The 57,010-nt window shown below is 60.1% G+C and carries 52 protein-coding genes, 1 other RNA gene and 4 pseudogenes (1 of these 57 running past the window's edge); 28 read left to right on the forward strand and 29 right to left on the reverse strand.

Features of this window, described 5'->3' with window-relative positions; translation table 11 throughout:
- Nucleotides 1–19: 19 nt before the first annotated feature.
- Complete coding sequence (locus tag LPU83_RS51410) at nt 20–391, forward strand: VOC family protein (RefSeq protein WP_029709916.1); 372 nt, start codon at nt 20–22, stop codon at nt 389–391.
- Nucleotides 392–563: 172 nt separating this feature from the next.
- Nucleotides 564–1,610 carry an NAD(P)-dependent alcohol dehydrogenase gene (locus tag LPU83_RS51415; RefSeq protein ID WP_024313542.1) on the forward strand — a complete coding sequence of 349 codons (1,047 nt, stop codon included), beginning with the start codon at nt 564–566 and terminating at the stop codon, nt 1,608–1,610.
- A 35-nt stretch (nt 1,611–1,645) separates the two neighbouring features.
- On the opposite strand, the gene LPU83_RS51420 is transcribed toward LPU83_RS51415, so the two are convergent.
- Complete coding sequence (locus tag LPU83_RS51420; RefSeq protein WP_024313543.1) at nt 1,646–2,917, reverse strand: NAD(P)/FAD-dependent oxidoreductase; 1,272 nt, start codon at nt 2,915–2,917, stop codon at nt 1,646–1,648.
- Between the two features lie 131 nt (nt 2,918–3,048).
- The gene (locus LPU83_RS51425; protein WP_024313544.1) at nt 3,049–3,513 is read right to left on the reverse strand and encodes an Lrp/AsnC family transcriptional regulator; all 465 of its coding nucleotides are present in this window, start codon (nt 3,511–3,513) and stop codon (nt 3,049–3,051) included.
- A gap of 160 nt (nt 3,514–3,673) precedes the next feature.
- Between LPU83_RS51425 and LPU83_RS51430 the strand changes: the two genes are divergently transcribed.
- The 4 genes from LPU83_RS51430 to LPU83_RS51445 all read left to right on the forward strand — a co-directional run bounded on the left by LPU83_RS51430 (nt 3,674) and on the right by LPU83_RS51445 (nt 7,355).
- Nucleotides 3,674–4,393 carry an aspartate/glutamate racemase family protein gene (locus LPU83_RS51430; protein ID WP_024313545.1) on the forward strand — a complete coding sequence of 240 codons (720 nt, stop codon included), beginning with the start codon at nt 3,674–3,676 and terminating at the stop codon, nt 4,391–4,393.
- Nucleotides 4,394–4,458: 65 nt separating this feature from the next.
- Nucleotides 4,459–5,376, forward strand: a complete 918-nt coding sequence (locus LPU83_RS51435) for a bifunctional helix-turn-helix transcriptional regulator/GNAT family N-acetyltransferase (RefSeq protein WP_024313546.1) — start codon at nt 4,459–4,461, stop codon at nt 5,374–5,376.
- 60 nt (nt 5,377–5,436) lie between these two features.
- Nucleotides 5,437–6,054, forward strand: coding sequence for a TetR/AcrR family transcriptional regulator (locus LPU83_RS51440; RefSeq protein ID WP_024313547.1), 618 nt, complete (start codon nt 5,437–5,439; stop codon nt 6,052–6,054).
- A gap of 71 nt (nt 6,055–6,125) precedes the next feature.
- Nucleotides 6,126–7,355, forward strand: coding sequence for an MFS transporter (locus LPU83_RS51445; RefSeq protein WP_024313548.1), 1,230 nt, complete (start codon nt 6,126–6,128; stop codon nt 7,353–7,355).
- Here the strand turns inward: LPU83_RS51445 and LPU83_RS51450 are convergent.
- Complete coding sequence (locus tag LPU83_RS51450; RefSeq protein ID WP_024313549.1) at nt 7,341–7,757, reverse strand: winged helix-turn-helix transcriptional regulator; 417 nt, start codon at nt 7,755–7,757, stop codon at nt 7,341–7,343. The two genes, LPU83_RS51445 and LPU83_RS51450, sit on opposite strands and share 15 nt — an antisense overlap.
- Before the next feature lie 116 nt (nt 7,758–7,873).
- Between LPU83_RS51450 and LPU83_RS51455 the strand changes: the two genes are divergently transcribed.
- Nucleotides 7,874–8,761 carry an SDR family oxidoreductase gene (locus tag LPU83_RS51455; protein ID WP_024313550.1) on the forward strand — a complete coding sequence of 296 codons (888 nt, stop codon included), beginning with the start codon at nt 7,874–7,876 and terminating at the stop codon, nt 8,759–8,761.
- A 57-nt stretch (nt 8,762–8,818) separates the two neighbouring features.
- Here the strand turns inward: LPU83_RS51455 and LPU83_RS51460 are convergent, their stop codons facing one another.
- Complete coding sequence (locus LPU83_RS51460) at nt 8,819–9,571, reverse strand: pyridoxine 5'-phosphate synthase (protein WP_024313551.1); 753 nt, start codon at nt 9,569–9,571, stop codon at nt 8,819–8,821.
- Between the two features lie 413 nt (nt 9,572–9,984).
- Here LPU83_RS51460 and LPU83_RS51465 point away from each other — a divergent pair, with 413 nt between their 5' ends.
- Nucleotides 9,985–10,671: a MerR family transcriptional regulator gene (locus LPU83_RS51465; protein WP_024313552.1), complete on the forward strand. Its 687-nt coding sequence runs from the start codon at nt 9,985–9,987 to the stop codon at nt 10,669–10,671.
- 16 nt (nt 10,672–10,687) lie between these two features.
- Here LPU83_RS51465 and LPU83_RS51470 read toward each other — a convergent pair whose 3' ends face one another.
- Entirely contained in the window at nt 10,688–11,815 is a 1,128-nt protein-coding gene (locus LPU83_RS51470; RefSeq protein WP_024313553.1) for an ATP-dependent DNA helicase, read from the reverse strand.
- 147 nt (nt 11,816–11,962) lie between these two features.
- Between LPU83_RS51470 and LPU83_RS51475 the strand changes: the two genes are divergently transcribed.
- From LPU83_RS51475 to LPU83_RS51485, 3 genes are read left to right on the forward strand one after another with little or no spacing between them, the layout of a single operon-like run.
- Entirely contained in the window at nt 11,963–12,343 is a 381-nt protein-coding gene (locus tag LPU83_RS51475) for a COG4315 family predicted lipoprotein (RefSeq protein ID WP_024313554.1), read from the forward strand.
- Between the two features lie 10 nt (nt 12,344–12,353).
- Nucleotides 12,354–12,869, forward strand: coding sequence for an RNA polymerase sigma factor (locus LPU83_RS51480; RefSeq protein ID WP_024313555.1), 516 nt, complete (start codon nt 12,354–12,356; stop codon nt 12,867–12,869).
- A complete protein-coding gene (locus LPU83_RS51485) occupies nt 12,866–13,648 on the forward strand; it encodes an anti-sigma factor family protein (protein ID WP_024313556.1) in 783 nt (260 codons plus the stop codon). The genes LPU83_RS51480 and LPU83_RS51485 overlap by 4 nt, the downstream gene beginning before the upstream one ends.
- A 3-nt stretch (nt 13,649–13,651) precedes the next feature.
- Here LPU83_RS51485 and LPU83_RS51490 read toward each other — a convergent pair whose 3' ends face one another.
- Genes LPU83_RS51490 through nthA form a run of 3 tightly spaced genes read right to left on the reverse strand, consistent with a single transcriptional unit; the run spans nt 13,652 to nt 15,241 of the window.
- Nucleotides 13,652–14,023: a nitrile hydratase accessory protein gene (locus tag LPU83_RS51490; RefSeq protein ID WP_024313557.1), complete on the reverse strand. Its 372-nt coding sequence runs from the start codon at nt 14,021–14,023 to the stop codon at nt 13,652–13,654.
- Nucleotides 14,010–14,669: a nitrile hydratase subunit beta gene (gene nthB, locus LPU83_RS51495; RefSeq protein WP_024313558.1), complete on the reverse strand. Its 660-nt coding sequence runs from the start codon at nt 14,667–14,669 to the stop codon at nt 14,010–14,012. Before nthB ends, LPU83_RS51490 begins: the two co-directional genes overlap by 14 nt.
- On the reverse strand, nt 14,666–15,241 hold the full coding sequence (gene nthA / locus LPU83_RS51500; RefSeq protein ID WP_210363634.1) for a nitrile hydratase subunit alpha: 576 nt from the start codon (nt 15,239–15,241) through the stop codon (nt 14,666–14,668). Before nthA ends, nthB begins: the two co-directional genes overlap by 4 nt.
- 149 nt (nt 15,242–15,390) lie before the next feature.
- Here nthA and LPU83_RS51505 point away from each other — a divergent pair, with 149 nt between their 5' ends.
- Nucleotides 15,391–16,671: an SDR family oxidoreductase gene (locus LPU83_RS51505; RefSeq protein WP_024313560.1), complete on the forward strand. Its 1,281-nt coding sequence runs from the start codon at nt 15,391–15,393 to the stop codon at nt 16,669–16,671.
- The gene (locus LPU83_RS51510; protein ID WP_024313561.1) at nt 16,671–17,147 is read left to right on the forward strand and encodes a DUF2269 family protein; all 477 of its coding nucleotides are present in this window, start codon (nt 16,671–16,673) and stop codon (nt 17,145–17,147) included. The genes LPU83_RS51505 and LPU83_RS51510 overlap by 1 nt, the downstream gene beginning before the upstream one ends.
- Here LPU83_RS51510 and LPU83_RS51515 read toward each other — a convergent pair.
- Complete coding sequence (locus tag LPU83_RS51515) at nt 17,139–17,732, reverse strand: LysE family translocator (protein ID WP_024313562.1); 594 nt, start codon at nt 17,730–17,732, stop codon at nt 17,139–17,141. The two genes, LPU83_RS51510 and LPU83_RS51515, sit on opposite strands and share 9 nt — an antisense overlap.
- 160 nt (nt 17,733–17,892) lie before the next feature.
- Here LPU83_RS51515 and LPU83_RS51520 point away from each other — a divergent pair, with 160 nt between their 5' ends.
- Nucleotides 17,893–18,681, forward strand: coding sequence for an aldo/keto reductase (locus LPU83_RS51520; RefSeq protein ID WP_051509106.1), 789 nt, complete (start codon nt 17,893–17,895; stop codon nt 18,679–18,681).
- Nucleotides 18,682–18,775: 94 nt separating this feature from the next.
- Here the strand turns inward: LPU83_RS51520 and ilvN are convergent, their stop codons facing one another.
- Entirely contained in the window at nt 18,776–19,348 is a 573-nt protein-coding gene (gene ilvN, locus LPU83_RS51525) for an acetolactate synthase small subunit (RefSeq protein ID WP_024313564.1), read from the reverse strand.
- 25 nt (nt 19,349–19,373) lie between these two features.
- Nucleotides 19,374–21,167, reverse strand: coding sequence for an acetolactate synthase 3 large subunit (locus tag LPU83_RS51530; protein ID WP_024313565.1), 1,794 nt, complete (start codon nt 21,165–21,167; stop codon nt 19,374–19,376).
- 346 nt (nt 21,168–21,513) lie between these two features.
- Between LPU83_RS51530 and LPU83_RS51535 the strand changes: the two genes are divergently transcribed.
- Nucleotides 21,514–23,604: an ATP-binding protein gene (locus tag LPU83_RS51535; protein ID WP_024313566.1), complete on the forward strand. Its 2,091-nt coding sequence runs from the start codon at nt 21,514–21,516 to the stop codon at nt 23,602–23,604.
- Nucleotides 23,605–23,619: 15 nt separating this feature from the next.
- Here the strand turns inward: LPU83_RS51535 and miaA are convergent, their stop codons facing one another.
- Nucleotides 23,620–24,513, reverse strand: coding sequence for a tRNA (adenosine(37)-N6)-dimethylallyltransferase MiaA (miaA, locus tag LPU83_RS51540; protein WP_024313567.1), 894 nt, complete (start codon nt 24,511–24,513; stop codon nt 23,620–23,622).
- On the opposite strand from miaA, the gene serB reads away from it, so the two are divergent.
- Both serB and LPU83_RS51550 read left to right on the forward strand, forming a co-directional pair.
- Entirely contained in the window at nt 24,512–25,402 is an 891-nt protein-coding gene (serB, locus tag LPU83_RS51545) for a phosphoserine phosphatase SerB (protein ID WP_024313568.1), read from the forward strand. The genes miaA and serB overlap by 2 nt on opposite strands.
- Nucleotides 25,399–25,965, forward strand: a complete 567-nt coding sequence (locus LPU83_RS51550) for a GNAT family N-acetyltransferase (protein ID WP_024313569.1) — start codon at nt 25,399–25,401, stop codon at nt 25,963–25,965. The genes serB and LPU83_RS51550 overlap by 4 nt, the downstream gene beginning before the upstream one ends.
- A gap of 123 nt (nt 25,966–26,088) precedes the next feature.
- On the opposite strand, the gene LPU83_RS51555 is transcribed toward LPU83_RS51550, so the two are convergent.
- From LPU83_RS51555 to LPU83_RS51575, 5 genes are all read right to left on the reverse strand, one after another.
- Nucleotides 26,089–27,678: a DegQ family serine endoprotease gene (locus tag LPU83_RS51555; protein WP_024313570.1), complete on the reverse strand. Its 1,590-nt coding sequence runs from the start codon at nt 27,676–27,678 to the stop codon at nt 26,089–26,091.
- A gap of 188 nt (nt 27,679–27,866) precedes the next feature.
- Nucleotides 27,867–28,793 (reverse strand): protease modulator HflC, encoded by a 927-nt coding sequence (gene hflC, locus LPU83_RS51560; protein ID WP_024313571.1) that lies wholly within the window; start codon nt 28,791–28,793, stop codon nt 27,867–27,869.
- Nucleotides 28,794–28,796: 3 nt separating this feature from the next.
- The gene (gene hflK / locus LPU83_RS51565; RefSeq protein ID WP_024313572.1) at nt 28,797–29,882 is read right to left on the reverse strand and encodes an FtsH protease activity modulator HflK; all 1,086 of its coding nucleotides are present in this window, start codon (nt 29,880–29,882) and stop codon (nt 28,797–28,799) included.
- A gap of 153 nt (nt 29,883–30,035) precedes the next feature.
- Nucleotides 30,036–30,551 (reverse strand): dihydrofolate reductase, encoded by a 516-nt coding sequence (locus tag LPU83_RS51570; RefSeq protein ID WP_024313573.1) that lies wholly within the window; start codon nt 30,549–30,551, stop codon nt 30,036–30,038.
- A 12-nt stretch (nt 30,552–30,563) separates the two neighbouring features.
- Complete coding sequence (locus LPU83_RS51575) at nt 30,564–31,358, reverse strand: thymidylate synthase (RefSeq protein ID WP_024313574.1); 795 nt, start codon at nt 31,356–31,358, stop codon at nt 30,564–30,566.
- 317 nt (nt 31,359–31,675) lie between these two features.
- Between LPU83_RS51575 and cmoA the strand changes: the two are divergent.
- The 6 genes and pseudogenes from cmoA to LPU83_RS51605 all read left to right on the forward strand — a co-directional run.
- A pseudogene (cmoA, locus tag LPU83_RS51580) lies at nt 31,676–32,383 on the forward strand (carboxy-S-adenosyl-L-methionine synthase CmoA); the annotation flags it as partial.
- Between the two features lie 148 nt (nt 32,384–32,531).
- Nucleotides 32,532–33,134 (forward strand): methyltransferase family protein, encoded by a 603-nt coding sequence (locus LPU83_RS51585; RefSeq protein WP_231052281.1) that lies wholly within the window; start codon nt 32,532–32,534, stop codon nt 33,132–33,134.
- A gap of 57 nt (nt 33,135–33,191) precedes the next feature.
- Nucleotides 33,192–33,561: a transfer-messenger RNA gene (ssrA, locus tag LPU83_RS51590) on the forward strand.
- A 127-nt stretch (nt 33,562–33,688) separates the two neighbouring features.
- Nucleotides 33,689–34,198 (forward strand): SspB family protein, encoded by a 510-nt coding sequence (locus LPU83_RS51595; RefSeq protein ID WP_024313575.1) that lies wholly within the window; start codon nt 33,689–33,691, stop codon nt 34,196–34,198.
- A gap of 51 nt (nt 34,199–34,249) precedes the next feature.
- On the forward strand, nt 34,250–34,444 hold the full coding sequence (locus tag LPU83_RS51600; RefSeq protein ID WP_024313576.1) for a DUF4169 family protein: 195 nt from the start codon (nt 34,250–34,252) through the stop codon (nt 34,442–34,444).
- A gap of 97 nt (nt 34,445–34,541) precedes the next feature.
- Nucleotides 34,542–34,760, forward strand: coding sequence for a ribbon-helix-helix domain-containing protein (locus LPU83_RS51605; RefSeq protein WP_024313577.1), 219 nt, complete (start codon nt 34,542–34,544; stop codon nt 34,758–34,760).
- A 1-nt stretch (nt 34,761) separates the two neighbouring features.
- On the opposite strand, the gene LPU83_RS51610 is transcribed toward LPU83_RS51605, so the two are convergent.
- From LPU83_RS51610 to LPU83_RS51625, 4 genes and pseudogenes are all read right to left on the reverse strand, one after another.
- Nucleotides 34,762–35,169, reverse strand: a complete 408-nt coding sequence (locus LPU83_RS51610) for a hypothetical protein (protein WP_231052280.1) — start codon at nt 35,167–35,169, stop codon at nt 34,762–34,764.
- A 202-nt stretch (nt 35,170–35,371) separates the two neighbouring features.
- Nucleotides 35,372–39,115: an AsmA family protein gene (locus LPU83_RS51615; protein WP_024313579.1), complete on the reverse strand. Its 3,744-nt coding sequence runs from the start codon at nt 39,113–39,115 to the stop codon at nt 35,372–35,374.
- A 183-nt stretch (nt 39,116–39,298) separates the two neighbouring features.
- Entirely contained in the window at nt 39,299–40,711 is a 1,413-nt protein-coding gene (locus LPU83_RS51620) for an FAD-binding oxidoreductase (RefSeq protein WP_024313580.1), read from the reverse strand.
- Between the two features lie 107 nt (nt 40,712–40,818).
- Nucleotides 40,819–41,854 (reverse strand): annotated as a pseudogene (locus tag LPU83_RS51625) (aldo/keto reductase).
- 99 nt (nt 41,855–41,953) lie between these two features.
- Between LPU83_RS51625 and LPU83_RS51630 the strand changes: the two are divergent.
- Both LPU83_RS51630 and LPU83_RS51635 read left to right on the forward strand, forming a co-directional pair.
- Nucleotides 41,954–42,856, forward strand: coding sequence for a LysR family transcriptional regulator (locus LPU83_RS51630; RefSeq protein ID WP_024313581.1), 903 nt, complete (start codon nt 41,954–41,956; stop codon nt 42,854–42,856).
- A 163-nt stretch (nt 42,857–43,019) separates the two neighbouring features.
- Complete coding sequence (locus LPU83_RS51635; RefSeq protein WP_024313582.1) at nt 43,020–44,114, forward strand: AbrB family transcriptional regulator; 1,095 nt, start codon at nt 43,020–43,022, stop codon at nt 44,112–44,114.
- Here the strand turns inward: LPU83_RS51635 and LPU83_RS51640 are convergent.
- A complete protein-coding gene (locus LPU83_RS51640; protein WP_374046181.1) occupies nt 44,074–44,910 on the reverse strand; it encodes an AraC family transcriptional regulator in 837 nt (278 codons plus the stop codon). The two genes, LPU83_RS51635 and LPU83_RS51640, sit on opposite strands and share 41 nt — an antisense overlap.
- Before the next feature lie 84 nt (nt 44,911–44,994).
- On the opposite strand from LPU83_RS51640, the gene LPU83_RS51645 reads away from it, so the two are divergent.
- Nucleotides 44,995–45,402 (forward strand): DUF2000 family protein, encoded by a 408-nt coding sequence (locus LPU83_RS51645; RefSeq protein WP_024313584.1) that lies wholly within the window; start codon nt 44,995–44,997, stop codon nt 45,400–45,402.
- A gap of 49 nt (nt 45,403–45,451) precedes the next feature.
- On the opposite strand, the pseudogene LPU83_RS51650 reads toward LPU83_RS51645, so the two are convergent.
- From LPU83_RS51650 to LPU83_RS51665, 4 genes and pseudogenes are all read right to left on the reverse strand, one after another.
- Nucleotides 45,452–46,118, reverse strand: a pseudogene (locus tag LPU83_RS51650) (YiaD family glycine zipper/OmpA-like lipoprotein).
- Nucleotides 46,119–46,312: 194 nt separating this feature from the next.
- Nucleotides 46,313–47,308, reverse strand: a complete 996-nt coding sequence (locus LPU83_RS51655) for a flagellin N-terminal helical domain-containing protein (protein WP_024313586.1) — start codon at nt 47,306–47,308, stop codon at nt 46,313–46,315.
- 251 nt (nt 47,309–47,559) lie between these two features.
- On the reverse strand, nt 47,560–50,712 hold the full coding sequence (locus LPU83_RS51660; protein WP_024313587.1) for an efflux RND transporter permease subunit: 3,153 nt from the start codon (nt 50,710–50,712) through the stop codon (nt 47,560–47,562).
- Nucleotides 50,709–51,875 (reverse strand): efflux RND transporter periplasmic adaptor subunit, encoded by a 1,167-nt coding sequence (locus tag LPU83_RS51665; protein ID WP_024313588.1) that lies wholly within the window; start codon nt 51,873–51,875, stop codon nt 50,709–50,711. Before LPU83_RS51665 ends, LPU83_RS51660 begins: the two co-directional genes overlap by 4 nt.
- A gap of 408 nt (nt 51,876–52,283) precedes the next feature.
- On the opposite strand from LPU83_RS51665, the gene LPU83_RS51670 reads away from it, so the two are divergent.
- Nucleotides 52,284–54,764 carry an ATP-dependent helicase gene (locus tag LPU83_RS51670; RefSeq protein WP_024313589.1) on the forward strand — a complete coding sequence of 827 codons (2,481 nt, stop codon included), beginning with the start codon at nt 52,284–52,286 and terminating at the stop codon, nt 54,762–54,764.
- A gap of 338 nt (nt 54,765–55,102) precedes the next feature.
- On the opposite strand, the gene LPU83_RS51675 is transcribed toward LPU83_RS51670, so the two are convergent.
- The 3 genes from LPU83_RS51675 to LPU83_RS51685 form a co-directional block, all read right to left on the reverse strand.
- A complete protein-coding gene (locus LPU83_RS51675) occupies nt 55,103–55,450 on the reverse strand; it encodes a hypothetical protein (protein ID WP_024313590.1) in 348 nt (115 codons plus the stop codon).
- Between the two features lie 89 nt (nt 55,451–55,539).
- Nucleotides 55,540–55,941: a DUF488 domain-containing protein gene (locus LPU83_RS51680; protein ID WP_024313591.1), complete on the reverse strand. Its 402-nt coding sequence runs from the start codon at nt 55,939–55,941 to the stop codon at nt 55,540–55,542.
- 76 nt (nt 55,942–56,017) lie between these two features.
- Nucleotides 56,018–56,611 (reverse strand): methyltransferase family protein, encoded by a 594-nt coding sequence (locus LPU83_RS51685; protein WP_225039681.1) that lies wholly within the window; start codon nt 56,609–56,611, stop codon nt 56,018–56,020.
- A gap of 300 nt (nt 56,612–56,911) precedes the next feature.
- Here LPU83_RS51685 and LPU83_RS51690 point away from each other — a divergent pair.
- Nucleotides 56,912–57,010: pseudogene (locus LPU83_RS51690) on the forward strand (sensor domain-containing diguanylate cyclase) (it continues 1,366 nt past the right edge of the window).

A 57,010-nucleotide genomic window follows, 5' to 3' on the forward strand; every position in this document is an offset into this window, starting at 1 on the left:
GCGTCTCGAGAGGAAAATGATGCGTTTTATCAATCCTATTCCTTTCGTTCGCGACATAAGTCGCTCGAAGGAATTTTATAACGAGCTGCTCGGTCTGAACATTATAGAGGACGCCGGAAATTTCGTCCTTTTCGAGTGTGGATTTGCAATCCACGAAGGACAATCACTTGAACAAACGATCTGGGACCAGAAGCATGACGCTGCCGAACCCTATGGGCGAAGAAACTTGCTTCTGTATTTCGAACACGGCGATCTTGATGCCGCGTTTGAAAATATCGCGCCGCATGTCGAATTGATCCACGCAGTAGAAAAGCAAGCGTGGGGACAGCGGGTCTTCCGATTTTACGATCCGGATGGGCACGCAATAGAAATTGGCGAGCCACAGAGCTGAATTGCTTAGAAGATTCGCGAACCTCCTGAAATTCGTGACGCGGTCCGTTATATGGCTCTGCCCGTGAATTTTGCAGGATCGTGCAAGAAGCTTGCAGGATCGCTCTAACGCCTCTTCGTAGTCCCGAGGCATAGTCGGGCTGTCCAATTGCTCACATCAAAGGAAGTTTCAGATGGCTATTGCAAAAGGCTATGCCGCGACGGATGCGTCGAAACCGCTAACACCCTTCACCTTCGAGCGCCGCGAGCCCAATCCCGATGACGTCGTGATCGACATCAAGTTTGCCGGCATCTGCCATTCGGACATCCACACCGTCCGCAACGAATGGAAGAACGCCGTCTATCCGATCGTACCGGGTCATGAGATCGCCGGTATCGTCTCCGCGGTCGGCGAGGCCGTGACGAAGTTCAGGGTCGGCGATCGTGTCGGCGTCGGCTGCTTCGTCGACAGCTGCATCGGCTGCGCTACCCGCGACGTTGACCGTGAACAGTATATGCCGGGTCTCGTCGGCACCTACAATGACTTCGAAGCCGACCGCAAGACGCGCACCCAGGGCGGCTACTCCGACTCGATCGTCGTCAAGGAAGGCTACGTGATGTCGATCCCGGACAACCTTCCGCTCGATGCCTCGGCCCCACTGCTTTGCGCCGGCATTACGCTCTATTCGCCGCTGCGTCACTGGAATGCCGGCCCCGGCAAGAAGGTCGCGATCGTCGGCATGGGCGGGCTCGGCCACATGGGCGTCAAGCTCGGCGCCGCGATGGGCGCTGACGTCACCGTTCTGTCCCAGACCCTTTCCAAGAAGGAAGATGGCCTCAAGCTCGGCGCCAAGGAATATTACGCCACCAACGATCCGGCAACCTTCGAGAAGCTCGCCGGCGCCTTCGATCTGGTGATCTGCACGGTCAGCGCTGAAGTTGACTGGAATGCCTACCTTGGTCTGGTCAAGGTCGACGGCGCCTTCGTCGTCGTCGGTGCGCCGGAAAACCCGATCCCGGTTCATGCTTTCGCACTGATCCCAGGCCGCAAGAGCATTTCCGGCTCGATGATAGGCTCGATCAAGGAAACCCAGGAAATGCTGGATTTCTGCGGCAAGCACAACATCGTCTCCGAGATCGAGAAGATCAACATCCAGCAGGTCAACGAAGCCTACGAACGCGTTCTGAAAAGCGATGTTCGCTATCGCTTCGTCATCGACATCGCCTCGCTGGCTGCCTGACAAACGCAAAGGGCGGCCTGGAGCCGCCCTTCTTGTTATGTGCAATTGTCGTCGCGCATCGTTTCCTTCTGAGTGATGAGCCGCGCGCTGTGCTGACCGCTCAGGTAGATCCAGAGCCAGCTCCAGGCCACCGCAAAGCGCGAACGCGTTCCGATCAGGAAGTAGATATGGGCGATGCCCCATATCCACCAGGCGATCCGGCCTTTCAGTTTGATGCGACCGAAATCGATGATGGCGGCACTCTGGCCGATCGTCGCAAGACTGCCCCGATGTCTATAGCGAAACGGTGCGGGCGCCGGTTTTGCCGCTAGGCGCGCGCGGATCACCTTTGCTGCATAGGCACCCTGTTGCTTGGCGGCCGGCGCGATCCCCGGAACCGGAGCGCCGCTCTCCTGAATGACAGAGGCCGTGTCGCCGACGACAAAGACATCCGGAAACCCCGGCGCCGTCAGATCCTTCTCGACGATGACGCGCCCCGCCCGATCTGCCGGCACATCGAGCCACTTGGCAGCGGGCGAGGCCTGTATGCCCGCAGCCCAGACGATCGTGCGGCTTGCGATGAGTCCTTGGCTTGTCTCGACGCCTGCTGACGTGCACTCCAGGACGCGCTCGCCGATATGCAGTTCGACACCCAGTTCTCCAAGCGCCTTGCCGGCATAGGCCGAAAGCTCTTCGGCAAAGGTCGGAAGCACGCGCGGCCCCGCCTCGACGAGCACGACCCGTGTCTTGCGCGTATCGATATTGCGGAATTCGCGCGGCAAGGTATTGCGCGCAAGCTCGACAATGATCCCGGCGAGCTCGACACCGGTCGGCCCTGCACCGACTATCGTGAAAGTCAGAAGCGCGTCACGCATAGCGGGATCGGTTTCGGTCTCTGCCCGCTCGAATGCGAGCAAAACCCGCCGTCGGATTGTCGTTGCGTCCTCCAGCGTCTTCAGACCTGGTGCAACCGGCTCCCAATCATCTCGCCCGAAGTATGCGTGCGTTGCCCCCGTCGCGAGAACAAGGCTGTCATAACGCAGCGTCATGCCGCCGCGTAATGCAACCTCCCTTCCGGCCGTATCGACACCAACGACTTCGCCAAGCACCGTCGTAACGTCCGGCCGGTCGCTATAGAGGTGGCGAATGGGCCAGGCGATATCCGAGGTCGAGAGGATTGTTGTCGCCACCTGGTAAAGCAGCGGTTGGAACAGGTGATGATTGCGACGGTCGACAAGGGTGATGCGGACACCCGCTCCCTTCAAATCGTTTGCCAACTGCAATCCGCCGAAACCGCCACCGACAACGACAACGTGGTGCTCGCTCATGCCTTGCCTTTCCGTGCCATTGCGCTACCGCAAATGTCGTCGATTGCCTGCGGCTTTCAACCTCTCTTTGGGCATAGCTCGCCTGCGTCCAGCGGTTGTCGCGGAGGTCGAATTCAGAGAATGGAAACAACTCAATCTGCGTAAGCAACCGGAATCGATGTCCCGCTTTTCAGCAATTCCATCGAGATGGACGCGGACACGTCGAAGAGTTCGATCTTGCGAACGATCTGCTTATAGATCACATCGTAGTGCTCGACGCGTGGGAGCACGATCTTCAGAATGTAGTCGTGGTTCCCGGTGAGCCGATGCGCTTCGACGATCTCGGGAATGCTGCTGATCGCCCGCCGAAACGCTTCGATCCACTCGTCTGTGTGATGCGCGGTCTTGATCAGCGCAAACACCGTCGTCGGCACGCCCATCTTCTCGCGATCGAGCACGACGATTCGCCGCGCGATATGGCCGCTCTCCTCCAGCCGCTGGATGCGCCGAGAACAGGCAGAGACCGATAGCGCGACACGTTCGGCAAGATCCGTCACCGAAATGCCTGCATCGGACTGCAAGAATTCCAGGATTCGTCGATCGCGGTCATCCAGCATCGGCCTTCCTATCTTTCATGGTTGTCGTTTGCACAATATTCGATATCCACGCAAAAAAACAGCGTACGCCGAGAATTTAAAACAAACAAAGCAAACCATTTGCGCGAGGATCGATGCAAGATTTCAGCAACAGGAAATTCCAGACGGGAGCATAAAAACAATGCAGACAATCGGACTGATTGGTGGGATGAGCTTTGAAAGCTCGGCGGTCTACTATCGCTTGATCAACGAAATGGTGCGCGAGCGCCTCGGTGGGCTCGCCTCTGCCGACCTCCTGATGCACTCCGTCAATTTCGACGAGATCGTCGCCATGCAGAAGGCGGGCGACTGGGACGCCGCCGCAAACCGGCTCGGCGACGTGGCCCTGCACCTGCAGATCGCCGGCGCGCGCTGCATGCTCATCTGCACGAATACCATGCATCTCATCGCCGATCAGGTCGCCTCGCGAATCTCCGTGCCGCTGATCCACATCATCGACGAGACCGCCAAGTCCCTGAAGGCCGCCGGACGGAAGCGCCCGCTGCTGCTTGCCACGCGATACACGATGGAGCATGGCTTCTATGCCGATCGCATGAAGAGGCTCGGCGTCGACATCGCAGTTCCCGAGGCCGCCGACCGAACTGCTGTCCACGACATCATCTTCAATGAGCTCTGCGCCGGTAAGGTGCTCGAGAGCTCGCGTGATAAGCTCCTGCAGATCATCGAGCGCGAGCGGGCCAAGGGCGCCGACAGCATCATTCTCGGCTGCACGGAAATCTGCCTTATCCTCGACCCGAACGACCTGCCCCTGCCCGGCTTCGACACGACAGAGATCCATGCCCGGGTGGCGGTCGAGTTCGCGCTTGCCGACGAAGTGGTCGAAGAGACCGTCGCCGCCTGAGTGCAAAATTAGTTGACTCAGTCAAATAAAAGCAGGACAAAATCTCGTATCAGGAGGTTTTGTCCATGTCCGACTCTGGCTTGATCGACGTCGCCCGCGACTTCAATCGCTTCTACACCAACTTTCTCGGCGTCTTGAACCGGGCCTATCTCGATACGGAGTTCACGCTCAGCGACGCGCGTGTCCTCTTCGAGATCGGCTCTCGCCAAGGTGTAAGCGCGGTCACGCTTGCCGGCGACCTGCACCTCGACCCCGCCTATCTCAGTCGGATCCTCAAGCGCTTTCGAGCCGGCGGCCTGATCGAAACACAAGCCGATCCAAGCGATCTGCGCAGTCAGATCATTACGGTCACTACCAAGGGACACGATCAGTTCGAGGAACTTGGCAGGCGCTCAAATGCTCAGATCGCGGAGCGCTTCGGCAACCTCGCCGCGGGCGAGCCGCAAAGCGTCGTAACGGCAATGACAGCCATCCGCTCGCTACTCGATCCGGACGCCGCACCCCCTCCATTGGTCATCCGCGCCCACCGGCCCGGAGATATCGGCTGGATCGTCCAGAGCCAGGGCAAGGCCTATACCGAGGAATACGGCTGGGACATGCGCTTCGAGGGCCTTGTTGCAGAGGTCGCCGGCAGGTTCCTGACGAATTTCGATCCGTCGATGGAGTATTGCTGGATTGCCGAACGCGGCGGCACCAACATCGGTTCGATCCTTGTCACCAATGGTGGCGACGGCGTTGCGAAGCTTCGCCTGCTCTACGTGGACAAGGCGGCTCGCGGCCTCGGGCTCGGCAAGATGCTGGTGGACGAGTGCATTCGCTTTGCCAAGGCAAAGAAATATCGACAAATCTCTCTATGGACGAACGACATCCTGCACGCTGCGCGCGGCATCTACTTAAAGACCGGTTTTCGCCTTGTGTCTGAAGAGAGGCACCGGATGTTCGGGCCCGAGGAAAACGGTCAGACCTGGATTCTTGATCTCTGATTTGCTGCGTCGCAAAAGTTTCACTTGATTTGGAAACGATCGTTTCCTAATTAAGTCACCATGACCATGACGACCTTCACTGGAACCACCCGCACACGCGGAAGACCGCGCGAGTTCGATCGCGATGCAGCACTGGACAAGGCGCTGCAGGTTTTTTCCGAGCGCGGCTATCATGCTGCGTCGATCAGCGAACTCACAGAGGCAATGGGCCTTGCCTCCGGCAGCGTCTACAAGGCGTTCAAGGACAAGCGCGGAATATTCCTCGCAGCCTTCGACCGGTATCGCACGGTGCGTCGCGGCCTGCTGGATGCCCGCATGGCGAAAGTCGAAACCGGCCGCGACAAGATTCGGCAGGTCCTGACCCACTATGCCCTCTCCTCCCACGGCACCTCTGGGCGGCGGGGCTGCTTGGTCGTCGGCAGCGCGAACGACCTTGCGCTTTTCGACGAAGAGGCTGCCGAACGTGTCGCAGCCGCCTTCGCGGCCAACGAAAACCTGATCGCCGACCTCCTCCACCTCGGCCAAAGCGACGGCTCGATCTCACGCGAGATCGATGTCGCCGCCACTGCCCGGACACTTCTGTGCATGACCAATGGAATGCGCGTCGTCGGCAAGACGGGGCGCAATGAGGACGACATGGCCGCTGTCGCCGAGACTGCAATGAAGCTTCTTGTGTGAATCGGGTTGCGATCGACCCGCCTCAGCACGCAACCTTTTTTAATCATCCGATAGCCCCACCGGAGCCCATTATGAGCCTTTCGACCACCACGCGGGAAACCGTCGCGCCACAGACGATCTCGCCGTTGATGACGTTTCTTTTCGCTGCCGCGTGCGGGCTCGTCGCGGCCAATCTCTACTACGGCCAGCCGCTCGCAGGCCCGATCAGCGCCTCCCTCGGCTTCACACCGGCGGCAACCGGCCTGATCGTCACCCTGACGCAGATCGGCTATGGTCTCGGCCTTCTGCTGATCGTTCCCCTCGGCGACCTGCTGGAAAACCGCAGACTTGTGCTGACCCTCATCGCCGTCTCTGCCGTCGCTCTCGTCGGCGCGGCTCTATCGTCGACTCCACCCACGTTTCTCCTGGCCTCGTTGTGCATCGGCCTCGCCTCGGTCGCCGTCCAGGTGCTCGTTCCCTTTGCCGCCCACATGGCGCCGGACGCAAGCCGTGGCCGCGTCGTCGGCAACGTCATGAGCGGGCTGCTGTGTGGCATCATGCTGGCGCGCCCCTTCGCCAGCTTCCTTGCCGAGGCGACGTCCTGGCACATGGTCTACTTCGTCACCGCTGCCTTGATGATCGCGCTCGTCGTCATCCTAAGGGCTAACCTGCCAGTGCGTGTTCCTCACACCCAGCTGAGCTATGGCAAGCTGCTCGCCTCTATGGCGGACCTCGCCCTCCATTCGCGGGTTCTCCAGCGTCGCGCACTTTATCAGGCCGGCATGTTCGCTGCTTTCAGCCTGTTCTGGACCACCACGCCCCTGCTTCTGGCAGGCCCGGAATTCGGGCTAACGCAGAACGGTATTGCCTTGTTCGCGCTGGCGGGTGCTGCCGGTGCCATCGCTTCGCCGATCGCCGGACGCCTGGCCGACCGCGGCCTGACCAAGGCTGCCTCAACGCTGGCGATGCTGCTTGGAATGTCGGCCTTTCTCATCAGCCACTTCGCGACGGACGGTTCGCCGACGGCGCTGCTGTTGCTGACGGCGGCGGCGATCCTGCTCGATTTCGGCGTCACGACCAATCTTGTCTGCGGACAGCGTGCCATCTACGCGATCAGCGCCGAGCATCGCAGCCGCCTGAACGGTCTCTACATGGCGACGTTCTTTGCCGGTGGAGCGATCGGATCGGCTGTGGGCGGCTGGGCTTATGCCACCGGTGGTTGGACGATGACTGCCTGGATCGGCTTCTCGTTCCCGGCTTTCGCGTTCCTTCTCTTCCTGACGGAAGGTCGCGGTCAGCAGGCAGTCTCAGACGCTGGCTGAGTCGAACCTGAGCCGGGCGGCGCGAACCGCATCATGGTTTCCTTCCGCCCAGTTCAGCAGCAGTGCGAGGGTGCCGTAGAGCGAGCGGCCAAGATCGGTCATGCGATACTCGACACTCGGCGGCTTGGTCGGAAACACCTCCCGCTCGATATAGCCGTCACGCTGCAGATCTCTTAGCGTCTGCGTCAGCATGCGCTGCGAGATGTCAGGGATCATCCGCCGCAACTCGCCGAATCGGTATGGACGCTGCGACAACGCCTCGAGCATCAGCGTCGACCATTTGCCGCCGATCTGCTGCATCATGTCCCGGACCGGGCAATTGCTGAAGTCGAGCTTGCTGAGATCGACTTCACGACGAATGCCGGGTGCCTCGTTCTTCAGGTTGACGACGGCGCCGCTCATCCTTGGTTCCCTTTTGGTAACGTAGAGCGAAAAAACTGCCTTCTTTACAGACGCCAGTCAATTCCTAATCTAGAGCTACTCTCTTTTTGAGACTGCAACGAACCTAGAGGAAAGACATGAGCGAGACCATTCTCATCACCGGCGCCGCCGGCCAACTCGGCCAGAAGGTCATCCATCATCTGCTCGAGACCGAAAAAGTTCCGGCGGCAAACATCATCGCCGCAACGCGCGATCCCGCCAAGCTCGCAGATCTTGCCGCCAAGGGTGTCATCGCCCGCAAGGCCGATTTCGACGACGCCGCCTCGCTCGAAGCTGCCTTCAAGGGCGTCGATCGGCTGCTGATCATCAGCACCGACGCGCTTGCCGTCCCCGGTCAGAGGCTCAAGCAGCATAAGGCAGCGGTGGATGCAGCGGCCAAAGTGGGCGTGATCCATATCGCCTACACGTCGATGCCCTCGCCGGACAAATCCCTGGTGACCTTCGCGCCGGACCACCTCGGCACCGAGAATGCCATCAAGGCAACGGGTATTCCCTACACGATCATTCGCAATGCCTGGTACATGGACAATTATCTCCACGGCATGCCGCATAATCTCCAGTCCGGAAGCTGGTACACGGGCAGTGGCGAAGGCAGGGTTGCCAACATCTCCCGCGAAGACTGCGCGCGGGCGATCGCGGCAGCTCTTGCCTCAAGCACAAACGAAAGCGCAACCTATACACTGACCGGCGCTGAATCCCTGACAGCTGACCAGATCGCCGCAACAATCGCTGATGCCGTCGGAAAGCCGCTGAAGGCCATGAAAGTCACCGATGAGCAACTTGGCCAGGGCATGCGCGGCGCAGGTCTGCCCGATTTCGTCGCAGACATGCTGGTCTCCGCCGACGCCAACATCCGCGCAGGCAACTTTGATCTGGCGACAGCCGATTATGAGAAGCTGACCGGCAAGAAGCCTGAAACGCTTAAGGACTTCTTCGTCGCGCACAAGGCCGCCCTCATCGCTTGAACCGGTCAAGGAAGCCCGCTTCGCACCACCGGAGCGGGCTTTCGCCTATTCGCGGTCTTAGATCTTCTGGCCGCACGCCCGGCAGAACCGCCGGACCGTTTCGGCCATGCCGAATTCAAGCGCATCGGCTGTCAACCCATGCCCGATGGATACCTCGGCGAGGTTCGGAATGCGCTTTACGAGCGGCGGCAAGTTCGCCACCGTCAGATCGTGCCCCGCATTGACGCCGAGGCCGATCGCTAGCGCCGCATCCGCTGTCTTGCCAAGCGCCTCAAGGATCGGCCCTGCCCGTTCGGGCGACCCGAAGCACCCGCCATAAGGACCCGTATAGAGTTCGATCCGGTCAGCGCCGACCGCCTTGGCGATCGCGAGGGCCTCGGCGTCCCCGTCGCCATCGGCGAACAGCGATACGCGCGTGCCCGTCTTCTTCAGCCGCGCAATCACCTCTACCAGAAAGTCCCGGTGTTTGCGGAAATCCCAGCCATGATCAGAGGTTGCCTGCGAAGGATCGTCCGGAACCAGTGTTACCTGCTCGGGTGCCGCACCGGCGCAGAGTTCAAGAAACTCATCGGTCGGATAGCCTTCGATATTGAACTCGGCGTCCGGAAATTCATCATCGATCAGGTTGCGGATGACGGGCAGGTCGGAGAAGCGAATGTGCCGCTGGTCGGGCCGCGGATGCACGGTCAATCCGCTCGCGCCGGATTGCAGCGCGATCCGCCCCAACCCCTCGATACTCGGCCACGGCAGGTCACGGCGGTTGCGCAGCATCGCGACGGCATTGAGATTGACGGAAAGCGTGGTCGGCATGGCAGGATTCCAATGAAGCGAAGGATGATCGTTTCTAAGCCAATGAGTCGGCACGGGCCAACGAGATTCGTACATGAATGCATGTGAATCTGTGATGACGCGAGTGTTTCACCCATCAGCGCGACGCTGAAAGTACATCTGGTTCGGTCTTCGCGCTTTAAACGATCAAGCGTTTCTCCAACGCTGATTCCTCACGAGAATCGTCATCGCCCGGGCAACTTTTCCCTGCAAATTAAAGGTCACTAATTTTGATACTAACAAAATACGTCAATCACGAGTAACGTAAGCTCTCGATATCGAAGAGAACACCGCCAGTTGCTTCGAGCCTGAACAGAAACGATAAGAGGGAACCCCACTCAGCCGCACCCTTTTGCAATTTGCAGACGCACAATGAGCACAATGGGAGGGACACCATGCAAGAAGGTTACAAGCAGGGGTTCACGTCAGACCTAGCGACACAAACGCGACCGCGGCACCGTTTCCTCCCTTTAGCGGCCCTCCCCGCCGATTTGCCCCGCGGACGAGTCCCGATCGCCGATATGGCCAATGCCTTCGGCGTTACGCATCGTACCCTGCACTTCTATGAGGAAAAGGGACTGATTTCCGCCAGCCGAATCGGTCTGATGCGCGTCTATGAGCCGGGCGATGTCATGCGCATGGCCGTCATCAACGCCTGCCGCGAGGCGGGTATGGCGGTAGCTGTGATACAGGACCTGATGAACGACCTCGTCGAGGCCGGTTCGCAGGAAGCTGCCGAGACTTTGTTTCGCGACGCGCTGGTGACCCGCAAACGCGAACTCAGCGCGGAAATGTCCACATTGCATCGGCAGATGCAGCAGGTGAACGAGCTGCTCGACCACGAAGCAACCGACGATCAAACGCTCAACGACAATCAAGGCGGATCGCCACTCACGGATCAGGAGTTGCGGTGTCTGGCACTGATGGCTGCAGGGCTTTCCACGCAGCGCATTGCACGCACCCTCGACCTTCCAAATGACGATGCTCAAAATCTCGAATCCGGCATCATCGTGAAATTCCGCGCCAACAACCGCTTTCAGGCCATTGCCCAGGCCGTCATGCTGGGTGTCGTACAGGTCTGACTGCAGGCGGCAAGCCTTAACGCACGATCGTCAGCGTCTCCGCTGCGCGCGTTATTGCGGTGTAGAGCCACCGCTCGCGCGTGTCGCGGAACGCCCAGCTTTCATCGAACAGCACGACGTTGTTCCACTGCGAGCCCTGCGCTTTGTGAACCGTCAGCGCATATCCATAATCGAATTCGTCATAGCGCTTGCGCGTGTTCCAAGGGATTTCACCCTCGACGTCCTCGAAAGCCTGCTTCAGCAGTTTGACCTTCGCCGCGCCGCGATCCATGTCGTCGTCTTCAGGCCGGATCAACAGGTTGATGCCAGGCTTTGTCGTCTCCTTGGACGACGTCATGACCTGCCAGAGCGAGCCGTTGAGCAAGCCCTTTGCCGGATCGTTGCGCAGACAGACCAGCTTGTCGCCCGTTTGCGGGTATTCGGTATTAAAGCCCTTCAACTCGCGAAGGCGCTGATTGTACCGACGTCGCGTTCTGTTGGTACCGACGAGCACCTGATCGGCGTCAAGCACCAGCGACTGGTTCACGTCGCCTTTTGAGATGACCTGCGCAGTGCCATAGTCGCCGTAACTAACTTCGTTGCCCTCACGCACCTGCATAGCGAGCTGGATGATCGGATTGTCGCGAGCCTGGCGGTGAATATCCGTCAACAGATAGTCCGGCTCCTGATTTGTGAAGAACCCGCCGCCGGAAACGGGAGGCAACTGCCCCGGGTCACCGAGCACCAGGATCGGGGTGCCGAAGCTCATCAGGTCCCGGCCGAGCGCCTCGTCCACCATCGAGCATTCGTCGACCACGATGAGGGCGGCCTTGGCCACCGGACTCTGCCGGTTGATAGAAAACATCGGAGCGATGGAGGTCTTGCCCGTCTCCTCGTCCTCGACGGCTTCCTCGCCGCGCGGACGATAGATCAGCGAGTGGATCGTCTTCGCATTGCTGGCACCCCGCGACCGCAGCACCTGCGCCGCCTTGCCCGTAAACGCGGCAAACAGCACTTCACCATCGACGTGCTCCGCGAAGTGGCGCGCAAGTGTGGTCTTGCCCGTGCCGGCATAGCCAAACAGGCGGAAAAGCGGAGACCGCCCTTCCTTCAGCCATTTAGAAACGGCCTTCAGGGCTTCATCTTGTTGCGGAGCAAATTGCATCGTGGATCGACTTGGCAGGATTCGCCGGGGATAGGCAACCCTGAAAATCCGAGCGGATTGAGGATCGCATGGGAATAAAACCGGCGCCGATCGTGTCTCATGTCTGGCAACGCAATCAAGCGTGCCCAACACGTGAGGAGAGAGCCCATGAAATCCGCAACGATGCTGATCGCATTTGCCATTGCATCCGCCGCCACAACGTCCGCATTTGCGGCCCCGCCCGTCAAGGCCGTAAAGTCCACCAAGGGCGAGGTTCTTGCCGGCGAAAACGGCATGACTCTCTACACGTTCAAGAAGGACAAGATGGGCGTTTCCAATTGCTACGACGACTGCGCCAAGAACTGGCCGCCGCTGATGGCCGCTAGCGGTGCGAAGCCTGAGGGTGCATATTCGATTGTCGAACGAAAAGACGGCAGCAAGCAGTGGGCCAAGGACGGCATGCCGCTCTATTTCTGGGTGAAAGATAAGAAGATGGGCGATATCACCGGTGACGGCGTCGGCGGCAACTGGGATCTCGTCAAGCCGTGAGCGAACCGACTTGAAGACACCAGGTCACGACACGTTCGAGGGCCAGATCCTGGCCCTCCTTCCCTCGCTGAGGCGTTACTCGCGGAGCCTCACCCGCTCCGATGCGGACGGCGAGGACTTGCTGCAGGACTGCGTCGAGAAGGTGTTCGCCCGCCGCGGGCAGTGGCGGGGGTTGAACCTGCGCGGCTGGGTGCTGACGATCATGACGAACCTCTATCGCAACAGTTACCGCCAGACCGGTGGCGCGCCATTCGTGGAACTCGACAGCGCCGAGGACATCGTGTCGGTGGATCCAGCCCCAGATCCGTTGGAACGTTCGCGGCTGGAGGACGCCGTGAACAGTCTTTCCGAGGAGAACCGCTCGGTGCTGATGCTGGTCGTCATCGAAGGCTATACCTATCAGGAGGTTGCAACCGCGCTCGATATCCCGATCGGCACCGTTATGTCGCGTCTGTCACGCGCACGCCAACGGATAGGAGAGCGCATGAAGGCTGACAATGTCATTACGCTTCGGAGACCGAAATGAATGAGATCAACCAGACCGTGACCGAAGCGGATCTTCATGCCTACGCCGACGGGCAGCTTCCCGAACAAGCACGGGCGCGCATCGAGGCGTGGCTCAGTGACAATCCGGACGATGCCGCCAGAGTGGCGGAATGGACGGCACAAAATGCCGAGATCCGATCGCTTTTTGCAAGCTACGAAATGTCCAGGGATACGGACATTGAGCTTGTCACGGGCCGTAGTAAGCGCGCAAGCTGGCCGAAACGATTGGCCATGACAGCCGCAATCGCCGGCATTTTTGGTCTTGGGGCTCTGAGCGGCCACTACGGCCCGGCGCTGTTTGAAAAGCCGAATCTGCAACTGACGGAACTCGAAACGCTTCCCAATGAAGCCCGCAACGCCTTCCTGGTTTACGCCGGTGAAGTCCGTCATCCCGTCGAGGTCTTTGCCAATGAGGAGGCTCACCTCGCTACCTGGCTCGGCAAGCGGCTAGCCGTTCAGGACCTCAAGGTTCCGAACCTGCAGGAACTCGGCTTCAAGCTGGTCGGCGGTCGCCTGTTGCCCGTCGACGGCAGCCCGGGTGCGATGTTCATGTACGAGGATCAGGCAGGCGAACGCCTGACGGTACTCGTCGGGCGCAACGCGGATAACAGATCGACCAGTTTCCGCTTTGCCTCATCCGGCAATGTCGAAACCTTTTATTGGATCGATGGCGAACTCGGCTATGCCGTGACCGGCGAGGTCTCGCGCGATGTACTGAGAAAGGTCACGGAGGAATGCTACAGGCAGTTTCCGTCCTGATCTTCAGTGCAGCGGATCATTGGCAAGCTCGATCGGCTTGCCATGCGGCGTCGCCTCCGCCGCCCGCTGCCAGCTTTTCTGCAGATCGAGGATCATGTCGGCGTCAGCGACGCCGAGTTTGACGAGGATCGCAGAAAGCGCGGCCACCCAGCAATCGAAGTAGTCGCCGCCGTCCTCGGCGCGGCCGGGTTGGTGCAACTCCCGGGACAGGGTCTCCGCCCACTCGCCCCAGGTAAAGATGCCTTGCTCGTGCAGATGCACCGTCATAGCAAAGGCTTCCGCAGCCCATGGCTCAGCAAAAACCGGCTCGCCATCGGACGATTTGGGCAGTTGCGGCGATTGCGCCAGCGGCGAGCGCATCTCACACTGGCTCAAGATAGTTCTCCCAGGCATCGATCGACACGCTGAGGGTCGGATCGGCGCCTTCGCCCCAGATCTCGCCGCCACCGAACACGACCGTATAGACCCATTGTGGATTCTCGCCTTTCCCGTGCGCGTTGTCGTCAGGAAAGACAAAGGAGCCCTGAATCGCTTCCACCACACCGGATTTTGAACGGGCATAGCGCGGCAGCCGCGTATGTGTCGTCGGGCTGAAATTTCTGGTTCGGACCCTGTCACCTTCTGAGAAGCGGGGCGGGATCGCCACCGGTCGGTCACAAGGACCGCCCTTGGCGATCACGCCCGCGACCATGTCTGCCTTGAGGACGCGCTTCGGCGTCGCTCCGTCCGTCTGCTTGTGGCCGGCATCGATCTCGTCGGCCGTCACGAAGCCATGGCGCTGCAGCAGCACCTCAAGCGCCCGCATCCAGATCTCGTAGTAGCTCGCGCCAAGATAATTCGCTGGCGGGATGCTTTCGCGGGCATGCCGGCTCTCGTCGATATTCCAGGCGCCAAACGCACCGCTGGAAAGCGTAAGTCCAAGCGCCCGTTTCTCCCACTGCGCATGGAAATACGGCTCGTTCTTCTCGGGCGCGACTGGGCCGAAGCCCATCTGACCGCCAAGGTCGTGAGGGCCGTTCATGGCGCAACTCCCGCCACAGCCGCGAGACCCGTCCCGATCATCGCGTCGCGGCTGACGAGACCGGCAAGCTGCTCCTCGCTCCACCCTTCTGTGCCTTCCGGTCGCTCGGGAATGACCAGATAACGCAGCTCCGCAGTCGAATCCCAAACGCGGATCTTCTTATTCTCCGGCAACATCACGCCGAATTCAGCCAGCACGCCGCGCGGATCGATGACCGCCCGCGAGCGATAGGCGGGGGCCTTGTACCAGACCGGCGGCAGGCCAAGCACGGACCACGGATAACAGGAGCAAAGCGTGCAGACGACGAGATTGTGCGTATCGGCGGTGTTGAACACCGCGCGCATATGCTCACCCTGACGGCCGGTATAGCCGAGGCTCGCGATGGCGGTCGTCGCATCACGCCGCAACCCCTCGGCAAATTCAGGATCGCTCCAGGCCCTGGCAACGACGCGCGCCCCGTTGCGCGGGCCGACTTTCGTCTCGTAGGTCTCCACGATCGCATCGATAGCCGCCGGATCGATCAGCCCCTTCTCCGTCAGGACCGTCTCAAGCGCCTTCACCCGCGCATGCATGTCGGTGTAGCGGTTATCGTGGTCGTGATGGTGATCGTCGTCGTGCACGAGATATCCTCCTCCGCCAATCTGCGGCTATCTTTAGGCTCTTGCTTGGGTCTCGCCAAGACATTCTATGCCGATGCAACTTTTCGGTTAAGTTCGATGCCATGAACATCCTGATTCTCGGTGCGACAGGCTTTATCGGTTCGGCGACAGCAGCCCGCCTGCTGGCGGATGGGCATCGTGTGACCGGCCTCGGACGCAACCCATCGCGCGCGCGCCTGAAATTGCCAGATATCAAGTGGATAGCCGCTGATCTGTCGAAAATGCTGCGCGCAGAAGATTGGAGCGCCATCATTGAAGGTCATGACGCCGTCGTCAATTGTGCCGGCGCTCTGCAGGACGGCCTTGCCGACGACCTGGCGGCGACACAACACAAGGCAATGCTGGCGCTCTACGCCGCCGCACAGCAAGCGCGCCCTCTCATTGTGCAGATATCCGCACGGACCAACGGCGCCGCCGGCGACCGACCGTTCCTGACAACGAAACGTCAGGCTGACGAAGCGCTCGCGGCAAGTGGCCTGCCTCATGTCATCCTGCGCGCGGCCCTCGTCCTCGGCCGCAACGCCCATGGTGGTTCGGCCCTGCTGCGCGCCCTCGCTGCCCTGCCCTTCAGCATCCCGCTAGTTCATGCAGCAAGTCCGATTGCAGCAGTCGCGCTTGATGACGTCGCGGCGGCGGTAAGCAGCGCTGTGGCGGGACAGTTCCCATCCGGCGCTGACGCGGATCTCGCATCGACCGAGCAATTGACGCTCGCCAAACTCGTCACCCTCCACCGGCAATGGCTGGGTTTGCCGCACGCAAATGTGGTTTGCCTGCCCGCCATCGCTTCAAGGCCGGTCACCTGGCTCGCAGACGCTGCCGGTCGCCTTGGATGGCGTTCACCCTTGCGCTCCACAGCCATGGCCGTCATGGCTGAAGGCATCCAACCAAGCGCCGGCAGTGACCCTGGTATTGCTACAGCGTCGGCGCGGGACATCCTGCGCATGAACCCGGTCGGCGTGCAGGATCTTTGGTTTGCCAGGCTCTATCTCCTGAAGCCGCTGATGATTGGCACTCTGTCGATCTTCTGGCTGCTGTCGGGTTTTCTGCCGCTGCTTGATGTTCAACGTGCTGCCACACATTTCCTACCCCTGCTGCAGGCAGGCCCTGCCACGTCGCTGACCGTCCTCACCTGCCTGATCGATATGCTGCTCGGTGCGGCTGTCCTCGTCCGGCCACTCGCCCGCCGAGCCATGCACGGCATGATGTTGGTATCGCTGGCCTATCTTGCTGGTGCCACTATCGTCGAACCTTCCCTGTGGCTCGATCCGCTTGGACCTTTGGTCAAAGTCCTGCCGTCGCTCGTGCTGACGCTGGCCACCCTCGCCATTCTGGATGAAAGATGATGCTCGAACAGTTGCTGCTGCTGGCACACGTGATCGGCGCGACCGTCCTGTTTGGCACGGGCGCCGGCATCGCTTTCTTCATGGTGCTTGCACACAGGACGCGGGATCCGAAGCTGATCGCTCATGTCGCAGGAACCGTCGTCATCGCCGATGCGCTGTTCACGGCGACAGCCTCAGTTCTCCAACCGGTGACAGGCTATCTACTGGCGAGACTGATGGGCTGGGAACTGACGGAGGGCTGGATCGCCCTTTCATTGCTTCTCTACGTCTTTACCGGCCTTTTCTGGCTACCGGTCGTGGGTATTCAAATCCGTATCCGAAATCTTGCCCGCGCGGCCATCGCGGAGCGAACAGAGTTACCCGCGGCTTATTTCCGGCTTTATCGCATCTGGTTTACCTTTGGATTTCCGGCGTTCTTCGCAGTGATCGGCATCCTGTGGCTAATGCTCAACAAACCGACGATCGCACTATTTTAGCATTGGCCAGAGGCTGAGCACCAACAATACGGCCATCGTGATGTTGAACCATTTGAGCCGTACAGGATCCGACAGCCAATCGCGCAGGGCCGAGCCGAACCCTGCCCAAGTCGACACGCTCGGAACGTTGACCAGCGCGAAGGCGAAGCCGACGATCAGGACGCTCGCGAGATAGATGTCCGGGATCGTATAGGTCGTCATCGCGGTCACCGCCATGACCCATGCCTTGGGATTGACCCACTGGAAGGCTGCCGCCGACAGGAACGACATCGGCTCCACGCCGCTTTTGCCTTCGCCAAGAGTACGCGATGTCGCGATCTTCCAGGCGATCCAGGCAAGATAAGCGCCACCGGCAAACTTCAGCGCCGTATAGAGCGCCGGCACCGTATGCAGCAGTGCCCCAAGTCCGAATCCTACGCCGATCAGCAGAGAGAAAAAACCTGCCCCGATGCCCAGCATATGTGGAACGGTGCGGCGGAAACCGAAGTTCACGCCGGATGCGAACAGCATCATGTTGTTGGGGCCTGGCGTGACCGATGTCGTGAAGGCAAACAGAACAAGAGCCAGAAATGTATCCAGCGGCATGAGACCTCCCGGAGGCCCGCGGTTGGTTGGCGAGCTCAATTTGATTTAGGTCAGTATAACTGACCTAAATTCGTCATTCCACGTAATCATTGTCATGGTGACAGGATTGGTTGAAAGATTGCCGGGCCGTCCAACCTTCATCGAAAACGGAACGACCATCATGCAAGACGCCGCCATCCCGGTTATCCGCTTCCCGAACGGTATCGAAGTCCCGGCACTTGGCCAGGGAACCTGGAACATGGGCGAGAAACCTTCCGAGGCGAAGAGCGAGATGGAGAGCCTGCGGGCCGGCCTCGACCTCGGCATGACCCTGATTGATACAGCGGAAATGTACGCCGACGGTGGCGCGGAGAGGATCGTCGGCGAAGCGATCCGCGGTCGCCGCGAGGAAGTCTTTCTCGTCAGCAAAGTGTATCCCTGGAACGCCAGCCGATCGGGAACGATTGGTGCCTGCGAACACAGCCTCTCGCGTCTCGGCACAGATCGGATCGACCTCTATCTGCTGCACTGGCGTGGCGACCAGCCGCTGTCGGAAACCGTCGAAGCATTCGAAGAACTGAAGGCATCAGGCAAGATCGGCGCCTGGGGCGTTTCCAACTTCGACGAGGACGACATGAAGGAATTGCTCGGAGTTCCGGGCGGCCGCAATGTCGCGGCCAATCAGGTGCTCTACAACCTGTCGCGCCGCGGCATCGAATACGATCTGCTGCCTTGGTGCCAGGAGCGCCAAATCCCGGTTATGGCCTACTCGCCGATCGAACAGGGGCGGATCCTGCATCATCCGGAACTAATCCGCGTCGCCAAGGCCTACCAGGCAACGCCGGCGCAGGTGGCGCTTGCCTTCCTGCTGGAGCGCGACGATGTGATGGTTATCCCGAAGACGTCGAGCGCTGCCCGCGCAGCCGAAAACCGCGATGCCGTTTCGCTCGATATAACCGACGAGGATTAGGCAGCTCTTGATGCCGCTTTCCCGCCTCCGGCAAGAAAAAAGCCGCTGGAAATGCTCTGATCGCCAACGGCCTTAGATATCACTGCACGGTGACTTACATACCCTGCGAGCCGCGGTTCATCGCTGCAATGCCGGTGCGGCAGACTTCGATGAGGCCGAGCGGCTTCACGATCGCCACGAACTGGTCGATCTTCGATGACTTGCCGGTCAGCTCCAGGATGAAGTGTTCGACGGTCGCATCGACCACCTTGGCATGAAAGGCATCGGCCAGACGGAGCGTCTCGGCACGGGTTTCGCCCTCGCCCACCACCTTGATCAGCGCCACTTCGCGCTCGATCGGCCGTTCCTGACCCAGTTCGCGGGCGCGCACTGTCAGGTCGACCACGCGGTGAACAGGCACGATGCGCTCGAGCTGGGCCTTGATCTGCTCGAGGACGTGGGGCGTGCCGCGCGTCACAATGGTAATTCGCGACAGATGCGCCTGATGCTCAGTCTCGGAAACCGTCAGGCTCTCGATATTGTAGCCGCGGCCGGAGAACAGGCCGATGACGCGAGCAAGGACGCCCGGCTCGTTGTCGACGAGGATTGAAAGCGTGTGGCTTTCGGCTGCCGCCGTTTCCGGTGAAATGAAGTAGGCCGAGCCCGTCGGTTGTAGATGTGCATTCATGGTCTTGGGTTCCTTTTCCCGGAAATCAGACGAGCGCTCGGCCCTTGGCGTCGATGGCATTGGCAACGGCTTCGTCAGTCGCCTCGTCCGGCAGCAGCATCTCGTTATGCGCCTTGCCCGACGGAATCATCGGGAAGCAGTTAGCGAGATTGGCAACGCGGCAATCGAAAATGACCGGCTTCTTCACATCAATCATTTCCTGGATCGTCGCATCGAGATCAGCAGGCTTCTCGCAACGCAGGCCGACGGCACCATAAGCTTCCGCCAGCTTGACGAAGTCGGGCATCGCCTCTGTATAGGAGTTGGACAGGCGGTTGCCATGCAGCAGCTGCTGCCACTGGCGGACCATGCCCATGTACTGGTTGTTCATGATGAAGATCTTGATCGGCGCATTGTGCTGAATCGCCGCCGACATTTCCTGGATGCACATCTGGATCGAGGCATCGCCGGCGATATCGATGACGAGGCTTTCCGGATGCGCGATCTGTACGCCGAGTGCCGCCGGCAGACCGTAGCCCATCGTGCCGAGGCCGCCCGAGGTCATCCAGCGGTTGGGCTTCTCGAACCCATAGAATTGTGCCGCCCACATCTGGTGCTGACCGACTTCGGTTGTGATGTAGGTATCGCGATCCTTGGTCAACGCATAGAGACGTTCCAGTGCGTATTGCGGCATGATGACGTCGTTGCTCTTGGTGTAGGCAAAGGAGTTACGCGCGCGCCAGCGGGTGATATCGGCCCACCAATCGGCGATCTGGCTCTTCTCCGGCTTCTTCGGCAGCGCCCGCCACAGGCGAACCATATCTTCCAGAACGTTGCCGACATCGCCACGGATCGGGATATCGACGCGAACGTTCTTGTTGATCGACGAAGGATCGATATCAATGTGAATCTTCTTCGAGTTCGGAGAGAAGGCATTGAGACGACCGGTAATGCGGTCGTCGAAGCGTGCGCCGATGCAGACCATGACGTCGCAGTCGTGCATCGCCATGTTCGCCTCGTAGGAGCCGTGCATGCCGAGCATCTTCAGCCAGTTCTTGCCGGAAGCCGGATAGGCGCCGAGGCCCATCAGCGTCGAGGTGATCGGGAAGTCCGTCAGCTCGACCAGTTCACGCAGCAGCTTGGTGGCCTCGGGGCCGGAATTGACAACGCCGCCGCCGCTATAGACGACCGGGCGCTTCGCATTCGCCATCAGTTCGACAGCCGCCTGGATCTGATTGAGATCGCCCTGGACCTTCGGCTGATAGCTTTTCTGGATCGCGTGTGCTGCGGGCGGCGTATAGGTGCCGGTCGCAAACTGCACGTCCTTCGGAATATCGACGACAACTGGACCGGGACGGCCGGACTGGGCGATGCGGAACGCTTCATGGATGATGGCAGCCAGCTCGTTGACGTCCTTGACCAGCCAGTTGTGCTTGGTGCAAGGGCGCGTGATGCCGACCGTATCGCACTCCTGGAACGCATCCGAGCCGATCAGCGAGGTCGGAACCTGGCCCGTCAGGCAGACGAGCGGGATCGAATCCATCAGCGCGTCCTGCAGCGGGGTGACGGCATTCGTCGCACCAGGGCCCGACGTAACGAGCATGACACCGACCTTGCCGGTGGAGCGAGCGTAGCCTTCGGCGGCATGGCCGGCACCCTGTTCGTGGCGAACGAGGATATGCTTGATATCGTCCTGCTGGAAGATCTCGTCGTAAATCGGCAGCACAGCGCCGCCCGGATAGCCGAAGATGTGCTCGACGCCGTTGTCCTTCAGCGCCTGGAGGACGATCTCCGCTCCCGTCATCCGATTGCCTGCTGCCTGATTGTCCGTGCCCGTCATGTTTCTTTTCCGTTTTGACTGCTGGGATTTGAGTTTTGTGGTCCGGAAGCCCGAATTTCGGACATAAAAAAAGGCCCCTGAGGGAGCCTGTCATCTAGCGCATGGGTGGCTATCGCCGGATGGTTACACCATCCTGCCCATGCGCCTTCCCACCACGATAAGAGCTACTGCGATTTTCATGGGCCGAAGTGATAGACAGAAAATTTCGCATCGTCAACGCATGCCGCAATAAAAAATCGAGCAGCATCGTACCAGCCGAATGTGTGCGCGAACGGCCCGCCTGTCGCAAAAAGACTTTCTTAAACGTTCGCTCATATCCTTCTTTGCTACCGCAGGGAGTAGCCCTTTGCTGAACAAGGACTTGCACACGTCAGGCAAGGAAGGCGAGCATGACCGCCGCGATGACCAGACCCCGGGCAACCGGCTTCTTGGTCGCGTTGTTGCGTGTAGCGGCTCTCGCGCCACAATCGCCGCCGTCGCCGAAGCCGGCGGCACAGAGCTGGCAGAACTGTGGTCGGTCGGCAGGCTTATTTCCATCAGCGTCGGTCTGAACCGTGTGGTCGCCCTCGTCTACGCCATGAACACCGGCAGCCACAGCTGGGGTGAAGGCGAAGACAACTATTTCCAGATCGAAACCGAACTGCTCGGCGAAGTCCGCGTCGACGGGGATGGCCGCGAGCAGTTCTCCACCGGCATCTCGCGCTATCCCTACCTCGGCGCCGTCGCACACCGCATTCGCTCGGCCGACTTGATGCGCATCTATGATGCCGGCAGCGGAACAACGGCTGTCATCGGCAAGCTCACCCAGGACGAGAGCATTGATGCCGCCCTCCATATCCCTTCGATGCTGTCCAAGCACTTCGCCATCGTCGGTTCGACCGGCGTCGGCAAGTCGACGGCCGTCTCGCTGCTTTTGCACAAGGCGATCGAGGCCGACCCGAAGCTGCGCGTCCTGATCCTCGACCCGCACAACGAATTTGCCGCCGCCTTCCCGAAGCACTCCGTGGTCATCGACACCGACACACTCGATCTGCCGTTCTGGCTGATGAAGCTGGAGGAGTTCGCGGAGGTCGTCTTTAGAGGCCGAACTCCCATTCCCGAGGAGGTCGATATCCTGCGGGACCTGTTGCCGGAGGCAAAGCGTGCTTTCCGGGGCAGCGACAGCTCCCTCGTGCGACGGACGACCGAGAAGAGCTCTATTACCGCCGATACGCCCGTGCCCTACCGCATGGCCGATCTGCTCGCACTGATCGATGAGCGCATCGGCAGGCTAGAAGGCCGCAGCGAAAAGCCTCTTCTGCGATCGTTGAAGATGCGCGTCCTCGCCGCCATCAACGACCCACGCTACCACTTCATGTTCTCCAGCAATACGATCAGCGACACGATCATGGAGACGGTGGCGGAGATATTCCGCATCCCCGGTGACAGCAGGCCGATCTGCACTTTCCAGCTGTCAGGCATTCCGTCCGAAGTCGTGAATTCCGTTGCGTCAGTCCTCTGCCGCATGGCTTTTGAAATCGCTCTATGGAGTGACGGCGCCATCCACATGCTCGTCGTCTGCGAAGAGGCGCACCGTTACATTCCCTCCGACCCGACTCTCGGCTTCGTCCCAACGAGGCAGGCAATCGCCCGCATCGCCAAGGAGGGCCGCAAGTACGGCGTATCGCTGGGGATCATCACCCAGCGCCCCGGCGAACTCGACCAGACGATCCTATCGCAGTGCTCGACGCTCTTTGCCATGCGCCTCGCCAATGATCGCGACCAGGAGATCATTCGCTCGGCCATTCCGAACTCATCCATCTCCACGACAAGTTTCATTTCCTCGATCGGCAACGGTGAGGCGATCGCCTTCGGCGAAGCAATCAGCGTTCCGATGCGAATGCGCTTCTCGCGCGTCGACGAACGCTACCTGCCCAAGGCCAACGGCGCCAACGTGAAGGTAAGCGAAGAGGATCCTGACAACGTCGACCTGCGCAAGATCGTGACGCGCATGCGCGCCGTGAGCGGTCCCGATATTTCGGCGTTCCAGCAGAGCTATTCATCCGCGATCCCGAGCGGTCCCTATGAGGACGAAGACGACTATGGTGACGACTTCGACGAGCCGGCAGTGTCCCCCTCCTACCCATCGGTGCCAACGGCGGCCCCCTTACCGGCAACGCCGCCACTTGCCCCATTCGAGCCCTACCGCCGCGATATGCTGCCGGGTGCGGGCTCGCAACGCGAGCCTGTAGCCGCCGCACCACGCGCAACTGTCGCGGCACCGCAAACGTCTATCGACAGTCGCCTCGAAGCCCTGAGACGCGAAATCCGTGGAGAAACGTCGCCGGGACAAGGCGACAAGCCAACCGTCGCGGGAAGCATTCGCCGCGAACCCGGCATGTCCCTTCGTGACAGCATACTGAAAAAGCCTCTCAGCAGCATAAATAACAAGGACTAGTGCCGCAGGCGGTTTCTACCGTAGGCGCTCCCAGCTTTCGTCCATCTGGTTGCGAAACCAAGTCATTTGCCGCTTGGCGTATTGTCGCGTCGCCGCTGCACCCCGCTCCAGCACTTCATCGCGCGTAAGCTCGCCTCTCAACATCGCCGCAATCTGCGAGACGCCGATAGCCTTCATCACGGGCATATCGGGCGACAGCGAAAGGGCGAATAGCGCCCTCACCTCGTCCGCGGCCCCCTGCTCCAGCATCTTCTCGAACCGGCCGTTGATCCGCTGATGAAGGACAGCTCGCTCCGGCTCCACGACGATCCTGCGAGACGTCGAAGGATCGACGATCACAGGGCCTGCCTGCGCCTGGAAATCGACGATCGATCGACCAGTCGCCTCAAGAATTTCCAGCGCCCTTACGATCCGCTGCCCATCCTGTGGGCGCAGACTGTCGGCGACCAATGGATCGCGCGCTTGCAGTTGTCGATAGAGTTCCTCTGGCCCTTCCGACTGCAAGAGGGAACGGAGCCTGTTGCGCAACGCGTCCGGTATCACCGGCATATCCGAAAGCCCGCCGGTCAGCGCCTTGAAGTAGAGACCCGTTCCGCCCACAAAGATCGGTTTGCGGCCATCGGCGCGCAGGCGCTGCAGAAGATCCGTGACATCCCGCAGCCAGGCGCCCGTCGAATAGGCTCGACTCGCCGGGACGTGACCGTAGAGGTGATGCGGCACGCCTTGCATGTCCTCGTCTGAAGGTCGCGCCGTCAACACACGCAGCGTGTCATAGACCTGCATGCTATCGGCGTTGACGACGACGCCGTCGTGCTGTTTCGCCAGCTCAACGGCCAAGGCGGACTTGCCGCTGGCGGTCGGCCCGGTTATCAGGATCGCGTTCACCGCGCTCAGAAGGTTTTCCATCATGGCCCTCGTTGCCACGCTTGTTGCCAATCCGTCAAATCCTGTTCTCACGCCTCTGATTGCCGAGCAGGCATTCGACGCGGCGAATGCTTCCGGCCTCTACTGGCTTGCTGACGGAATCGCTTGCGATATCGCGCTGAGAGACGGGACGGATATTGAAGCCGCTCGAGCCAACATTCTCGCTGTCATCGGCAGCGCAGCCATAGACCTCGTCATCCAGAATGCCGAGACACGCCGTAAGCGGCTTCTGATCGCCGACATGGACTCCACCATGATCGGCCAGGAATGTATCGACGAACTCGCCGCCGAAGTCGGGCTAAAAGAAAAAGTGGCCGCCATTACCGCTCGTGCAATGAACGGCGAGATCGCCTTCGAGCCAGCCCTTCGCGAGCGCGTCGCACTTTTGAAAGGGCTGCCGGTTTCCGTCGTGAACGAGGTCATTGCCAAGCGCATCACGCTGACGTCAGGCGGTCCGGAACTGATCGCCACGATGAAATCGAAGGGACACTATACGGCGCTAGTCTCTGGCGGCTTCACCGTTTTCACCGGCCCCATCGCGAAGACGCTCGGCTTCGATGAAAACCGCGCGAACGTTCTTCTAGCAGAGAACGGCCTCCTCTCCGGCTTCGTCGTTGAACCCATCCTTGGCAAGCAAGCGAAAGTCGATGCACTGAACGACATTGCAGAAAAGCTCGGAATTTCGCCAGAAGAAGCGATCGCCGTTGGCGATGGGGCAAACGACCTCGGCATGCTGCATCTGGCAGGCTCAGGCGTCGCACTACACGCCAAGCCAACCGTTGCCGCAGAAGCGAAGATGCAGATCAACCACGCGGACTTGACGGCGCTGCTCTATATCCAAGGCTATCGGAAAACGGATTTCGTGTCATCATGACAGTGATCGCGACGACGGATCGCCTGCTTCTGCGCAATTGGACCGACGAGGATCGGCCGCTTTTCCACGAGATCAATTCCGATCCTGAAGTGATGGAATTCTTCGCCTTTCGTCGCGACCGCGCTGAAGCAGATTGGATGCTGGACAATATTCGCGATGCCATTGCGACTACAGGGCTTGGCTTCTACGCCATCGCCCTGAAGGAAACCGATGAGCCGATCGGCTTTTGCGGCCTCTGGAAACCCGAACTCGAACCGTTCCTTGCGGCCGGCACGATCGAGGTCGGCTGGCGTCTTGTGAAGCGGCATTGGGGCAAGGGATATGCGACGGAAGCGGGAGCGGCGGCACTTCACCTCGGCTTCACCCAGTTCAATTCCCCCGAGATCGTCTCTTTCGCCGTGGCGGACAATCATCGTTCCACCGCCGTCATGCGCCGACTGGGCTTGCATCACGAACCGGATCGCGATTTCGACCATCCCCGCGTTCCCGACACGCATCCGCATCTGAAACGCCACGTTCTCTACGCCATTAGCCGTCACCAGTGGAAGCAAGCAGTCGGCTGACGCCGATTGTCGACGCGCGCAAGAGACTATGGAAAACGTCGCCCCGTCTGCCATCGTCGTTGACGCAGACATGGGAAGACGGGACCGTTCAGTAGTTCCTGAAACGATGAACCCCGCGTCTTGTTATTCCATCGGCACCGCCACGAAACGCAGGTCGCCATTCGCCGACGCGATCATCATCTGTGCATTGCGCCGCCCTTCCTGCTTCAGCGACTGCACCTTCGCGGCAACAGCCTCCGGCGAGCGCATGAACTCCTGCGCCACCTCGACGATCACGTCGCCGGGCTTCAAGCCCTTTTCAGCAGCAAGCGAGCCAGGCGCGACCTCAGCGACGAGCACGCCATCAACGCTTTCGGCAATGGCGAAGGTCTTGCGCGTCTCGGCGCTGAGCTCCGAAAGCGAGAGGCCGAGTACGTTCTTGGGATTCGTTGCATCCGGCGTTGCCTGGTCCGCCTTACCCTTGCCATCCGGCATTGGCTGGCTCTGCTGGTCATCGGGCTCGTCCATATCCTGATTTTCATCAGGATCCGGATTGATCACACCCTTGTTGGAATCGGCATCGTTCGAGGCGGCCTGATCGCTATCTTCAAGGCGGCCGAGCTTCACCTTCACGGTCTGCTCCTTGCCATCGCGAAGTACGACGACGTCCACTTCCTTGCCGACCGGGCTTTCCGCCACGACGCGCGGCAGGTCGCGCATCTCATTGACCGGCTTGCCGTCGAATTTCAGAATGACATCGCCCGCCTTGATCGAGCCGTCATCGACCGGACCGCCCTTGATGACGCCGGCCACCAGCGCGCCCTTGGCGCTCGAAAGGCCGAGGCTGTCGGCAACATCGTCGGTAACCGGCTGGATACGCACGCCGAGCCAGCCGCGGCGCGTCTCGCCAAACTCGCGCAACTGCTCAACGACACCAGCCGCCAGTTCCGACGGCACCGAGAAGCCGATACCGATCGATCCGCCGCTCGGCGAAATGATCGCCGTGTTGATGCCGATAACCTCACCCTTCATGTTGAAAAGCGGACCACCGGAATTGCCCTTGTTGATGGCCGCATCCGTCTGGATGAAATTGTCGTAGGGGCCGGCGTTGATGTTGCGTCCACGTCCCGAAATGATGCCGACGGTCACGGACCCACCGAAGCCGAAGGGATTGCCGATCGCCATGACCCAGTCGCCGATGCGCATCCCACTGGAATCACCGAATTTGACGGCCGTCAGCGGTGCCTTCGGCTCGACCTTCAGGACAGAAAGATCGGTCTTCGTATCGGTCCCGATCAGCTTCGCCTTCAGCTTGGTGCCATCGGCGAAATTGACTTCGATGTCGTCGGCCCCCTCAATCACGTGATTGTTCGTGACGATGTAGCCTTGCGGATCGATGACGAATCCGGAACCCAGCGAATTGACGTTGTGGTTGCCGCCCTTATTGCCCTTCTGCTTGTTGAAGAAGTCGTTGAAGAATTCCTGGAAGGGCGAACCGTCAGGCGCGCGCGGTGCCGGACCAACGCCCTCGTCGTCCTTGACATTCTGTGACGTCGAAATGTTCACGACGGCGTTGAGAAGCCCTTCGGCGAGATCGGCAACAGATGCCGGCCCGTTCATCGGCGGCGTGCCCTGTGCGTGGACCGCGCCTGTGAACCCAATGTTAGCCAGAAGTGCGGCGCCGGCCAGGAGAGCGAGCGATCGTCTGAAGGTCGGGCGAGTCGTCGGGGCCATCAAGCATCCTCATTTCAAATAAAACGCACTCTGAGCACCAGCATAAGGCGGAATGATGGAGGGTGAAATCACCTTTTCGCGAAATCCCGCGCAATCTATCCGCCGCGCTCGCCACCATCATGTCGCAACGCAAAAAGGGCCGGCAAAGCCGCCGGCCCTTCGTGTTTTTGCAGGTCCCGATGCGCCGATCAGTTCGCCGGCGCGGTCGGCATTGCCGGCGATGGGTTTCGTGGCGCGCCGCTTGCGTCGTTGAAGAAACGGAAGAACTGCGAGTTTGGCGAGATCACCAGTGTCGTGTCCTGAGAAGTCAGAGCCGTGGAATAGGCTGCCATCGAGCGATAGAACTCGAAGAAGGCGGGATCCTTGCTGAAGGCATCCGCAAACAACCGGTTCCGCTCGGCATCGCCTTGGCCACGCAGGATTTCGGAATCACGCTGCGCATCGGCAGTGATCTCGACCACCTGCCTGTCTGCGATAGCCCGGCGGCGCTGGCCCTCTTCCGTACCCTGTGCGCGCAGGAGTTCAGCTTCGGCAAGACGCTCGGCGCGCATGCGGTCATAGGTCTTCGGCGCAACTTCGCGCGTCAGATCCGTACGACGGATGCGCACGTCCTGAATGTTGAGGCCGAGGTCTTCGGCATCGCGATGCAGATCGTCGCGAACCTCAAGCATCATCGCCACACGCTCTTCCGACAGCGCAGCATCGAAGTCGCGCAGACCGTAGACACGGCGTAGCGAAGAATCGAGCTGGGTACGAAGGCGCGCTTCCGCTGCCTCGCGATCGCCCGAGACGGTTTCGCGGAACTTGCGCACGTCTCTGATGTCATAGACCACGAAGGCATCGACATCGAAGGTCGCGCCACCGCGAACCTGGACGCGAATGTTGTCGAGGTCGAAGCGGAGTGCCTGTCTTTCGACGATCTGGACGCGGTCGGCATCCATGAAGGCAAACGGCAGCTTGAAGTAAATACCCGGTTCGGTCTTTACCGACTGGATCTGGCCGAAGCGGACAACGATTGCCTGCTCACGCGCGTTCACCACGAAGACCGAAGAGTAGAGCGCAACCAAGACGACGGCGAGGATGCCGAGAATGAGAGGAAGCCTGTTCGATGTCATGGCTCAACCTCCCTGCTGTGCCGGTTTGCCGATCTCGTTCAGCGGCAGATAAGGCACAACCCCCTGCTTCTCGTCGATCACGACCTTCTTGGAATTCTTCAGGACTTGCTCCATCGTTTCGAGGAAGAGGCGCGTCCGGGTGACATCAGGCGCCTTCGCGTATTGTTCGTTGATCGACGCGAAGCGCTGCGCCTCACCTTCAGCTTCCTTGACGACGCGGTTCTTGTAGGCTGCCGCGGCTTCACGGATCTGGGCGGCGTCACCGCGCGCCTGACCGAGCTTCTGGTTGGCGTACTGATTGGCCTCTTCGACCAGTCGCTGCTTGTCCTGGTCGGCACGCTGCACTTCTTCGAAGGCATCGGCAACTTCACGCGGCGGCGCCACGTCCTGGATCGTCACGGCGCCGATGGAGATACCAGCCCTGTAACGGTCCATCGTTCCCTGGACGATATTGGCGACTTCGGTCTCGATCGGTTGACGATTGTCACGGAACGCATCCTGGGCAGGACGGCGACCGACGACTTCGCGCATGGCGCTTTCGGCGACCTGCTGCAGGGTTTCGGCCGGATTCTCGACGTTGAAAAGATAGGCCTTCGGATCGCTGACCGTGAAGAAGACGGAGAATTGAACGTTCAGGATGTTCTGGTCGCCGGAAAGCATCAGGCCGCTCGGCGAAGAGGAGGACGTCGACGCGGCGCCTATGTTCTGCTGCTGCATCGTCACCTTGACGATTTCGACGGTTTCCATCGGCCATAGGTGGAAATGCAGGCCAGGTGTGGAAATCTCTTCCTTCGGATTGCCGAAACGCAATTCGACGCCGCGCTCATCCGGCTGGACGATGTAGATGCACTGGAAGAGCCAGAACACCACCAAAATCGCAGCGACAATGACGAGCACGCCGCCGTTGAACCCGCCAGGCACAATGTTGCGCAGCTGATCCTGTCCGCGCCGGATGATATCCTCGAGATCGGGCGGTCCGCCCTTGCCGCCCCCGCGTGGGCGATTGGGTCCTTGCCCCCATGGTCCCTGATTGTTACCGCCGCCGCCGCCCCAAGGGCCGCCGCCGCCATTCTGATTGCTCCAGGGCATCAAAACCTCGTTATTCGTTAAACTCTCGATCGCCGAACCCGCGGGGGCGGCGGATATTGGCGATCGTGACCGTTATAGGTATCGCCGCAGCTGCTTTCAACGCAGCATGAGGAACTTGACGATATTTATTGGAAAATAGTTGGTTTTCAGCGTTTAGCGCCTGTCGTAGACGACGAATCTCGTAGGATAGTTATCCTTGTCGCCTGCTGGCACATCGATCGTCTCCGTCACCTTCCAGAGCGTCGCGTCAATCGCGGGAAACGAGGTGTCGCCTTCAACGAAGGTTTCGACGTGCGTCACACACAGCCGATCGGCTAGATTGATGGCCTGCGCGTATATTTGGCCACCACCGATGATGCAGATTTCGCCCTCGCCATTGTGCGCGGCAATTTCCTCGGCACGATTGACGGCTTCGTTCAGCGAACCGGCCATGCGCACATCCCGATGGTCGATCGCAGTCGCCTGGCGCGAGATGACAACATTCGCGCGTCCAGGCAACGGTTTGCCGATCGAGTCATAGGTCTTCCGACCCATAATGACGGGCTTGCCCAGCGTCAGCGCCTTGAATCGCTTAAGATCGGTGGATAGCCGCCAGGGCATGTCCCCGTCTCGCCCGATGATGCCGTTCTTGGAGACGGCCACCACGATGGTCTTGCGAATTCCCGACATGGATGTCCCTGATCAGACCGCGATCGGCGCCTTGATGCTGGCATCGGCCTCATAGCCGATCAGCTCGAAATCATCGAACATGAAGCCGAAGATATCGTTCACTTCGGCGTTGATCCGCATGAACGGCAACGGCTTCGGCGTACGCGTGAGCTGCAGTTTCGCCTGCTCGAAGTGGTTGTGATAAAGGTGCGCATCGCCGAGCGTGTGGACGAAATCGCCGAGCTTCAGCCCCGTCACCTGCGCCACCATCATCGTTAACAGTGCATACGAGGCGATGTTGAAGGGCACGCCGAGGAAGATGTCGGCAGAGCGCTGATAAAGCTGGCAGGAAAGCTTTCCGTCGGCGACGTAGAACTGGAACAGGCAATGGCACGGCGGCAACGCCATCTCATCCACCTCAGCTGGATTCCACGCCGAAACGATATGCCGGCGCGAATTCGGATTCTTGACGATGCCAGCAACGAGATTGGCGATCTGGTCGATATGACCGCCATCGGGAGCTGGCCAGGAGCGCCACTGAGCGCCGTAGACCGGTCCGAGGTCGCCGTTCTCGTCGGCCCATTCGTCCCAGATCGATACGCCATTGTCCTTGAGGTAGCCGATATTGGTGTCGCCGCGCAGGAACCAGAGAAGTTCGTGGATAATGGAACGCAGGTGCAGCTTTTTGGTCGTCAGAACCGGAAAGCCTTCCTGCAGGTCGAACCGCATCTGATAGCCGAATACGGAACGTGTGCCGGTGCCCGTGCGGTCCCCGCGATCTGTTCCGTGTTCCATCACATGCTTCAAGAGATCGAGATACTGCTTCATCGTTTGCCGCCGATTCCGTTCCTTACCTATTTAGGCGCTTTGACCAACGAAACCAATCGCCGCGCTGTCTTTATCCCGGCAAATCTCCGCCCTGCCTGTCAGGATGCAACCCGCGACGCGCAGCACTTTGAGGTTATCGTCAGCTTCACATGTCTCCCTGTGCTCGGCGCGGGGGCGCTCCACGGGGAATCAGCACCATCAGGATACTGGCGGCAATGTCGCCGACCCCCCTTGGGGCCAGCCGCAAGTTTTGGGGGGAAATGATGGCCGAGAGCCCAGTACGATTGCAGCTACAAGCATAGCGGCGCGACGAAGTATTCGCCCAGCAGGATCAGCCCATCGGCGACTTCACATTCAATGCGAAGGTCGCCGATGTTTTCGACGACATGGTCAGCCGATCCGTGCCGTATTACGAAGAAATGCAGCGGATGGTCGGCGAGCTGGCGCAGGACTACGCCAAACCGAAGACCAATCTCTACGACATCGGCTGTTCGACGGCGACCACGTTGCTCACCCTCGACCGAGTGATCGATCCGACCGTCAATTTCATCGGCGTCGACAATGCCCCTGACATGCTGAAAAAAGCGACGCAGAAAATCCAGCATGCAGACACGCAGCGACCGATGGACCTGAAAGTCGTCGATCTTCACCAGGGTCTCTATATGGAGAACGCCAGCGTCGTAACCATGCTGCTGACGCTGCAGTTCATTCGCCCGCTGTTTCGCGAGCGCGTGATGAGGATGATCTTCTCCGGCCTGAACGATCAGGGTTGCCTGCTGCTCGTCGAGAAGTTGACCAGCGAGGATACCGCCTTCAACCGCCTGTTCATCCGCCACTATTACGACTTCAAGCGACGAAACGGTTACTCCGAAATCGAGATATCGCTGAAGCGCGAAGCACTCGAAAACGTGCTCATCCCCTATCGTCTGGAAGAGAACATGCAGCTTCTGAAGGAAGTCGGCTTTCGCAGCGTCGAGGTCTTTTTCCGCTGGTACAATTTCTGCGGCATCATAGCCGTCAAGTGAGGCTGGGCGCCAACATGAAAGCAACCATGATCCACATCGGGAACTTCTTCTTCAAATACCGTAACCAGGTGTTTCCGCTCATAATTGTCGCCCTGTTTCTGATGTCGCCGCCCCCGGCGGAAGCGTTACCGCTGAGCGTGTCAAAGACGTGATCGCGCTTTTGATCGTGTTTTCCGGCCTGGCCCTGCGGGCAACGGTGATCGGCTACGCCTATATCAAGCGGGGCGGTTTGAAGAAGCGCGTCTACGCCAGCGACCTCGTGACGGAAGGCATGTTCGGCGTTTGCCGCAATCCACTCTATGTCGGAAACATGCTGGTCTACGCAGGGGTCTTCCTGCTGCACGGCAATCCGACCGTCGTGATTGTCGGCATAGCTCTCTTCATGTTCATCTACCAATGCATCGTCTATGCCGAAGAAGCGTTCCTCGAAGACAAGTTTGGAGATGCATACCGGGCCTACTGTGCGGACGTCCCTCGCTGGATGCTACGTTTTAGCAACTTTGCGCAGGCAACCCGCGGGATGGTCTTCAATGTGAAGCGAGTAATCGCGAAGGACTATTCGACTGTCTCTGCCGCGCTGCTCGCTGTTCTCCTGATCGAGATCTACCGGGCTGCAGGTGCAGCCAATGCGCTGTCTCTGCCTTACATCTCGCTTCTCGGCTTCTTTATGGCCGTCGTGGGAGCCGCGACCGGAATGGTCAGTCTGCTCGAGAAGCGTGGTGTCTTCAATGATCCGAAAGCCATCTCCTAGAGCGGCCAGCGACCTTTTCTCTTTCCTGCTCCGTTACGACACGGTTTTGTGACGACGCCTCTTCCCATACGAAACGGAAAACACTATATCAGCCATGCCGGTCTTCGGATCGGCTATGGCGATAAATGAGCGGTGTAATAAACCTATTGGACCCGGGGGCGGTACCCGGCGCCTCCACCAAAAACCGGCGACCTTGCAATGAGATGGCCGGCTTTTGATGGGGGCGAAACAGGATCGACAAGGGTGTAAAGATCGTCTTTTTGCTCGGCATTGTACCGCCGTTATCGGGCTAAAATTGTAGTTGCAAACGACAACTATGCGGAAGCTCGTCTCGCTGCTTAATCGCGGTGTGACACTTCAAATAAAGCCCTAGTGGTTCGCACCTCTAGGCGGGGTCCGAAGGCACCTGGCAACAGAAGCCTTCACCTTCTCCCTTGCGCGCAAATCATGTATGGTTTGGTCAAGCATGAATCGGCTCAGGCCTTTTCCAGGGCGTCTTGGCATGCCATACAGCCTTGGGAAACGAGTCCGAACCTAAAGAAAGACAGGAAAGCATGGGGCAGGATCACATCCGTTACGACATTCTGGCACAGGACGCACTGCGTGGCGTCATCCGCAAGGTTTTGTCTGAAGTTGCCGCGACGGGTCGCCTGCCGGGCGAGCATCATTTCTTCATTACCTTTCTCACGGGCGCGCCGGGTGTTCGCATTTCGCAGCACCTGAAGTCGAAATATCCGGAACAAATGACAATCGTCATTCAGCACCAGTTCTGGGAGTTGAAGATCACTGAGACCACGTTCGAGATTGGCCTTTCCTTTTCGGACGTTCCGGAGAAGCTGTTTATTCCGTTCAACGCTATCCGTGGCTTCTACGATCCCTCCGTCAACTTCGAGCTGGAGTTCGACGTACCTCTCGCTGACGGCGACGAGCTTCCGGACGCCGAAATCACTGCTTATCCGGTCTCGGCCGAGAAGCCCGAGGAAACGCCAGCCAGCAAGGCGGATGGCGAGGAAAAGAAGCCTGGTTCGGTCGTCTCGCTCGACGCCTTCCGAAAGAAACAGTAAAACGAAGGGAAGCAATTTCTTCCCTTTTTTCAATTCCGATCGAGGCCAGCCGTGACCGCCGAAGTCGTCAATTTGCGTCAATTCAAAAAGAAACGGACCCGCGCCGAGAAAGAGAAACAGGCGGAGCAAAACCGCATTTCTTTCGGCCGCACCAAGGCCGAAAAGCAGCTCACGAAGGCACTCAATGAGAAGGCCGAACGCTCTCATCAGCAAGGCCGGATCGAGAAATCCGAAGACGACATATGAGCGTCTTGAGAAACGAAAAGGATTCTCGCATCAGTCAGTTGGCTGGTTTTCTGGAATCGTTTCCTCAGCACGTTGGATCGAATTCTGAAGCCTGGCGATGATCCGCAAGCACTCCGCTACTCTGCACGGCCACCGCACCAGCTTTTCCCTGGAAGACGAATTCTGGACCGAGCTGAACGCAATTGCCAAGGCGCGCGCCGTCCCGCTCGCAGCCCTGATCTCCGATATCGACGATCAACGGCAGCCGGAGAGCAACCTCTCCTCAGCGCTTCGCCTTCATGTCCTTCACTGGCTGAAATCCAAGCGCGCGAGCTAGGTCATTTCCCTCGTTTCGGCAGGCCGGGTACCCGAATGTACGGATTGTTCGGATCGTAGGGGAAGCTTGGCTCGCCCAGGCCTTTCGACACGACGTTCCTTGCAATAATCCCGTCGTTGCCGAAGAGATAGTCTATGCCTGCGCAGAGGTGTGCAAGCTCCCTGTAGTCGAACTGTTTGAACTCGGTCTGTGCCAGAAAATTCGCGTCGTCCCAGGCTTTGCCGCGCAATTCGAAATAGCCGTTCTGTTTCAAAAACGCGATCCCGGCGCCCTCGTCTGTTGCCGATCCCTTGCAGGCATGCCCCGCCATCAGCGACAGGATAACGGTCCGCAGCAATCCGGCCTCCGGCGTATTGAGCCGTCGCGTGAATTTTGCGAGGTAGAGATTGCTGGCAGGATCATTGGTCATGCTCTTGTGCCAGAATGCCGGGATACTGTCCTCGGCCCCAGCACCGGCCGGCGAGGCAACCGTCAGGCCAACACGGAGCGGCGACAAGCGCCAACATAAGTCTGGTCGAACTCATCGAGTATTCTGGCTCCAGTCGTCACAATGCCCGCCAGCTAACCAGATTCGCTCAAAATACAACCATTGAGAGCGTCCATAAAATCCGCTACTGCGGCATCTGCACACCGGGCAACCCGGGTATCGTCTTGAAATTGAGAGAGTTCTCGGGGGGAACGGCAAGCTGCTCTTGAGCACGTCGCGCAGCATCCGCGGCAGCCTTCTCTTCCGCCGCCTTCGCGCGTGCTTCGGCATCGGCTTTGGTTTTTGCTTCTGCTTCGGCCTTTGCTTTCGCTTCAGCCGCCTGCCTCTCGCGCTCGGCCTGTGCGGCCAAAGCTCTCAGACGCTGCTCTTCGGCCCGTCGCTCTGCCTCGAAGGCTGCAGCCTTTTGGCGCTCTGCGTCATTGAACTTGTAGAGAGCGACTTCGCGGCGCAACCGCTGCTTTTCCAGAACGTTTGACTGCAAACGCTCGACACGCCGGCGTTCACGCTCGAAGGCACGCAGCGACAAATAGCCGGTGATATCGGTGACATCCATGGTTCGTCCAGGCGACGCGAGCAGTCCCGAAAAGTCGAGGCGTACGGCGGGCTCCGCGCCCGCAAGCACCTCGCCGCCCGGATTCAGCGCAATGTTGAGCGACGCGTTGATGCGCTCCTGCGGCAGATCGATCTGGCCGTTGCCAACGACCGTCGCCTGGTCGGTCGTCACGCTGACGTTCTGAAAGCGCAGAACCCCATCCGTCACGTTGAATGGAATAGCGGCCGGCGGCAGTTTCGCCTCGCCGTTGTTGAGCAATGTCTCAACGATCGGATGAACCTTGCCGGCATTCAACTGATCCTGCATCGGATCGGTCGCAGCCAGCAACGGCGCCAGCATGCCGAGATTGAGACCGCGAACACTGGTATCTCCAAGCCGAAGCTCGCCGGAGCCGTTCAGCGAACCGACGATGTCCTTCATCGACTTGCCGGAGGCTTCCGTGGAGAGTGCCAGCCCGAACTTCCCATTTGCGACGGGCGCTCCGTCGCGTGACCACACGACACCAGCCAAATCCGCATCCGTCACCGCCAACTTGGTCTGGAAGAAGCCTGTCCCATCGGCATTGGTAAACAGCAGGCTGCCGTTGAGGCTGCCGCCACCCCAGCCGCCCTTGATGCCGTTCAGCTGCAGTTCATCGCCCTTGTAGGCCACATCAGAGGTGAAATCCGAAATAGCGCCCGACCAACCGGGCCAGAATTGCTTGGCGGAAAGCTTGAGGGTGACGTCCATGTCCTTGAAAACTGGCAAGCCCAGCGCGCCGGCCGACAGATCGCCAGTCGCCGCATCCGTCATTGGCCCGTAGATGGCTTCTCCGAGCCACGCGGCATCGGCCTTGGAAAGCGCCAATTCACCCGTTGCCGTCGTCTTCTCCGCTTTGCGGTCAACGGTCAGGGCGCCATTGAACTCATTGTCGGCGGCATGGCCGGCGATGTCAGCAAAAGCAATCTTGTCGCCATCAATGGTCGCGTTTGTCGTCAGCTTGAACGGCAGGCCGGTGCCCATCTGCGGCACGGCGATACCGTTCATGACAAGATACGGATCAAGGTCCGCACTCTCCAGAGACACCGCAAGCTGTCCGTTCATGAAGGCTTGCGGGCGAACATCGACCTTCCCGCCGGCCGTAAAGGAGGTGCGATCAGTGGCAAACGTCAGCTGTGCGTCGGCGGGATCGGTTCCCTCTGCCTGCACCTTGAGAGTCAGGCGCCCGTTGGCGTCGGCTTCGACCGGCAACGGATCGAGACCGGCCTGCCCGAACAGGATGGAGGTGACGCTGTTTTCGAGCGTCGCCTCAAGGCTCGTCGTGCCCTTGCCTGTCAGCGCCAGAAGATCCGACATGCGGTAGTCGAGATTGACACGGCTGCCGTTGCTCACCCCGGCCAACGTCAGGGTCAGACCGTCGCCCTCGTCACCACCGAGCGTCAACGCTCCGCGCAGTGCGGTATTCGTGTACCACGCGGCGTTACGAACGAGCCGGTCCATGACCGGATGCGGCGGCAAATGCTGCTTCAGCATCGTGAAGAACGCGCCCGGATCGGCCGATTTGAAGGTGATTTCCCCAGAGCCCTTGTAGTCGAGCAGCGATCCTTCGGCGCGGCCGGTCGCCGTCACTTCGGCACCCGCCAGATTCTTGACGGAAAGCTTCTCGACCGCGAGAGCGCCATCGGCAATTGCAAAACGTGTCTCGACATCGGCCGCTTCAACGCCAAAGGCTGTAAACTTGTCGGCCTTGAGCTGTGCATTGATTTTGTGATCGAGCACGTTGTCGCCGGCATCCTGACCCGTGAACAATCCTGTCAGCGCACGCAGCGCATCCAGATCGAGTGCATCGCCGGCAAGCGCCACATCCAGCGTCGGCGCCTGATTGGCCACCACCTGTCGGTCCAGCCTGCCCTTGAGTGTCGCCTGCCCAACGGCAATTTCCAGGTTGCTGAACGTCTGGCGCTCGTGCGTGAGGCTAACATCTGCGGAAAAACCCGCCTGCCGCAGTTGCCGGATCGCGGGATCGACGGAGCCTGCAAGCCAGGCCGCAAGGCCAGTGGGCTGATTGGATGCCACTGTGATCTGCCCAACGAAGGATGCCTGCCCCTGCAGATTGAGCTTGCCTTGGCCTTCCACCTGCGTACGACCCGGCAGCGTGCCGACCACATTGTCGATCGTCCAGCCCTTGCCAGCGGGTTCGACATCGAGCTGAATGTCGCGGATTGTCGTGTCTCCCGCCACGATCGCCGGCAATCGAACGCTCGCCTTACCCGGCACCTGCGGCACCGGCACTTGCGAAACAATCTGGATCAGCGCGTTCAAGCGCTGCCGGGCCGAAAGGCCGGCATCACGGGTGGTCTTGCCGTTCGCACCTTGATTGCCGATGCGATTGACATCGATCTGCTGGCCGTTCGCAATCAACAGGAATTGCGGCTTGCTTCCGGTGTCGAGCGTCGCCTCCCCGGTGACGACGTAGGGATCGTCTGTCGCCCCGACCTCCAAACGATATTCCGGTATGCGAACGCTCTCGTTGGTAAGTTCGAACTTCCCCTTCAATCGCGGAGGCACATCGGCCTTGTCGGCCTTCTTGCCATTCCGGTTTTCGATCGAAGCCGACACCGTTCCCTGATAGTTCGGTTTGCGGTCGACGAGCTTCAATTCCCCGTCGAGATCCACCGTCACCGGCTGCTTATCGGGCTGCAGCCGCGTGCGCATCCGCAGGATTCCGTTCTCATCCAGCTGATTACTGGCAATCGTGAAGCTGCCATGCGCCCCATCCAGAGCCGCATCGCCCTCGATCCGCCATGGACCGGCAAGCGACTTCGCCGACATTTCGGCATTCAGGCCCGTAATGTGTCGCGACCGTCCCGACTGATCGTCGATGAACTGGACATCGCCGCCGCTGACGTGAACATTCTCGAGAATAACCGTCCTGGCCGGAATTTCAGGTCGGCTGCCGCGGGTCCAGTCGAGTGTGCCGTCTTTCAGGAGCCTCAGCTTCACCTTCGGGTTGACCACGCGCATGTCGAAGATCAGCGCCTCGCCCGAGAGGAACGGCGCGAGTTCCGCATCCATCGAGAACTGTTCGACCTGCACGATCGGCGATCCGTCAAGCTCCTGCCCGACGCGCACGTCATGCAGGGTCACGGAGGGAAACGGCAACAGCCGCGCATCCACCGCACCGTAGACGATGACCTTTTTGCCGATGATGCGGCTCGCCTGATCCTCGAAATTCTTTCGAAAGTCCGTCCAGTCGATAAACAGCGGCGCCAGCAGCGCCACGAACAGCGCCACGACAATCACTCCGCCCAAAAAGACGAGGAACCGGCCTACCAACTCAACACTTCTCCATTTGGGAATCCATCGCGGACACTAGAGCATGATACCGAAAGCTGTGAAGCAGCTTTCCGGCAACATCGTGCTCTATTTACTTGATTTCGAGATGAATTCGCCTCACGCCCGGTCATTTCCCTCTCAGTCGGTCTCGCCTGACAGACAAGCGCAACAGAGTGTTCGTTTTCAGGCACGGTGGAATATCTTGCCCGGATTGAAAATATCATCCGGATCGAGCGCCTTCTTGACCTGCCGCATGAGATCGACCGTGCCCCCAAGCTCCTCTTCAAGGAACGCCATCTTGCCTTGGCCGATGCCGTGCTCTCCGGTGCAGGTACCGTCCATCGCCAAAGCGCGGGCGTTGAGCCGGCCGACAAAGGCTTCAGCCACAGCAATGCCCTCCTCCGTCTTGTCGTCAAACAACAGGAGCACATGGAAGTTCCCGTCACCGGCATGCCCGACGATCATCGCCAGCAGACCATGTTCCTCGATATCGGCCTGCGTCTCGCCGATGCAATCGGCAAGGCGGGAAATCGGCACGCAAACGTCCGTCGAGAGCGCGGCCATTTCAGGCGCCAGCGCGCGCGATGCCCAGTAGGCATCATGCCGTGCCTTCCAGAGCTTGCTGCGTTCGTCGGCGTTGACCGTCCATGAGAATTTGCCACCGCCGCATTCTGCGGCAATCTCAGCAAACTGCTCCGATTGCAATGCAACGGTTTCGTCCGTGCCATGAAACTCAAGGAAGAGTGTCGGCTTTTCCTCATAGCTCAGCTTTGAATAGGCATTGCAGGCGCGGATTTGCAGGGCATCGAGAAGTTCGATGCGGGCAACGGGAATACCCATCTGGATGGTCATGATCACCGCATCACAGGCAGCCCGAACGGTCGGAAACGCGCAGACGGCGCCGCCGATCTTCTGCGGAATACCCTGCAGCCGCAGCGTGACGGAGGTCAAAATGCCAAGCGTACCTTCCGCACCGACGAAGAGCCGGGTCATGTCATAGCCGGCGGACGACTTGCGTGCGCGTCGCGCGGTGCGGATTTCTTCCCCATTCGCAGTCACCGCCGTCACGGCGAGCACATTGTCCTTCATGGTGCCGTAGCGCACGGCATTCGTTCCCGACGCCCGCGTCGAGGTCATGCCGCCGATCGAGGCATTTGCCCCGGGATCGATGGGGAAAAACAGTCCGGTATCGCGGAGATACGTATTGAGCTCCTCACGGGTCACACCTGGCTCGACGGTGCAGTCGAGATCTTCCGCATTGACTTCAAGAATCCGGTTCATCCGGCTGAAATCGATCGATATGCCGCCATTGGGGGCATTGACCTGCCCCTCCAGCGACGAACCGGTGCCAAAGCCAATGACGGGCACCTTATGTTCGGCGCAGATCTTCACCGCGGCCTTCACATCGTCACTGCCCTCGGCAAGTAGCACGCCGTCGGGCAGCTGCGCCGGGATGTAGGTGGTGGTGTGCGCGTGCTGTGCGCGAAAGGCTTGGCCGGTCTGAAAGCGCTCGCCAAAGCTCTGCTTCAGAGCGCCAAGAGCGGCGGCGATGCCTGCCTCGTTCCGTGTTCCGGTTTTTGCATCTTTGAGCGCCATCTCTTTGATCTCCTTCACCTTCGCTGCCGGAGGCAGGTTGGTATGGGACAAGAGACGGCGCCTGTCTAGTGCAGGATTAGCGAGAACGGTTCTCTGTCGAGCACCGCTTAGACCAACGGCGGATTGAGCCGCGCAAACGCTTCCTGCCTGCGGTACGGAAAGTACGGATAGGGCGCGGTCACGGCACTGGCTTTATCGAGCTTTTCCACCTGCTCCTTCGACAAAGACCAACCGACGGCACCGAGATTCTGCCGAAGCTGCTCCTCGTTGCGCGCACCGATGATAACGCTGGCGACGGTCGGACGGCCGATGAGCCAATTGAGCGCGATCTGCGGAACGGTGTTGCCGGTCTCTTCGGAAATCTCCAGGAGCGCATCGATGATATCGTAGAGCTTCTGGTCATCGACCGGAGGCCCGTAATGGGCCGTCTGGTGCAGACGGCTACCCTCCGGCAGCGGCTGGCCGCGTCGGATCTTGCCGGTGAGACGCCCCCAGGGCAAGCGGACTCCATACCAGCGCGCCTACGCCCTGGTCGGCAGCGAGCGGCATCAGTTCCCATTCGTAGTCGCGACCTGCGAGGGAATAGTAGACCTGATGCGCAACATAGCGCGGATGGCCTTGACGCTGCGCAATGCCGAGCGACTTCATCAGTTGCCATCCCGAGAAATTAGAGACGCCGATGTAGCGGATTTTGCCTGCCGCGATCAGGCCGTCCAGCGTTGCAAGCACCTCCTCGATGGGAGTCGAGGCGTCGAACGCATGAAGCTGCAGCAGATCGATGTAGTCCGTTCCCAGCCGCTTCAGCGCCTCGTCCGTGGAGCGGATCAGCCGTGCGCGCGACGTTCCCCAATCCGCAGGTCCATCGCCCATCGGCAAGGCAATTTTGGTCGAGATCAGCACCGCATCGCGCCGACCGGCGATCGCCTGGCCAAGGACCTCCTCGGAGGCACCGGCCGAATAGACATCTGCCGTGTCGAAGAGATTGACGCCCGCTTCCATCGAGATATCAATCAGTCGCCGCGCTTCCGCAGCATCGGTATTGCCCCATGCCCCGAAGAGCGGGCCCGCGCCACCGAAGGTTCCTGCGCCGAAACTCAAGACCGGCACCCTGAGGCCGGATGCGCCGAGATTTCTGTATTCCATGGTCGGTCACCTCCTGTTGTTGTCCTCAGAAGAGATAGACACTGAATTTACGGTGATATAGCTTACCGGAAGGAAAACCATCCATGAATTGAATTCATCATGAGCCGACAAGACATCAATCGCTCCGGCGAAATGGAGGTCTTCGTGCGCGCCGTCGAGCTCGGCGGCTTCACGGCCGCGGCTCGCGCCTGCCGCATGACACCATCCGCCGTCAGCAAGCTCGTCGCGCGGCTTGAGGCACGCCTCGGTGCCCGCCTCGTCAACCGTTCGACCCGCAAGCTGCACCTGACGCCGGAAGGCTCCGCCTTCTACGAGCGCAGCGTTTCCATCCTTGCGGACATAGCGGAGGCCGAGCGCTATGCGTCCGCCGGCGAACAGGCTGCTGGTCCCATTCGCATCAACACCAGCGCGTCTTTCGGCCATCATATCCTTGCGCCGCTGGTTTCAGACTTTCTGGCGCTGCATCCCGCCATCACACTCGACATCTCGCATACCGACGCCATCGTTGATCTCGTGGAGGATCGAGCCGATGTCGCAATCCGCGCCGGACCGCTGAAGAGCTCCAGCCTGATCGCCCGCAAGCTCGGCGTCACCCGCAAAGTCATCGTCGCATCGCCGGCCTATCTGAAGCGTTTCGGCGAGCCGAAATCCGTCGACAACCTGAAGCAGCACCGCCGCATTGGTTTTTCTTATGCGCGCAGCGTCCAGGGCTGGCCTCTGCGCCATGACGGCGAAACCGTCACGCTGCCGATCACGCCAGGCGTGCAGGTTGGTGACGGTGAAGCGATGCGATACATGGCCGTGTCAGGAGCGGGCCTCGTGCGGCTCGCCAACTTCACCGTACGCGCCGATATCGAGGCGGGCAGGCTGGTGCCGGTTCTTGAGGATATCAATCCAGGCGACATTGAGGAATTCTACGCCGTCTATATCGGCCAAGGCGGTCCATTGCCGGCTCGCGTGCGGGCTCTGCTCGACTTCCTGGCGGAGCACGTCAGTCTCTAACACTGCGAAACCTATAGGATTTCGCAATTGACCCCTTCCATGGCTGGCGCCTATATCGGCGCAGTGTCCTCCGGCTTCTCCGGCCGGTCTTTTTACCCGCCAGTGCTGCTCCCCTGCTTCGCCTCGATTGCAGTTTCAGCATTGGCAAGACATGCATGGGATCATGCCGTTGTACGATGCCAGCCGCTTTCTTCGATACGCCAGCCTGCCGCGGTGGGTACTCTTGCTCAGCATCTCGACCCTGCTCGTCGTCGGGCTCGAAATGCTCGGTCTACCGGCTTCGCTCCTTATCGGTCCGATGGTGGCGGCGATTATCCTTGCTTTGTCCATGGGCCAGGGATCGCTTCGCGTGCCGCGCTGGCCGCTCCTCTTCGGGCAGGCGCTCGTGGGCTTCCTGATGGCACGCGCCATCACGGTCGATATCCTGAAGACGATGGCGACCGATGCGCCGCTCTTTCTCGCAATGATCCTTTCCGTCATCGTCGCGGCGGCAGGCCTTGGCTGGCTGCTGACACGCTGGCAGGTTTTGCCGGGAACGACGGCCGTTTGGGGCTCGTCTCCCGGCGCCGCTTCCGCAATGGTCATCATGTCCGAGGCCTACGGCGCCGACGCCCGCCTCGTCGCCTTCATGCAGTATCTGCGTGTGGTCTTTGTTGCTGTGGCGGCCTCGGTCGTTTCCCGCCTCTGGGTTGCCGCCGATGGCGGCAAACCGCCGGCATTCATCCTCTTCCCTCCAGTCGACTGGCAGGCGCTTGCCGCTACCATCGCCCTCACCTGCCTGTCAGCTTATGTTGCCGTCCGCTTTCGCATCCAGGGCGGTACGATCACCGTGCCTTTGGTTCTCGGCTCGCTGCTGCAAGGCTTTGGTCTGCTGACGATCGAGCTGCCGCTATGGCTTCTGGCGATCAGCTATGCCCTGATCGGCTGGAATATCGGCCTGCGCTTTACCCGTGGCATCGTCATGCACGCCGCTCGTGCCCTGCCCCGCGTTGCTGCCTCCATCCTGTTGCTGATGTCGATCTGCGGCTGCATGGCCTTTGCCTTGCACAAATTCGCCGGCGTCGATCCGCTCACGGCCTATCTGGCGACCAGCCCAGGGGGCGCAGATTCCGTCGCCATCATTGCAGCGTCCAGCGATGTCGACGTGCCCTTCGTGATGGCGATGCAAACCGGCCGCTTCCTCGTGATCCTGTTTACCGGTCCGATGCTGGCTCGCTTTATCGCGCGGCGCTCCGGCCTTGCGGAGAAACCCGTCTGAGGCCTGCCCATTGGCCCGGCGTCAGACCATAGGCCTTCTTGAAATGGCGGGTCAGATGGCTCTGATCTGCAAAACCGGTTGCCGCGGCAACATCAGAAAGTCCTTCGCCCGCTCCGATCATGACGCGTGCCTGCTGGAGCCGCCGCATAAGAAGATACCGATGCGGACTGGTTGCAAAGGCGGCCCTGAAATGCCGCGCGAGGGAAAAACGGTCGAGGCCGGTGACAACCTCCAATTCGCCGGACCGCACAGCTTCTGTCGCATGTGCTTCGAGATAGTCCCGCGCCAATCGTGTGCGCTCCCACGCCACGTTGGCGAGCGGCCGCAGTGGTGTCCTTGCGTGCTTGGCAAGTCCGCCCGCAACACGCGAAACGAAGTCATCGACGAAAAGCTCATCGAGTTCGCGATCCAGTTCGCCAAGAGCGGCGAGCAATGTGTCGGCCAGGATGGGATCCCCGATCACCGGTTCATCGACGAACGGCAGCCCGATCTTCTCGGCGTCCAGGCATTCGAACAATAGCGCCGGTTCCAGATACAGCATACGATATTGCAGCCCGTCATCTGTGCCCGCACCGCCATCATGCTCTTCATCGGGGTGGAGGACGATCACCTGCCCAGGCATGCTGAAGCGCCGCTTGCCTCGATAGGAAAAAGTCTGCACGCCCTTGATCGTGACCCCTAGAGCATAAGTATCGTGGCGATGCGGCTCGAAGGCATTGCCTGAAAATTGCGCCTCGATCCGCTCGATGCCCGGAAAGGCCGGTGCGGTCAGGATCCCGTCTGTGCCGGGCTCCATGCACAAACGTTCAAGACCTTCGAAGGCGTGATTGCTTACATCCTGGTCCAACGCGACTTTCGACCCCGCATGAAAGAGACTGGAATGTTTGATACCAAAATTGCAATCGTTCTGCGAAACAATCTTGCATCCTGGCAAAAGCTGAACGTCACCGCCTTCCTGATGAGCGGCCTTGCCGGACACAATCCCGAGATCATCGGCGAGGCCTACAAGGATCGCGCCGGCAATCTCTACCATCCGCTTTCCATCCAGCCGATCATCGTTTTGTCGGCCGAGGGCGAGACGCTATCGACGATCCACCGCCGTTCTTTGGAGCGCGGCATAACCTCCTCGCTGTTTATCGAGGAGATGTTCGCAACCGGCCACGACGCCGCCAACAGAGCTGTCTTTGCCGAGTATGCACCTGATGATGCCAAGGTTGTCGGCATTGCCATCAGGGCGGAGAAGAAGATCGTCGACAAGATCACCAAGGGCGCGACGATGCACCAATAACGAAAACGGCCGGGCGTTGGCCCGGCCGTTTTCATGCCTGCAATGTTGATCAGCTCTGGGTGACAGGCGCGATCTGGATTTCGACGCGGCGGTTCTGGGCGCGGCCGGCTTCCGAGGCGTTGGAGGCGACCGGTTGCGACGGTCCGAAGCCGACGGCCGAAACGCGGCGCGGATCGATGCCCTGGGTGCCGAGATAGTCGGCAACTGACATCGCGCGGCGCTGCGGACAGATCCTGATTGTGCTGCAGGCTGCCGGTGGAGTCGGTGTGACCGTTTACGTCGATCAGCGTGCGGTTGAACTTGCGCAAGACGATCGCCACAGAGTTCAGCGTCGGGTAGAACCCAGCCTTCACGGCATCCTGATCAACATCGAACGTGATGTTGGACGGCATGTTGAGGATGATGTTGTCGCCGCGGCGGGTGACCGAGATGCCGGTTCCCTGGAGCTGAGCGCGCAGTTCGGATTCCTGCTGGTCCATGTAATTGCCGACCGCACCGCCCGCGAGCGCGCCGACGCCGGCGCCAATCAGCGCGGCGTTGCGACGTCCAACCGGCGAGCCGCCGACAGCCAGGCCAGCAAGCGCGCCAACGCCGGCACCCAGCAGTGCCCCGCCTGACGTGTTCGACATCTTCTGCTCGCCCGTATAGGGGTCGGTCGTGGTGCAAGCGCTAAGGTAAGTTGCAGCAACAGACAAAAGTATGAATTTCTTGATCATGGACAGCGGTATCTCCAATTCGGTGTTGATGCGACCAGTATTAAGGATTGCGGCAACAAGATGAAGCAGGCTCTTCAGATACTGGAAATTGGGCAAAATGCACGGCTACTGCGGATCGCAAGCCACAGTGACAGGCTGCGTGGCCATGTCGCCCGTCGGAATACGGGCGACGAACCGTTTTTCAAGACAGCCGGTTAGACGTTCTGGAAGAGCTGGCGAACCTTGTCGTAGCTGGCGTTGGCGATGTTCAGCGACTGCAGGCCAAGCTGCTCCTGTGTTTGCAGGGCCCGCAGCCGGCTTGACTGCTCTTCCATGTCGGCATCGATCAGGCGGCTGATGCCGCGGGAGTAGGAATCGTCCAACGATTGCGCGAAATCGCTCTGGATGCCAATGCGCTTTTCGAGTGCGCCGAAGGCCGAGCCAACCGTCGTCATCTGGTTCAGCATCATGTCGACGACGGTGATCATCTCCTTCACCTGCGCCTGGGTCGTGCTGCTGGAAACCCCAATTTCGACCTGCCCTGCCGTATTGCCGGCGCCCTTCAGCATCACATAGTTTTGCGAAGCGCCGGCCTCTGTCGCAAAATACTGAGAGGTGAGAGCGCCATACTCACCGGAGCCGGTCGTCCGATCATCAATGAGGTAACGTGCATCCTTCGAGGTGGTCGCACCAACCGGTGCGAGATCGACCTCATAGCTGAGCATGTCGACCTTCACCGTGCCATCGGAATGACGGATGAAGGAAGACGGTATCTGCCTCGGCTTGGACGGATCTGTGGATCCGTCGATAACAACCCAGTTGTCGCCGTTGAACTCCGCGGACTGGGCAACCGAGCGCAGTTGATCTTTCAGGTGAGCGATATCCGTGTTGATCTTGTCCTTGTCGACGCCGGGTTCGGTTGCTGCAACGAGCTTTGCCTTGATCTCGCTGACGAGATCGATCGCATTGTCGACGGCATTGTAAGCTGTGTCCATGGTCGCAGCCGCGAGGCCAAGGGCGTCGCGAATAGCCGACTGGGCTTTCTGATCGGTTTTCAGCGTCGAACCTATCGCCCAATAGGCGCCGTTGTCGGACGCTCTTTCCACTCTGAGGCCGGTGGATACCTGCCTCTGCGTCTTGGTCATATCGCGACCGATGTCACGCAAAATATACAGCGCGGCATCCACCGAAGTGCGCCGATAAATCGTCAAGGTACTGTACTCCGAACACAACAATACGCGACTGATACAAACAAACCGGTACCGCGAACCTTCATGTCCGGGAGCGCCTCACACCGGCGCCGAAGCGGCCCTCCGAAACGTTGGAGGATCTATCGGTTTCTGTCGGAATGATTGCCGCTCATGCTTAAAAAACATCTAAGGTTTAGAGGAAATTCATCCAATCCTACAACTTTTCATAAACTATAAGTCGCAGCGTTTGCCCGCCAGGGCAGCGGGCTTCGCTATTCTGCCGCCTGCAGTCGGCCTGCCTTTGGTGCCGGAGGCCGCGATGCGTGAGCCATTTCTTCGTGGAGGCGCTCCTCTTCATGAGCATGCGGCTTCGCAAAGCGGGCGATAAGCAGGTAGGCGACCGGCGTAATGTAGAGCGTCACCAGCGTCGCAAAGCCGAGCCCCCCGACAATGACCCAGCCGAGCGCGACGCGCGCTTCCGCGCCAGCGCCATGCGCAAAGACCAGCGGAACGCCGCCGAGGATGGTCGCGATCATCGTCATCATCACGGGTCGCAGACGCAGCGCACACGCCTTCTCGATCGCTGTGCGCACATCCTCGCCGCGATCGCGCAGCTGGTTCGCGAACTCGACGATCAGAATACCATTCTTCGCCATCACGCCCACAAGCAGCACAAGGCCGATCTGGCTGTAGATGTTGAGGCTCGACCCGGTGATGATCAGTGCGAAGACGGCGCATGCGAGCCCGAGCGGCACCGTCGACATGATGATCACCGACGACAGCACGCTTTCGAACTGCGCGGCCAAAACCAGAAAGATGATGACGATGGCAAAGCCAAAGGTCAGCGCCATGCCGCTCGAGTTCTCTTCCAGTGTCGCGGCCTCAGCGAGAGGGACGAGACGGGCGCCGGGCGGCAGGATCGATTTGGAGATCTCGGTCACTTCCTTGACGGCATCTCCGAGCGAGAGACCGTTCTTCAGGCCGGCAGTGATCGCCACCGAGGCGAGCTGCTGTTCGCGGTTCAGCTGCGGCGCGACCGAGCTTTCCGTCAGCGACGCGATCACCGACATCGGCACGATCTTGCCATCACCGGTCTTCAGGAAGACGTTCTCTAGATCCGTCGGATCGTCAAGGGGCCGGGTGTTGGAGGTGAGCAGCACCGGATAGGCTTCACCCTTGACGAAAACATCGACGACCGAGCGCCCTTCCAGCAGCGACTGCATGGCCGTTGAGAGGCCGGTAATGTCGATGCCGAGATCGGAGGCCCGCTCGCGGTCGAACGTGACCGACACCTGAGCCTGGGTCGGCTCGTTGCTCAATCGCGGCGTATCGTAATGCCCTTTTGCGTCGAGTGCCTGGACCAATTGAGCGGCTGCGGTCGTCAGTGCCTCATGATCGTTACCAACCAAAGCCATCTGCAATCCATTGCCGGCGCCGCGAATGCGCAGGCTGTTCGACTGGATCGCATTGCCGCGCAGAGCCGGAACCCTTGCAGCCGCCCGGTTGATATCGGCGACAATCTCCGCCTGCGTGCGGTGGCGCTCACCCCACGGCGCCAGCGTCAGCACCATGAAGCCGCTGTTGACCTGCCCGCCTTGCCCGGAGATGGAAAAGACGTTGCTGATATCACCGCTGTCGACGAGCGGCTGAAGATACTCTTCAACCCGCTGCATCTTGTCGCGGGTATATTCGAGACTGGAACCCTGCGGTGTTGTCAGGCGCATCATCACCAGGGCGCGGTCTTCGTTCGGCGTCAGCTCGCTTCGAACCGTCGAGAAGGCCAGCACAGCCGCTCCCGCGAAAATCGCGGAAACGACGATGACGACGAGCGGCGCATTCAGGCAGGCATGCAACGACCACCGGTAGGTATCAGCAAACCAGGTGCCGAAACGGCCGAGAAGTCCGTGGTCCTCGAGCATCTCCTTCGTCAATATCCGCGAGGCGAGCATCGGGCACAAGGTCAAAGCGACGATGGACGAGAGGCCGACCGAGAAGGCCAGCACGAAGCCGAATTCGCGGAACAGGCCACCCACCTGCCCCGGCAGGAAGGACAGCGGAATGAAGACTGCGGCAAGCGTCGCAGTCGTCGCGATCACCGCAAAGAACACCTCACGTGTGCCAAGCACGGCGGCCGCCCGCGGCCCCATGCCTTCCGATCGGCGGCGCACAATGTTCTCGAGAACGACGATCGCGTCGTCCACGACGAGACCCGTGGCCAACACGATCGCAAGAAGCGTCAGGATGTTGATCGAGAAGCCGACGAGATAGACGGCCGCAAGGGTTCCGATCAGCGCCACCGGCATGCTGACGGCAGGGATGATCGTCGCGCGCCAATCCCGCAGGAAAAGATAGATCACGCCGGTAACGATGACGGCGGCCAGGATCAACGCCAGCACGACCTCATGAATCGCCCCCTGGATGAAGACGGCATCATCGCTGGTGATGGTGATCCGCGTGCCCTCGGGAAGCGTCTTCGAAAGCTCGGCAACGGCGTCCTTGATGCCGTTCGAAATGTTCAGCGTATTCGACTGCGCCTGGCGGATGACGCCGAGACCGATGCCGGGAACGCCGTTGGAGCGCAGTGCCGTCTGTCCGTCGCGCGGTCCGAGCGTAACGTTCGCCACATCGCCGAGGCGCACGCGGTTCTGCAAAATGACGTTGGCGAAATCCTCCGGCGTCTGCAGACTCGCCATCGCACGCACGACGATCGTCTGCGTCGGGCTCTTCAACGATCCGGCCGGCATATCGAGGGCAGCGCTCGACAGCGCCTTCGTCAGATCGCCAACAGTCAGCCCACGACTGGCAAGTTCGCTCTGGTTGACGTCGACACGGAACACCTTCTCTTGGTCGCCATAGGTCTCGACATCGGCAACACCGTCGACCGAGGCAAGGCGGTCGATGACCTGGTTTTCCACGAGAAGGGTCAGGTCATCCATGTTGAGCTTGGACGAGGTCACGGCAAGTCGCATGATCGGCTGAGAATCGGAATCTGCCTTGACGATCTGCGGCGCATCTGCCTCCTCGGGCAGACGATCTGAGATACGGCCGATGGCGTCGCGCACATCGTTTGCCACGACGGCAAGATCGATTGAGTCCGAGAATTCGAGCGTCACCCGGCTCTGGCCGAACTGCGAACTGGAGGAAATCGACTTGAGGCCGCTGACGCGAGCCGCCGCGCCCTCGATCACCTTCGTCAGTTCCTGGTCGATCGTCTGCGGCGACGCGCCCTCGAAAGTGGTGCGAACGGTCACGATGGGCCGATCGACATCAGGCAGTTCGCGCACTTCGATTCCGGCATAGGCCGCAAGGCCGGCGACGATCATCAAGGCATTGAAGACCAGCGCAAGGATGGGACGCCGGACGAACAGCGCGGTAAAGGTCTGTTTGCCGGAAGCCGGCTTGTCCTGCATCTCGATCACGTTCATTGCGTGGCAGGCTCCGAATTCGACGCGACTTCGCCGGCAACCCGCACCCCGCCGCCCTCACGGACGCGCTGCAGGCCCTCGGTGACGATGGCATCGCCATCCTTCAGATCGGCTTTGACGAGAATGTAGTCGGGATTGCGCTGCACGATACTGACCCGCACCTTGCCGGACTTGCCGTCGACAACCTTCCAAACAAAAGCCCCTTGCGAGTCCCACTGGACCGAAAGCGGATCGACCGCCGGATATCGGTCACCCCCAAACTTCATCCCGACATTGAAGGACATGCCGGCGCGCAGCTCGTCCGATGCGTTGTCGATACGGGCCCGAACGCGCATTGTGCGGCTGGCCGCGTCGATGCGGTTGTCGATTGCTTCGACCGCGCCCGAGAATACCCGACCGGGCCGGGCTACCGACGTTGCCTCAACCGGCTGGCCGACCGTGATGGTGTTGGCGAAGCGCTCGGGCACCCAATAGTCGACAAGAATTTCCGTTCGGTCGTCGAGCGTCGCGACAGGCGTGGTTGTCGAGACGTTGTCGCCGATGTTGATAGGGATAATGCCGACGATGCCATCGATCGGCGCAACGATGCTGCGGCGTTCAAGATTGAGATCGGCGGCCTGCAGCTGCAGCCGCGCGCCCTGCTCCGCGATTTCGGCATCGAAGACATCCATGCGCGATACGCTGGATTTGATGTTGTGGTAGAGACTGGATTTCTCGATGGCGCTCTTCAGCGCCACATCCGCCTGACCGCGAGCGATGACTTGCTCTTCGCTGTCGAGTTTCGCAAGGACCTGCCCCTTGGTGATCCTGTCGCCCGATTTGATGAGGATTTCGCGGATCGTGCCGCTCGCCTGTGGCATCACCACGACAGAGCGGATCGCATCCCCCGTGCCGATGGCGCTCAACCGATCATTGACAATGCCACGAACAACGGCTTGCGTGGCGACCAGAACGGGGGCAAGGGCTCCGCCACCGGGACGCCTCGACTGCCCTTCTCCACTGGCCGCCAGCTGCGGTACAGCCTCGTCGGGCGCTAGCTTGGAAACCTCCCTAAAGCCGGCCTTGCGCAGCGTCTCGCCAGCTCCCGGCACAAAGTATACCCATCCAGCAAAGCCGGCAGCAATCACGACAAGGCAAACGATAAACTGCTTCCAAAATGGCATTCACGTCTCCAGAGGGACTCGAGGCTGGTCCAGGGTCTATCGAAAGAGGCGTTCGCAGGACAAATTGCCGCGCGTCTGCGACAATATTGTCTCTTTGCTGATCACCGGCAAGCGAATTGGCCCCTCCTTACTGAATTGTAATATCAAGACTGAGTTATCGACGGAGTATCCGCCCATCGCTCCGCGCAGGTTTCGCAGTGTCTCTTCGTTCGGGTCAAATGACGGTTGTTTTCTGACGTTTATGAGGGATGCGGTACCGCCGGGAACGATTCTCGTCTCACATGCCGGCAATTCGCTGCCGTTGCTGCCCTCTCACGCCAGATACAAGCTGAGGACAGCCATCCGACCGGGAATGAAAGCAGAACATCTTTTCTGGTCTTTCCATCCCGAATCACTACATTACGCGCCATGAGCAATAGTTTCGACGATATCCCCTTCTTCGATGAAGAGCCGGGCGAGCCGCCGCGCAAGCAGCCGACCCCTGCCGCTTCCGCCGCCGGAGGGCTCGCCGCCCGGGCCATGGCCGCTCGAGATGGCGGCAAGCGCCCCGATTACCTTTCCGGCTTGAACCCCGAGCAGACCGAAGCCGTCGAAACGCTGGAAGGCCCCGTCCTCGTGCTCGCGGGCGCAGGCACTGGCAAGACACGTGTCCTCACGACGCGCATTGCCCATATCCTCAACACCGGCCGCGCATTCCCCTCGCAGATCCTCGCCGTCACCTTCACCAACAAGGCTGCCCGCGAGATGAAGGAGCGCATTGCCGTTCTCGTCGGCGGTGCTGTTGAGGGCATGCCATGGCTCGGCACCTTCCACTCGATCGGCGTGAGGCTTCTGCGCCGCCATGCCGAAATGGTCGGCCTGCGCTCCGACTTCACGATTCTCGATACCGACGACGTCGTCCGTCTGATCAAGCAGCTCATCCAGGCGGAAGGTCTCGATGACAAGCGATGGCCTGCCAAGCAGTTCGCCGGCATGATCGACACCTGGAAGAACAAGGGCCTCGGCCCCGGCGACATCGCGGAAGGCGACGCACGCGCCTTCGCCAACGGCAAGGGCCGCGAACTTTACGTCGCCTACCAGCAACGGCTTTCGACGCTGAACGCCTGCGATTTCGGCGATCTCTTGATGCACCCGATCGCGATTTTCCGGAAGAACCCGGATCTTCTGAAGGAGTATCACGGCCGCTTTCGCTACATCCTCGTCGACGAATATCAGGACACCAACACCGCCCAGTATATGTGGCTGCGGCTGCTCGCGCAGCGCCCCAAGGGTGAGCCGCAGAACGTTTGCTGCGTCGGCGACGACGACCAGTCGATCTATGGGTGGCGCGGCGCCGAGGTGGACAACATCCTGCGCTTCGAAAAGGATTTCCCGGGCGCCAAGGTCATCAAGCTGGAGCGCAACTACCGTTCGACGGCGCATATCCTCGGTGCGGCCGGCCACCTGATCGCTCACAACGAAGGCCGCCTCGGCAAGACGCTCTTCACTGATCGGAGCGATCCCGAAGACATCAAGGTCCAGGTGCACGCCTCCTGGGATTCCGAAGTGGAAGCCAGGGAAATCGGCGAGGAAATCGAGCAGCTTCAGCGCGGCAATCCCGATGGCAAGCGGCATCTGCTGAACGACATGGCGATCCTCGTGCGCGCCTCCTTCCAGATGCGCGAATTCGAAGACCGCTTCGTGACGTTGGGCCTCAACTACCGCGTGATTGGCGGCCCGCGCTTCTACGAGCGCCTCGAAATCCGCGATGCCATGGCCTATTTCCGCCTCGTCGCACAGCCTGCCGACGACCTCGCCTTCGAGCGCATCATCAACACCCCGAAGCGTGGTCTCGGCGACACCACCGTGCGCGCCCTTCACGATTACGCTCGCGCCCGCGATATTCCGATGCTGGCGGCAGCCGCCGACATGATCGAGACCGACGAGTTGAAGCCGAAGGCTCGCAAGGCCCTCTTCGACGTCGTCCAATCCTTCCGCCGCTGGCAGGAAATGCTGGAAAATACGCCCCATACCGAGCTTGCCGAGCAGATTCTCGAAGAGTCGGGCTATACCGATATGTGGAAGAACGACAAGTCGGCCGACGCGCCGACCCGTCTCGAAAACCTGAAGGAACTGATCCGCTCGATGGAAAGCTTCGAGTCGATGCGCGGCTTTCTCGAGCACGTCTCGCTGGTCATGGACGCCGAGCAGAATGAAAATCTCGACGCCGTCTCGATCATGACGCTGCATTCCGCCAAGGGCCTGGAGTTCGACACCGTCTTCCTGCCCGGCTGGGAGGAAGGTCTCTTCCCCCACCAGCGTTCGCTCGATGAAAGTGGTCGCGCCGGCCTCGAAGAAGAACGCCGCCTCGCCTATGTCGGCATCACCCGCGCCAAGCACCGCTGCCACATCTGGTTCGTCTCCAACCGACGGATCCACGGTCTCTGGCAATCCACCATCCCGTCGCGTTTTCTCGATGAACTACCGGAAACGCATGTCGAAGTGGCGGAAGCCGAGCAGAGCTACGGCGGCTATGGTCGCGGCGGCTACGGCCAATCGCGCTTCGATAAGGCTGATCCCTTCGCCAACTCTTATTCGACGCCGGGCTGGAAGCGCGCGCAGCAGAACAAGACGGACGCCACCCGCGACAACTGGGGCACCCGTTCCGGCCACGCTGTGGAGCGCATCGGCTACGGCGAAAGCGGCCCGCGCGGCCGCACTATCGATGGCGAACTGGTGGCAAAATCCACAGCGACCGAGCCCTCGAAATTCAAGACCGGAGACCGCGTCTTCCACTTGAAATTCGGCAACGGCAACATCATCGAGATCGAGGGCAACAAGCTGACCATCGATTTTGACCGGGCTGGCCAGAAGAGAGTGCTCGATGGGTTTGTGGAGCGGGTTTCGTAGAGCGGAAATCAGCCTGCTCGCCAACCTCAGATAGCTCTCACAACACAGGGATGGCGCGAACTATCGCTCGGCTTTCCTCACCCATTCGTGACTTCGCTTGTCGTCCTCCCTCCCGCATACTGGATACCCGACGCGCACTGATTGGTGGAGAGAAGGAGCACGCAGATGAAACACTATTCGCTATCGCTGATCGCAGCCTCGCTTATGGTCGCCGTCTTGAGCAGTCCGACCATCGCATTTGCCTGCAACAAGATCATCCTCGGGACCTGATACCAAACGGCCGCGCTTGCCGCGACGACCGAGCAAGTACGAACTCACGGGGCGGGCGTGGCGCCCGCTCACCCCAGGATCGGCATCGATCCCAGTCCCAGTATGTCATTGATCAATGCCAGCCCGATCCCGGCCGCGACGACCGCGATGCCGATCAGAAACAGCCGTCTGGCCCGATCATATTTTGCAGCAATCAGCGAATCCCGAGCCAAGAGGTCGGCGAAAACCTTGACTTGTAGGGCTATCCCCGCACTGAGCAGCAGCATCGGAAAGATGTCTATCCGGCTCCAATCGTTCGGATTGGAGACCCAGCGACTTATGAAGCTCAAGGAAAAGCCGAGAATGATGCCGGCTGCTGTTAGCGAGCCGTTGCGGAATGTCGCGTCGATCTTCTCCTCTGGACCGGGCTCGGTCATGGCTTGGGCTCCGGGTGATCATCTCGCAAAGAAAGGCAGAAATTCCCGGCGTGAGCAAGGCCGCAACTCGCCGCGATGCTACGCGGGCGCTAGGCGCAGGCTTCCGCCGCAAACGTTGCATTCCGCTCTTCAAGCAGGCGCCGCAATACGCTTCGATGGCATCTGCTTTCATTCTCGCAGTAACAGCCGATTGAAAAATGGCTGGCATTCGAAAGCGTGGCGAACAGGTCGAGCACGTGGCTCGCCTCCGGCACTTTCATTTCCTTCCTGAAGCTGCGCACAAACGCCGCCCATTCGGCGTCCGTGGTCGCCGCCTTCGCTTCGCTCACCAGGGCCTGGCTCGGCGAAAGGATCGGCAGCCAGACGTCATAATAGTTGCGGCTGGAAAATTCCTCCTTCGGCACACCGCGCGGCGGTCGGCGGACGGTGCCGATGCGCACCCCCTCGCCGGCAGCCCGCGCCGAACCTAATTGAACGACACTGATAGCCACTTCGCCCTCCATCAACTTGGTGCGATAACGATCGCAATCGCTGCCTCCTCACCAGCCTGCGCAGGATATCCTTCGGTTACCAGAGGCCAGGGAAAAGACGCCATCTGACTTTCTCGCGGTAGTCGGCATAGCCGGTCAATTGCTTCACAAGGTGTTTCTCCTCGTCGAGCAGCCGCGCGACGAGACCGCCAGGGACCGGGAGTACCACAAGCACGCCCCAATAGCAGCCCAGCGCCAAGGGCACGCCGAGGAACATCGGCAACACTGAGGCATACATGGGATGGCGCACCATACCGTAGAGCCCTGTCGAGATCACCCGCTGCTCTTCCGTTACGCGCACCATTGCCGCGGCGAAGGAATTTTGCCGGAAGACGAAGAAGCACCCGACGAAGCCGAGGGCGATCAATACATTGCCGAGAAGCACGACAGCGACAGGAATGGTGCCCGACCAACCGAACCTGCAATCGAGCGCCGAGACAACGAAAAGCGCTATGATTGCGATACTGTTGAAGAGTTGTATCCGCTTTTGCGATGGCTCCCGTTCCGCAGCGGGTCCGACGCTCAAACGCTGCCGGACCAACGCCGGGTCGCGCTTGACAAAATACGCCATGAGGGCTGCGCACCAGCCGCAGAAATTCGCGAGAAACAGCCAGTCTTGCCAGTAAGACATGGATCCCACAGCAAGGAAGATCATCCCGAGCATAACGAGGCAAAACCTGACCGTCGCCTGCCGCCCAATACTCTGAACGCTACTCACCATTGTCGCTCTTTCGCGCCTTTGAAGCCGCGATCTCTTCTGCGAAGGAAGGTTGGTCGGATCGTGCGGGCGTCAATGGCTCCTCGCATGAGAGCGGCCAGCGCGGCGGGCCACCAACAACGCCGCGTCAAGCGAAGGTTAACGAATCACTCTTAAAGATCGATCAAATAGTGCTGTGCCTCCACAGGCAACGCCAAAATCGAAAGTCCTGTCATGAGCGATTCCGATATCTTCGATCTGTCACCAATCGCGATGTGGATCGAGGATTTCAGCGGGGTCAAGGCATCGCTGGCGCGCCGAAGGCGTCGTCGA

The organism is Rhizobium favelukesii (assembly GCF_000577275.2).
GTDB lineage: Bacteria > Pseudomonadota > Alphaproteobacteria > Rhizobiales > Rhizobiaceae > Rhizobium > Rhizobium favelukesii.

Coding starts and splice junctions, on each gene's coding strand:
- LPU83_RS51530 (WP_024313565.1), bottom strand. CDS start 21,167: ATGACGGGCACGGACAATCAGGCAGCAGGCAATCGGATGACGGGAGCG.
- LPU83_RS51630 (WP_024313581.1), top strand. CDS start 41,954: ATGAGCCGACAAGACATCAATCGCTCCGGCGAAATGGAGGTCTTCGTG.
- LPU83_RS51635 (WP_024313582.1), top strand. CDS start 43,020: ATGCCGTTGTACGATGCCAGCCGCTTTCTTCGATACGCCAGCCTGCCG.
- LPU83_RS51515 (WP_024313562.1), bottom strand. CDS start 17,732: ATGCCGCTGGATACATTTCTGGCTCTTGTTCTGTTTGCCTTCACGACA.
- LPU83_RS51640 (WP_374046181.1), bottom strand. CDS start 44,910: ATGGAGCCCGGCACAGACGGGATCCTGACCGCACCGGCCTTTCCGGGC.
- LPU83_RS51575 (WP_024313574.1), bottom strand. CDS start 31,358: ATGAAGCAGTATCTCGATCTCTTGAAGCATGTGATGGAACACGGAACA.
- LPU83_RS51570 (WP_024313573.1), bottom strand. CDS start 30,551: ATGTCGGGAATTCGCAAGACCATCGTGGTGGCCGTCTCCAAGAACGGC.
- LPU83_RS51415 (WP_024313542.1), top strand. CDS start 564: ATGGCTATTGCAAAAGGCTATGCCGCGACGGATGCGTCGAAACCGCTA.
- LPU83_RS51465 (WP_024313552.1), top strand. CDS start 9,985: ATGCAAGAAGGTTACAAGCAGGGGTTCACGTCAGACCTAGCGACACAA.
- LPU83_RS51510 (WP_024313561.1), top strand. CDS start 16,671: ATGCTCGAACAGTTGCTGCTGCTGGCACACGTGATCGGCGCGACCGTC.
- LPU83_RS51420 (WP_024313543.1), bottom strand. CDS start 2,917: ATGAGCGAGCACCACGTTGTCGTTGTCGGTGGCGGTTTCGGCGGATTG.
- LPU83_RS51410 (WP_029709916.1), top strand. CDS start 20: ATGCGTTTTATCAATCCTATTCCTTTCGTTCGCGACATAAGTCGCTCG.
- LPU83_RS51435 (WP_024313546.1), top strand. CDS start 4,459: ATGTCCGACTCTGGCTTGATCGACGTCGCCCGCGACTTCAATCGCTTC.
- hflC (WP_024313571.1), bottom strand. CDS start 28,793: ATGACATCGAACAGGCTTCCTCTCATTCTCGGCATCCTCGCCGTCGTC.
- hflK (WP_024313572.1), bottom strand. CDS start 29,882: ATGCCCTGGAGCAATCAGAATGGCGGCGGCGGCCCTTGGGGCGGCGGC.
- nthA (WP_210363634.1), bottom strand. CDS start 15,241: ATGCATGCGCGGGTGAAGGCGCTTGAGACGGTCCTGACGGAGAAGGGG.
- LPU83_RS51485 (WP_024313556.1), top strand. CDS start 12,866: ATGAATGAGATCAACCAGACCGTGACCGAAGCGGATCTTCATGCCTAC.
- LPU83_RS51555 (WP_024313570.1), bottom strand. CDS start 27,678: ATGGCCCCGACGACTCGCCCGACCTTCAGACGATCGCTCGCTCTCCTG.
- LPU83_RS51430 (WP_024313545.1), top strand. CDS start 3,674: ATGCAGACAATCGGACTGATTGGTGGGATGAGCTTTGAAAGCTCGGCG.
- LPU83_RS51520 (WP_051509106.1), top strand. CDS start 17,893: ATGCAAGACGCCGCCATCCCGGTTATCCGCTTCCCGAACGGTATCGAA.
- LPU83_RS51645 (WP_024313584.1), top strand. CDS start 44,995: ATGTTTGATACCAAAATTGCAATCGTTCTGCGAAACAATCTTGCATCC.
- LPU83_RS51675 (WP_024313590.1), bottom strand. CDS start 55,450: ATGACCGAGCCCGGTCCAGAGGAGAAGATCGACGCGACATTCCGCAAC.
- LPU83_RS51550 (WP_024313569.1), top strand. CDS start 25,399: ATGACAGTGATCGCGACGACGGATCGCCTGCTTCTGCGCAATTGGACC.
- miaA (WP_024313567.1), bottom strand. CDS start 24,513: ATGATGGAAAACCTTCTGAGCGCGGTGAACGCGATCCTGATAACCGGG.
- LPU83_RS51460 (WP_024313551.1), bottom strand. CDS start 9,571: ATGCCGACCACGCTTTCCGTCAATCTCAATGCCGTCGCGATGCTGCGC.
- LPU83_RS51595 (WP_024313575.1), top strand. CDS start 33,689: ATGGGGCAGGATCACATCCGTTACGACATTCTGGCACAGGACGCACTG.
- LPU83_RS51665 (WP_024313588.1), bottom strand. CDS start 51,875: ATGCCATTTTGGAAGCAGTTTATCGTTTGCCTTGTCGTGATTGCTGCC.
- LPU83_RS51445 (WP_024313548.1), top strand. CDS start 6,126: ATGAGCCTTTCGACCACCACGCGGGAAACCGTCGCGCCACAGACGATC.
- LPU83_RS51685 (WP_225039681.1), bottom strand. CDS start 56,611: ATGTCTTACTGGCAAGACTGGCTGTTTCTCGCGAATTTCTGCGGCTGG.
- LPU83_RS51605 (WP_024313577.1), top strand. CDS start 34,542: ATGATCCGCAAGCACTCCGCTACTCTGCACGGCCACCGCACCAGCTTT.
- LPU83_RS51425 (WP_024313544.1), bottom strand. CDS start 3,513: ATGCTGGATGACCGCGATCGACGAATCCTGGAATTCTTGCAGTCCGAT.
- LPU83_RS51475 (WP_024313554.1), top strand. CDS start 11,963: ATGAAATCCGCAACGATGCTGATCGCATTTGCCATTGCATCCGCCGCC.
- LPU83_RS51450 (WP_024313549.1), bottom strand. CDS start 7,757: ATGAGCGGCGCCGTCGTCAACCTGAAGAACGAGGCACCCGGCATTCGT.
- LPU83_RS51505 (WP_024313560.1), top strand. CDS start 15,391: ATGAACATCCTGATTCTCGGTGCGACAGGCTTTATCGGTTCGGCGACA.
- LPU83_RS51470 (WP_024313553.1), bottom strand. CDS start 11,815: ATGCAATTTGCTCCGCAACAAGATGAAGCCCTGAAGGCCGTTTCTAAA.
- LPU83_RS51670 (WP_024313589.1), top strand. CDS start 52,284: ATGAGCAATAGTTTCGACGATATCCCCTTCTTCGATGAAGAGCCGGGC.
- serB (WP_024313568.1), top strand. CDS start 24,512: ATGGCCCTCGTTGCCACGCTTGTTGCCAATCCGTCAAATCCTGTTCTC.
- LPU83_RS51440 (WP_024313547.1), top strand. CDS start 5,437: ATGACCATGACGACCTTCACTGGAACCACCCGCACACGCGGAAGACCG.
- LPU83_RS51620 (WP_024313580.1), bottom strand. CDS start 40,711: ATGGCGCTCAAAGATGCAAAAACCGGAACACGGAACGAGGCAGGCATC.
- LPU83_RS51610 (WP_231052280.1), bottom strand. CDS start 35,169: ATGACCAATGATCCTGCCAGCAATCTCTACCTCGCAAAATTCACGCGA.
- nthB (WP_024313558.1), bottom strand. CDS start 14,669: ATGAACGGCCCTCACGACCTTGGCGGTCAGATGGGCTTCGGCCCAGTC.
- ilvN (WP_024313564.1), bottom strand. CDS start 19,348: ATGAATGCACATCTACAACCGACGGGCTCGGCCTACTTCATTTCACCG.
- LPU83_RS51660 (WP_024313587.1), bottom strand. CDS start 50,712: ATGAACGTGATCGAGATGCAGGACAAGCCGGCTTCCGGCAAACAGACC.
- LPU83_RS51455 (WP_024313550.1), top strand. CDS start 7,874: ATGAGCGAGACCATTCTCATCACCGGCGCCGCCGGCCAACTCGGCCAG.